The organism is Pedobacter sp. 05L430, assembly GCF_056397585.1.
The window spans coordinates 57,672-115,342 of sequence record NZ_JBFTNT010000004.1 but is presented as its reverse complement, the minus strand read 5'-3'; the positions used below and the strand labels follow the sequence as shown (position 1 = coordinate 115,342).

Here is a 57,671-nt window from a genome sequence, read left to right as displayed (position 1 = left end):
ATCAGTACCACAATTAAACGTTCCTGCATTAGGATTTGGTTCAATTTTAATTGGTCTTCCCTCTCTTGTTTTAACTAAAACACTTTGTCCGTTAAAACTTGAAACATAATAGTTCGGTATACCCGGAACTACCTCTTCAGGTTTAACCAGGTAAGGAATTGATTTGTGAACAGGAGCAGTTTGACAAGCTGCCAGCGTTACCGCACCTAACCCAAAGCCTAAAGCCTTTAAAAAGTCACGGCGTGGAGTTACTGTACTTAACCCTGCTTCATTTAAAACATCTTCTATTGGAAGTGGCTCAGCAAATTCGTTTTTGTTATTTTCAACAAAATCCGGAGTGTTTTTATACTCTTCTAAGCCTTTCCAGTATTTTTTATTGCTTTCCATTTAAGCTATATTACTGTTTATCGAACGTTCTTTTTATTAAACTCTAATTAATAGTGGCACTTACCACATTCTAAACCACCCAAAGCTGCAGGAGTGATTTTCTCACCTTTCTTGATTTTCTCATGCGCTTCAATAATCTTATCATAGAATGCATTTCCTTTAACTTCAAGTTTGGTGTCTTTATGACAGTTAACACACCATTTCATGGTAAGTGGAGAGTATTGATATATCTCTTCCATTGTATCAACCGGACCATGACATGCAAAGCAAACAGGCTCATTAGGTTTCAAACCTTTCTCTTTTCTGATAGCTTCTTCACCTACAACTACGTGTTGAGAGTGATTAAAGTAAGCGAAGTCAGGAAGGTTGTGAACACGAACCCATTCAACTGGTTTTTCTTTTGAGTGATCATAAGTCATAGTTGCCGGATCATATCCAAGGGCAGTATAGATCTTTTGAATCTCTGGTGAAATCTCGCCATCATATTTCTCTGTTGCCTGCACTGATTTGTGACAGTTCATACAAACATTCAAAGATGGAATGGTTGAGTTTTTCGATTTAAATGCACCAGCATGGCAATACTGACAATCAATTTGATTGGTACCTGCGTGCAGCTCATGCGAGAACTTGATCGGTTGTACCGGTTGGTAACCAGTATGAACACCTGTATCCCACATACCCATCCAGCCAAATGAACCTAAGGTTATAATTAAGCCCAGGATGAAGAAAAATACAAATTTCTTATTCTTAAATAATCTTTTAACACCTGTACCTAAAGAAACGCTATCTTCTTCCGCAAGAACAACTCCTTGTTTTTGAAGTATCAAACGCTCTAACATTTTTATCGCACGACCTAAAACGATCAATACAATAATAGATATCAGGATAATTGCGGCAACCCCTGCGATTGAAAAACTGGAAACACCTTCAGAAGCACTTTCTGTTGCTGCTTTATCTCCTTCTTTCTTAGGCTCACCTGCCTTAGCGTAAGCTATAATGTTTTTAATTTGATCATCAGTCAAACGTGGAAATGTTGTCATCTCCGCAGCTGAGAACTTAGAAGCCTCTATGGCTTGCTTGTCTCCTGCATCAACTAACGCTTTCCAGTTTCTGATCCACTTGATTGCAAAAGCTTCATCAAGCTCATTAAGTTTTGCTGTTAATGCCGGACCAGTACTGTTACGATCTAACTGGTGACAAGAATTACAATTATCCTTAAATAGTTTGCGGCCCTCTACTACATCTTGTGCCTGTGTTGCAGAAACGATTAAAACAGATAGAGCCGTAAACATGAATGCCGACTTCCAAACTCTTCTAACGATCAATGAGATATCCCTCATAATGAGTATTTTATGCTATTTTTTAAAAAACTTTATAAACGCAATTGGCTTTTAAACTTAGGTCCTTCACCAAAACGTCCACAAAAGTAAAATTTATTAACTTACCAATGACAAATAAATGACAGTAAATACAATTTATAATCAATCTAAATAGTTCGTTTTTTATGCTTTAAACGACGAAAATCAGCATTTTTTTAAAAATCACTGATTCCATTTTAAGTCCTACTTTCAAAGCAGGACTTGTTAATTTAAATTACATTTTTAATATCCACGCAAAGATCAGTGGCGCCACTATAGTCGCATCCKATTCTACAATGAATTTCGGTGTATTTATATCCAACTTACCCCAGGTAATTTTTTCATTAGGAACTGCCCCTGAATATGAGCCGTATGAAGTTGTCGAATCAGAGATCTGACAGAAGTAACTCCAAAATGGAATATTCTCCATTTCCATGTCCTGATACAACATTGGAACCACACATATAGGAAAATCTCCAGCTATACCACCGCCTATCTGAAAGAATCCAATTCCTTTACCATCGCTGTTTTTGATATACCAATCTGCTAACCAGCCCATGTACTCAATACCACTTTTCATGGTAGTTGCTTTAACTTCTGATTTCATCACATATGAGGCAAAGATGTTACCCATTGTAGAATCTTCCCATCCCGGAACAACAATTGGCAAATTCTTTTCTGCCGCTGCCAGCATCCATGAATTCTTAGGATCAATTTCATAATATTGTTCCAAATCTCCGCTTAACAACATTTTATACATAAACTCATGCGGGAAATAACGTTCTCCTGCATTGTCTGCATCTTTCCAGATTTTATAAATATGTTTTTGCAATCTGCGAAATGCTTCTTCTTCAGGAATACAAGTGTCGGTAACACGATTGTAATGGTTCTCTAATAAATCCCATTCATCCTGAGGGCTCAAGTCGCGATAGTTAGGAACTCGTTTATAATGTGAGTGCGCAACAAGGTTCATAATATCTTCTTCCAGATTCGCGCCTGTACATGAAATAATTGATACTTTGTCCTGACGAATCATCTCAGCCAGTGAAATTCCCAATTCTGCGGTACTCATCGCGCCAGCTAGCGTGATCATCATTTTACCACCTTCATCTAAGTGCGTTTCATATCCCTTAGCTGCATCCATCATTGCGGCTGCATTAAAATGGAGATAATTGCGCTCCATGAATTGAGATATAGGTCCTCTTGTTGTACTCATTTTGATCTTAATTTTGTTGCCGCAAAAATAGGCAAATAATCTTAATGCCCTAATTGTACTTCACCTCTCCTTAAAAACCGGTACGACTACCTGTCTTATCTAAAGCAAGATTCTATCTTAACAATACAAACAACACTGTTTTTCTTCTTATAACGACCTTTTCTCATCATGTAAAAATCTAGTTAGGATAAGTTCCAAACTTTAGGATTCAATTTCAAACACTGGCCTTAAAGTTGCTAGGCAGAACTGATAATTAAATTTTTCTACTATTTTAGGCCAATGAAGAGAATTTCCCTGTGCACCGTATTTGTTTTAATAGCCCTAAGTTCAATGGCGCAAAAGAAACTAATAGAGCGCTATCTATCTAATAAAACAGATTCCTCACGCAGGCCTAGTTTTATGCCCGTTCCGGTTTTTAGATATACACAAGAAATAGGCCTTGAATTTGGCATTGGTGCACTCTATTCTACTTATCTAGACAGGAAAGACCTTACAAATCGCAGTTCAAATTTTTCAACTGTGCTTTCTGCATCTACTAAGGGCCAATATAACATCTCCTTGAAAGGAGATGTTTGGACAAAACAAAACACGCATCACTACATTGCTGAAGTGCGCTTTAAAAGAATGCCCTTCGATTTTTATGGTGTAGGCAATGAAACTCTTGAGGCAAACGAAGACAGACTCATTCAAGGCTATGTTAAAGTTGGCCTAGAAGCCGAAAAATTACTCCTACCTCATATGTACAGTGGTTTATCTCTTGGCTTTGAAAACTATCATTTTACCGATAAAGAAGTGGGAGGCATTTTTACCACCGACCAAACACTAATCCACAAAATAGGAGGTTCTGTATTCTATGCAGGAATTTCCCAGACATATGACACCAGAAATTCTAACAACTATACAACCAAAGGCTTTTACGGAAAGGTAACCTATCAATATGCACCAGACTTTTGGGGAGGAGAGAATTTCACAGGAAGTTTAATAAAAGCCAATGTTCGCAATTTTTGGTCCTTATCGCCCAAATTTGTCATCGGGGTAAATGGATTATTCCACTCTGTGCAAGGCAAGAACATACCCTTCTACTTATTACAACAAATGGGTAACGACGAAATAATGAGGGGCTACTATACCGGGCGATACAGAGAAAGGAATTTACTTGCCGCCCAGGCAGAGTTACGCTATCGTTACAACAACAGGTTTGGCGCTGTCATATTTGGTGGCGCAGGACAAGTATTTGATAATGGCGACCTATCCATCAAAAGTTTTAAACCTTCATATGGAGCTGGTGGGCGTTACTTCTTTGATCCTGAAAAAGGATTAAGTGTACGCGTTGATTATGGTATTGGCGAAAAACGCGCAAATGAAAAACGCCAAACCGGTTTTTACATCAGTTTAGCTGAAGCATTTTAAAACTTTATCTTAAAGTGCTCCTTAGCCTGTCCTTTTCTAAAATAAACCAACCCTATCCAAAACAAATCAATTGTAACAACAACCTCCGGGTGATTCTTAATTTCTTGCCAGGCTTCCTTCATTCCTTTACTCCAATATATATCATCAAATATGAGCAGGGAGTTTTCATGAATCTTAGGTAAGCACCAATTGAAATAATTTAATGTAGCCTCTTTTCTATGATTACCATCAATGTAAACAAAATCAAGCTTTTCTGCTTTAGTTATAACGTCAGGAAGTAATACATCAAAATTTCCAACCTGCAATTCAACATTTTCAAGATCCAGTTCTTTAAAATTATTATGCGCAACTTTCGCAGTTTCCGGACAACCCTCAATTGTAATAACATCTGCTTCAGGACAAGCTTTCGATAAATAAGCCGTAGTTATGCCTAAACAAGTACCTAGTTCAATAATAGCTTTAGGATTATTGTCTTTTGCTAAACGATAAATCAATTGAGCCAAAGCAGGATTCTTCAATGCGTTCTTCGCAATCTGACTTACCTTCTTTGTTCGGTTCTTATTTAAATGAGAACCTGCACCCAGATCGGTCACAGTTACTAATGAATCGTCATTGAAAAGTTTTTTTCTCTGCGCTTCAATGCTTTTATATTCACTTTTAGACTTAAAATCGTAAATTACCTCATCCGTAAGTTTATAAACAAATGGGGAATGGGTACCATGCCTGCTTTTAGAGGTAAAGCGATGCTTCAGATAATCACTGATAAAGTTAAAAACCATAGCCGCAAAAATAGGCATTCAAATTTGTATGTTTAATGGAAAACATTAAAGAAATAACTGCTTTAGTAAAACTTCTTGATGATCCCGATCAGGAAATCTATCAACACGTTGAGGGACGACTGCTTGAATATGGCAATGAAGTCATTGACTACCTTGAAAATGCCTGGGAACATTCATTAGATTCTTTGCTTCAACAAAGGATAGAAAATATTGTACATAAGATACAGTTTTCAAATGTCAAGGAAGATCTTAATTTATGGTATCAAAGCGGAGCATTTGATCTGTTACAAGGGGCCTTAGTCATTAACCGCTATCAATATCCTGATCTTGATGAGGATAAGGTGATTCTTCAGATTGAAGAAATCAAAAGAGAAATCTGGTTAGGATTGCAATACGAAATGAGTTCTATTGAAAAGATAAAACTCATCAACCATATCTTTTATAACATTTACGGCTTTAGTGGAAATACAAAAAACCACCACGACCCACAGAATTCATATATAAACCAAGTACTGGAAAGTAAAAAAGGCAATCAGATTTCGCTTGCCATCATCTATTCTACACTTGCGCAAAAACTGGATATCCCTGTATATGGCGTAAACCTGCCTCAGCATTTTATTTTAGGATATATAGACGAAAGTAAGCGCGAAGAACAGGAATTTGGAGTTCTTTTTTACATTAACGCATTTAACAAGGGGGCCATATTTGGTAAACACGACGTTGATCAGTTTCTCCGACAGCTAAACCTCGACCCTCTTCCAGGATTTTACGCACCCTGCAGCAACGTAGAGATCATCAGGCGTGTTATCCGCAACCTGATATCTGCTTATGAGAATCTGGGTTCAAAAGAAAAGGTTGAAGAGCTTAAGGAATTACAGGATATTCTGGCAAATACTGAGCTTTAAATTATAGAAACTTATTACTTTTCATCCAATTCGTCAGCCGCTCAAACCAGTCGTCTGATGTGGTTTTGTTATTCAAACCAAAACCATGTCCGCCACCTTGATATAAATGCATCTCTGCCTTAACCTTGTTAGCCACCAATGCCTGATTAAAAATAATACTATTTTGTACCGGCACACCGTTATCATCATTAGCATGAACTAAAAATGTTGGTGGTGTTTGTGGCGTTACATGTTTCTCATTGGAAAAATATTCTTTTTGTGCCTGCGTTGCATTAGCACCTGCCAGATTATTTGCAGAACCTGTATGTGGTGATTCAATAAATGAAATAACCGGATAAATTAAGATAGAAAAATCTGGTCTCAGGCTAAGCTTCTCTTTATTCTCAATTTTCACATCATTGTAGTGAACCGTTAATGTCGAAGCAAGGTGGCCACCTGCAGAAAAGCCCATAATACCAATTTTTGCTGGATCAACGTTCCATTTATTAGCTTGCCCCCTTACCAGATAGATAGCCTGTTCTGCATCCAGCAATGGCCCAAATGATTTATCAACCATTATTGCATCATTAGGTAAGCGATACTTCAGCACAAATGCAGCTACACCTATATCATTAAATCGCTTTGCAACATTATACCCCTCATGATTAATAGCCAAAATACCATAGCCCCCGCCCGGGCAAATGATAACAGCTGCTCCAGTAGCCTTTTCCTTTGAAGGTAAAAATACAGTAAGCGTTGGTTCAGATACTTTACTGATCCGTATAATTCCGTCATCTCCAACAGGAGCGGTCTCTTTAAAATCTGCAGGTGCTGGTTTTGATCCCGGTATTACGCCGGGATATAATTTAACTATTTCCTGAGCATTCAAATTAGCTGTACACATCAGTATCATTAATAACGAGGTAAAATATTTCATCTTTAAAATTCCATTAAGTATGCTTTTAAAAAGTTGTTTATATCCCCATCCAGCACAGCCTGCGGGTTTGAGGTTTGGTAATTGGTCCGATGATCCTTCACCCTCCTGTCATCCAGCACATAACTCCTGATCTGCGAGCCCCACTCTATCTTTTTCTTACTTCCTTCTACCAAGGCTGTAGCTTCCATACGCTTGCGCATCTCGATCTCGTAAAGCTGCGATTTCAATAAGCGAATAGCATTTTCTTTATTCTGAAGCTGTGAACGCGACTCCTGATTCTTAATAATGATTCCCGAAGGTTTATGATATAAACGAACTGCAGTTTCTACCTTGTTTACATTCTGGCCCCCGGCACCACCCGACCGGAACGTTTCAAACTCTATCTCCGAATCCTTTACTTCAATTTCTATGGTGTCATCAACCAGTGGATATACATAAACCGAGGCAAAAGAAGTATGTCTTCTCGCATTGGAATCAAATGGAGAGATTCTGACAAGGCGATGTACCCCATTTTCTCCCTTTAAATACCCATAGGCGAATTCACCCGAGATTTCAATTGTAACTGTTTTAACACCCGCTACCTCACCTTCCTGGTAATCCTGCTCACTTACCTTGTATCCATTTTTCTCAGCCCACATTAAGTACATACGCATTAACATATAAGCCCAATCGCAGCTTTCTGTACCTCCGGCACCCGCGGTAATCTGCATTACTGCATTCAGCTGATCTTCTTTGGTTTTGAGCATATTTTTCAGCTCCAGATCTTCTATGGCATTTACACAGAGATCAAACTGTTCCTGCATTTCTGCTTCAGTGGCATCTCCGCTCTGCCAGAAGTCGAAAAGCACTTGGGTATCTTCCATCAGGCTGTTGGCGTGCTGCCAGCCATCAGTCCACACTTTTTTCGAATTGATTTCAGCAATATGTTTTTCTGCTTTCTTTGGGTCGTCCCAAAAATTTGGTTGCAGGGTAAGCTCCTGCTCAATACGAATATCTTCTAATCGGTTTTCAACGTCAAAGGTACCTCCTCAGCGACGCTACTCTGTCCCTTAAATCCTGAATTTGTTCTTTAGTCATAATCACAAATATATAATATAAAACACAAATGGCTACTTAAACAATGTTTAAATAGCCATTTGTTAAAAGAGGGAGAATTAATTAAAAAGCCCCTTTAGTTTATCTACAATTCCATCTCCTTTACCCTCTGCCCCAGTCGCACCATCATTATTTCCTGTAAACATTCCTGTAATATCCGACAGATCGAATTTACCATCCGGCCCTGCAAGGTTACCTAATACGTCTTTAATATTAAATGAATTATCATTTGGATCGTTAGTTTTATTTACAAATTTTTCCATTATTGTAGGAATAATAGAAGCAGCAATACTTTTTGCAGATTCCATGTTGATACCCAACCCCGCCAGTTTTTCTGTAAAACCGGATGACGCCTGATCAACAACTGAACCTGTACCTCCATTTTTAAATGTATCTACTAAACCTCCAATATCTCCTGATGACAGCTTTTCTTTAAGCGCATCAATAATAGAACCTGATGCGGCTTCAATTGCTGCGTCATTTTGCTCATTCGGAACTGCACTATTATTCACAATAGCGTCCTGAACATTTTCTGTTACCAATTGTTTTAAATTTTCAATCATAGCTAGTTTTTTTATGGCAATGGATTGCCTATTATATTTAAATATAGCTAAAATAATTCTCTTGTATGAACTTCCGATGAAACTATGTTTATCATTAAAATATTAAATCTCTGCAATCAAATTTTGTGAAATAAAATAAACCGCTACATTTACAAAAACACTAATTATTATGCTTCCAACAGTAAACTTTACAGAAACCGCCGCTTACAAATACCTGGCCGATCACTTTATTAACATCAATGAAAAAAGCTTAAAACAGCTATTTGCAGAAGATGAAGGCCGATTTGAGAAATTCTCCTTAATATTTGAAGATATCTTGGTCGACTATTCGAAGAACCGAATTGACGATACCACTATAGCTCTGCTCATTCAATTAGCCAGAGAATGCAAATTAGATGAAGCAATAAAGGCAATGTTTAGTGGAGATAAAATTAACCAGACAGAGGGCAGACAAGTATTGCACATCGCATTACGCGAACCTGCCGACGGTGAAATTTTAGTAGATGGCAAAAACGTTGTTAAGGACGTCCATCAGGTGCTTTCAAAAATGGAAAAATTCAGTAATGCCATCATTTCCGGAAGCTGGAAAGGCTATACTGGCAAAGTGATAACTGATGTTGTTAATATTGGTATTGGAGGTTCTGATTTAGGCCCTGTAATGGTTACCGAAGCTTTAAAGGCATACAAAAATCATTTAAACATGCATTTTGTATCAAATATAGATGGCACCCACATTGCAGAAACTTTAAAACAGGTTAATCCTGAGACTACATTGTTCCTGATTGCCTCAAAAACGTTTACTACGCAGGAAACCATGACCAATGCAAATACTGCAAGAAGCTGGTTTCTGGAAAAAGGTGCAAAAGCTAATGACATTGCAAAACACTTTGCTGCCTTATCAACCAATGCAAAAGACGTTTCTGCTTTTGGAATTGATACTGAAAACATGTTCGAATTCTGGGATTGGGTTGGTGGAAGATATTCTCTATGGAGTGCAATCGGATTACCAATTTCATTGAGTATAGGTTTCGATAACTTTAAACAATTATTAGCTGGAGCACATTCCGCAGATCAACATTTTGAAACTTCAGAATTTGAGATCAATATCCCCGTTTTATTAGGTCTTATAGGCGTTTGGTATATCAACTTCTTTAATGCCGAAACTCAGGCCATTTTACCTTACGATCAATACATGCACCGCTTTGCGGCTTATTTCCAACAAGGCGATATGGAAAGTAACGGTAAACATGTAGATCGAAATGGAAATGATGTAAACTATGAAACCGGCCCAATCATTTGGGGTGAGCCTGGTACGAACGGTCAGCATGCCTTTTATCAATTAATACACCAGGGAACACGCTTAATCCCTTGCGATTTTATTGCCCCTGCACAAAGTTTAAACCCTATCGGCGATCATCATCCAATTCTTTTATCGAATTTCTTTGCTCAAACAGAAGCTTTAATGAATGGAAAAACCAAAGAGCAGGTAGTTTCAGAACTTAAAAAAGAAGGTAAGTCAGACGAAGAGATTGACAAACTGGCGCCATTTAAAGTATTTGAAGGTAACAGACCGACCAACTCTATCTTATTAAAGAAAGTTACACCATTTAGCTTAGGAAGTCTTATAGCTATTTATGAGCATAAGATCTTTGTACAAGGCATTATATGGAACATCTTCAGCTTTGATCAGTGGGGTGTTGAGCTTGGTAAACAATTAGCAAAAAGTATTTTACCTGAACTGCAAGACAATAATGATGTTTCTTCTCATGATGGATCTACAAACGGATTGATCAATCAATACAAAGCCTGGAGAAGTTAAGTATTGAACACTTAGTTTGTGTATTTACTTAAATGATCACATTAAACCTTTTAATGTTAATTTATTCTAACCCAACAGAGTAGCATGATCATATTTTATGATTAAAAAGGTTTAATGCTATTTTATTTGTAAATTGAGATATAAAACACATTTAAAGTAAATCATCATGAAAACGCTTAAAAACACATTACTGTTGGTTATCATGTTCATCGCGATACAGGTTTCTGCCCAAACGGATAAAGAAACCACCGCAAGACTGGTAGAAGCCAAAACTTTGGTATTTAACGCTACAACAGCATTACCAATGGCAAATATGGATCTTAATAAGGTTCTCCAAAGATTTCCGGGAGGGCAGGGAAGCGGAGCAATTCAGCTTAGTGGATCCCAATATACGCTAACAATAGCTAAAGATAGTGTAGAAGCATATTTACCTTACTACGGCAGGGCATACAGTGCAAATTTAAATCCTAACGACTCAGGCATTAAATTTAAATCTAAAGATTTCACCTACAAAACCGAGAAAAGGAAAAAAGGTGGCTGGCTAATAACCATTAGACCAAAAGACACCAAAGATGTACAATCACTTACGCTAAGTGTTGGAGAAAAAGGATACGCAGTGCTTAACGTAACCAGTAACTACAGACAAGCCATTGCATTCAACGGCTTCATTAGCGAGCCCGTTGCAAAGTCTAATAATGCACCTGCTAAATAATTAAAGAATAGCGTTAGTTCTTTTTTACAGGAACTAACGCTATTTCAAATAACTTCGGCCATTTCTTTCCTGTAACAAATAGACGCTTATCTTGTTTATCCCAGGCTATACCGTTTAAAACATCATTTAAAATACTATCTTCTGTTTTAAAGTATCCCTTTGGCAACAATCCGCTCAAGTCTATTTTCTTCTCAACAATCCCTGTATTAGGGTCGATTACTACTAAATAATTGTATTGATAAATATTTGCGTAGATTTTTCCGTCTATATATTCAAGCTCATTAATAGAATCAACTGCCCCAAGGTTATCATAAACATCAATTACACGTTCATCTTTATAGGTATCCTTATTCATGAAATAAAGTCGGTTTGTACCGTCAGACATGATCAACTGCTTACCATCATAACATAAACCCCAACCCTCTCTGCTGGTTTGATAAGGAAATGTTCCAATTTGTTTAAAGGTCTTGGCATCATATACAAACCCGGAATTCGCTTTGTAGGTTAACATTACAATCTTATCGTCTACAAGTGTAGATCCTTCTCCAAAATATTGCTTGTCAAGATCTATCTTTTGCACAGCCTTGCCAGTTGCTAAATCTACCCATCTTAATGTCGAGAAACCGTTCTCACCAGTACTTTCCAGTAATCTCCCATTATGGTATTCCAGTCCCTGAGTATATGATGAAGTATCGTGCGGATAAGTCTTAACAATTTTATAAGTTAGCAGCTCAGGGTTTAATCCCGACCTTAACACAATATTAATTGTCGAAGTATCTTTTTTACTCCCATCATCAGTTATTGCTGTAATTATCTTATATCCTACGGCCAGTCCTTTTGTTTTTATACTTATGGCCTCTGTGCCGTTCTTTGTTTCAACAGTTTTACCATCTACCTGGTAAGTAACTGATTTAATCTGGTTGTCTTTTGGAACATCGAGTTMCACTTTTACCTCATCACCCAAACCAAACATTTGCCCTTGTTCGGGTGCTTTAAACCCAACTACAGAAACAGAAGGTTCATTCTTACAAGAAAAGATAAATGAAACGCTAAATAGTAGAGAAAGGATTGGTATTACCTTAAAGAAATTGGTGTTATTTTTAACTTGGCCAGAATGCATCTTCAATATGATTAATTTTATAAAGGTGTTTATTTTCAAAAACAATTGCAATAATATCGAAACGAATTTCACCTTGGTTGTTATTCATTTCAATGTAGGCAGATGAAGCATACTCAAGTTGTCTTTCCTTCTTAATGCTTACAAAATCTTCAGGCTCACCATAATCTGTCGAACTTCTTGTTTTTACTTCAACAAAAATTATTGTCCCTTCCTCATTAGCTATAACGTCAACCTCCGCTCTACCGTACATCCAGTTCATTTTTAGTATCCGATAACCCAGATTTTCTAAATACTCTTTAGCAATATCTTCTCCTCGTTTACCTAAATCGTTGTGACTGGCCATTACTTTAATATAACAGTTCCAAGGTACTTAGAAATATCCCGCTCTACACCCTTTATCATCATGTGGCGCTGCATCAAAATCTCCTGGTTTACCGGGTCGGTTTCACTTGCAAGTTCTTTTGTAATATCGGTAAGCATCTTGCCAATTTTGTTCTTTTTAAGATGATAGAGCCCACCAAAAATTGTTGCTTTTAAGTTTATGCTCTCATCTCTAACATAAATATTATGTCTGTTTTCCCAATTCTCGCTTAGTGAATAGGGTGAGGTTGATAATGTGATGGCAAGATCAACAATCCGCCTGTCTCCACTTTTAATAAACTGACTGGCAACCGGCAAATGACCGTTCTCTATTTCTTCTCTGTATGTGTCAATAATGAGTTTACATATCTCATCCTCAAAAGTAACATCAGCTAAGTTCTGTATAATAAAAGAACCAATATACATATTGTCAATCTTATCCCAGGTAACCAGCTCATGACCAAATGCCAGTAGTAGCCGAATGATCTCGCGTTCCTGTATTAGATTTGTATCCGCTGTTTCTACCTGCTCTGCAGGTCCGGCCGACTCTCCAGGGTTCTCAAACAGATTATCAGGCGGCCCATCTTGCTGATATGGGTTTTGTTGGTATTGCGACTGCTGAGGTTGGTTGCCCCCACTTGTTTTTTTAAATTTGGCGGCCCTGATTTTATTCAGTTCAGAAAGCAATATCCTTTCTTCAACCTGCAACAAACCACTGCATTCTCTAATAAAAACAGAAGCTTTAATGTCGTCAGGTATTTTAGCGATACTTTCTACAATATCCCTAATAATACCTGCCCTTTTTATAGGATCAGTCCCAGCCTCTTTTAACAGGATGCTGGCTTTATACAGAATAAAATCCTTACGGTTATTTTCTATGTACTTTTTAAACTCTCCCGAACCAACATGATGCATGTAAGAATCAGGATCATGCCCATCCGGAAAAAGCACAACCTTAACGTTCAATCCTTCTTCAAGGATCATATCTAAACCTCTCAGAGAGGCTTTAATACCCGCAGCATCACCATCATAAAGAATGGTAACATTTTCCGAGAACCTACCAATCAGCCTTATTTGTTCGGTAGTTAATGATGTTCCCGACGAGGCCACCACGTTTTCTATGCCGGCTTGGTGAACAGCTAAAACATCTGCATAACCTTCAACCAGATAACAGTTATCTGCATCTCTAATTGCCTTCTTTGCATGAAACAAACCATAAAGCACGTTAGATTTATGGTAAATATCGCTTTCCGGTGAGTTTACATATTTAGGAACATTTTTATCTGTTTTTAATGTCCTGCCACCAAAACCAATTATCCTTCCGGTAAAATTATGAATTGGGAACAGCACCCGACCTCTGAAACGGTCATACAGCCTGCCTTTATCATTCCTGATTGCAAGGCCCGTTTTCTCCAGATATTCTTCTTTATGACCTGCTCCAACAGCACTCTGGATCAAAGCATCCCAGGCATCGGGCGAATAACCCAATTGGAATTTCTTTAAAATATCCTCTCTAAAACCACGCTCCTTAAAATAACTTAGGCCAATTGCCCGGCCATCCTCACCTGTCCACAGCTCATTGGCAAAGTAATTTGCAGCGTACTCAGAAACGATGTACAAGCTCTCGCGGGCATTCTGTGCTTCTATATTTTGAGGCGACTGAACAGTCTCCTCTACTTCGATATTATATTTATTGGCCAGAAATTTAAGTGCCTCCGGGTAGGAGTACTTTTCGTGGTCCATAATAAAGTGAACAGAATCGCCCCCTTTACCACACCCAAAACACTTATAAATCCCCTTGGCCACCGACACGTGAAACGAAGGGGTTTTCTCATTGTGAAATGGACAATTTCCAATTAAACTTGAGCCACGCTTCTTTAGAGTCACAAAATCACCAACCACCTCCTCAATACGAGCGGTTTCCGTGATTTTGTTTATGGTATCCTGATCAATCATTCCCTATTATTTATCCTCTCTTCCAAATGCAGCAAAATGCTGAAATCTATTTTACCAATGGCAATAACTTTTCTGCTAAAGTCTGATTGCCCTTTTCATTCAAGTGCACGCCATCAGAAGTTAAAATTCCTTTGTCTTTATCTTCGGTATTATGCTCAGCGTTATAAGTCTTAAATATTGCTCTCAAATCACAAAGTGGGAGGTTATTCTTAGCAGCGAGTTCTCTTATAGCACCAGAATACTTATCCAAATCTCCATCCATCTCATTTACGCCATTCTTTTTCTCACCAATTACTGCCGGGGTACAAAGAACAACCTTGGCACCATTTGCCTGAATCTTATTTATCAATGCCTGATAGAACTTAATAAACTTATCGTAATCTGTTCCTGTTCTGCTCGACTGCTTGTGCCATACATCATTAACCCCTATGTAAATTACTACCAGATTTGGTTTTTTGTTCAGCACGTCTTCTTCCATTCGAAGATAAAGGTCATATACCTTATTACCACCAATGCCTGCACCTATAACCTCGTATTTTGCAGGGTCAAGCGCCTTTTTTATTAGGTCAACGTACCCACCCGGCTCAACGCCGGCCTGAGTAATAGAATCTCCAAAGAAGATGATCTTTTTGGGTTTATTATTCATAGCAGAGAAAAGTAATACCATAAGAAATGCAGACAGTAACGTCAGTGATTTGAAGTAAGTTTTCATTGTTATAATCTTTTAAAAATAAAAGCTTAAAGAGCTTCTTACGAAGTTAAAAAATTACTTTCCTTTTCCAAGGTGATAATCCTTATGTACAATTAAAAAGCTGGCGCGTTCTTCCTTTTTTAAAGGATAGTCCCAATTCCCCTGATAAGAGATTTTGGTGGGCAGTTTCTCGTCGCCGAAATAACTGGTTTCGATATTCATCTGCACATTAAAATCAAACAGCATATTGCTGTATTTCATATCTACATAACGGCCCAGTATTTCGAAAGTGCGCTTATCAAAAATAGTAGTAAGCTCCTTTATCATTAGGCCTTCTTTGGTTCCGTTGCTTAAATCCTTCTTCACCGTCACCTTAAAACGGTATACCGGAATTGAATCCAGATATGTCCCGCTGTAATAGCTGTAATCGTAATACTGTCGCATATTAGCAGTAAAAATTTCTGTTTTACTACCAATAAAAGGCAAGCCTTTAATTGGTTTTCCCGGAGCAAAGATCAATGTTTTTAATTTATCCTTATACCCTGCATTTGCACCATCTGCCTTTCCTCCCTTTGAATCTTCTTCCGAAAATTCAGTTTTGTAAGCATTCATAAAGATGTAGTCAAACATTTCAATCGTATACAATTGGTATTTGCCATTCTTTCTGTACACCTTTCCGGTATCCTGTTTTGCAAGGTATACCATCTTTTCGGGGCCTTCATTAGTATGTTTGATCTTGCGATAGATCCGCCCGTCTACCTTATTTTTCTTATTATAAGTATAGATGTTGTTCTCTGCAATGAAATTATACTTCTTCATATTTCTGAAAGCCTTATAAAAGCTTTCATCAGTAATAATGGCGTTAATAAAAGTCTCTACACMAAATTTCTGAGCAGAGATATTTACGGCCGAATCAAGCTGTATGGTTTTAATAGTATCTGGATTAAAACGATCTATTTCCTGAGCAGATCCTTTTAAAGTAATTCCAACTAGTACAGCTAACCAAAGTATTTTCTTCATCTATTCTAATTATGTAGTCGATCGTCAAGCGTTCGTAATCCTGGTTTGGTAAGCGCTCGTCATTCTGAATTTATTTCAGAATCCCGTTTGAGCAGGTTTTGAGTAGTATGTCCGAGATCCTGAAATAAATTCAGGATGACGAGTGCACTAGGATAACGCATATAACATGATACTATTAATTACCCAGCTGCTTAAGCGCAACATAAGCCATCAATCCTGTAGATGTCTTTAGTGCATCTTCATCAATATCAAAGTTAGGCGTATGAACAGAATAGGTAGTTCCTTTTTCTTTATTTCCTGTTCCTAATCTGTAAAAGCAAGCGTCTGTAACTTGCGAGTAATACGCAAAATCCTCTGCAGCCATCCATATATCCAGGTCAACCACATTCTCTTTACCTAAATAATCTTCAGCAAAAGCACGCGTATTAGCTGTTAACTTCTCTTCATTTATCAAATAAGGATAGCCGTCCATAATTCTAAAATCACAGCTTCCACCCATACTTTCGGCAATTCCTTCGGCCATTTTTTTCATTAAGCGCTTTGCTTCTTTGCGCCATTCTTCGTTTAATGTTCTAAAAGTACCTTCAATTTTCACCTCATTAGGGATAATATTCGTTGCCCCGTTGGCTTGTACTTTTCCAAAAGAAAGGACAGAAGGTAATCTTGGATCTGCATTTCTGCTCACAATCTGCTGCAATGCAATAATAATATGAGAAGTGATCAATACAGGATCTATATTTTGATGTGGCTGTGCACCATGCCCGCCCTTTCCATGAACCGTTACATACAATTCATCGGTAGATGCCATATAAATACCTGAACGGAAGCCTACTTTACCGGTATCAATTAGAGGCATCACATGCTGCCCAACTATCGATTGCGGCTTAGGGTTTTCAAGCACCCCCTCCTTAATCATAATACTTGCACCACCGGGCAAAACCTCCTCGGCAGGTTGAAATATCAACTTAATAGTACCTCCAAATTCAGCCTTTAAGCTATTCAGGATATAAGCACTACCTAATAAAGAAGAACTATGTACATCGTGTCCGCAAGCATGCATTACGCCGGGATTTTTAGAAGTATAAGGTTTCTCATTAGCTTCCAATATAGGCAAGGCGTCCATATCAGCACGCAATGCAATGATGTTATCAGATGGAAGATCTCCCTTAATAATTCCTACAACTCCTGTATTGGCCATATCAGAAAAAGGAATACCCCAATCTGTTAAATGCTTTTTAATATATGCTGAAGTTTCAAATTCCTTAAAGGAAAGTTCCGGGTTGGAATGAAGGTGCTGACGGTAGCCAACAACCTGTTCAAAAATATCATTTGAAAGTGCCTGTATCTTATCTTTCTGGATCATCGTTGTATTCTAAATTAGGTGCATTAATCTTTTCCCTGAATATAAATAGCGTAGGAAAATTACTTCTTAGTTCGTTCATAAATCGCTGAGCTTCCAGGCGCGTCCGGAAATCTCCTACCCTTAAATAGTAGTTAGGCTCTTTATAAGTGATGTAAGTATTAACTGCTGGGTAAAGTGAATTAAATCTTGATTGCTCATTAAAAACCTGTCTTCTGTCTGATCCATAAAATGCCTGAACCCTATATCCCATCTGCGATACCACTGGCCCCGGCTTATAGGGTACAGTCCCCGTCCCTGGCTCCTTTGTATTTAACGCAATGCGTTTTGCTATTAAGCTATCTATCATTGGGTCCTTAATTATAGTTACCTGACCCCTGGTTTGAGCAAACAGACCAAAATAGGAACAACAGAATAACGCAGCAAATAGTAGTTTCATGAACAAGGCTTTAAAAAAAGAATGCCGATTTTTTTACAAAAATCGGCATTCTTTATCTTTATTACAAATTACAATCCTGCACCGTGACAGTTTTTGTATTTCTTACCACTTCCACAAGGGCATGGTTCGTTTCTTCCTATTACCGTATCCTTACGGATAGGCTGCTGAGGCACGTGTTCACGTGTATCCTCCATCTGAGCAACATCAGCTGAACTTGTAGCCTGATTAAATTCAGGTTTAGACATTTTCAATCTGGTTGGTGCTGGTCTTGGAGCCTGAGCTTCCCTTACATCATTAGGATCTGTCTGTACCGGAATTCCACCTTTATACAAGAAACTAACCACCTCTTTATTTACCGCATTWARCATGTTTTTAAAYARGTTRAAWGCTTCCATTTTATARATSAYCAATGGATCTTTTTGTTCGTAWACYGCATTCTGTACAGATTGCTTTAACTCGTCCATTTCACGTAAGTGCTCTTTCCACGACTCATCAATAAGCGCAAGTACAATTGTTTTCTCAAAAGATCTGGTAACCTCACGACCACCGTTATCAATTGCCTTTTTCAAACCTACAGGAACCTGTACACTACGTACACCATCAGTAAAAGGAACAACGATTTGCTCTATCTGCTCACCACGCTCCTGATATACCTGAGTTAATACCGGCATAGCCTGAGCAATAATTGCATCAGATTTTCTTGCATAGAAAGCAGTTACTTCCTCAAATAATTTATCTGTTAAATGATGAACGCCTTTTGAGCTGAACTCAGCTTCATCAATAGCTGTATCTGCAGAGAAGTTTTTAATTACCTCAAGCTTAAAGCCTTCGTAATTTCCTTCTTCTTTGTATTCAGTTACAATATCTTCCGCAACATCAAATACCATATTGCTCATGTCAACATCTAAACGCTCGCCGAACAAAGCATTTTTACGTTTAGCATAAATAACCGAACGCTGAGAGTTCATAACATCATCATATTCAAGCAAACGCTTACGAATACCGAAGTTATTTTCTTCTACTTTTTTCTGTGCACGCTCAATAGATTTGGTGATCATTGAATGCTGAATTACCTCACCATCCTCAATACCCATTCTTACCATGATGTTAGAGATTCTTTCAGAACCAAATAACCTCATTAAGTTATCTTCTAATGACACGAAGAACTGAGATGAACCCGGATCTCCCTGACGGCCTGCACGACCACGTAACTGTCTGTCTACACGACGAGACTCATGACGCTCCGTCCCAACAATTGCCAAACCACCAGCATCCTTAACGCCTGGGCCTAATTTAATATCCGTACCACGACCAGCCATGTTGGTTGCAATGGTTACCTGACCAGGTTGTCCTGCTTCAGCAACAATATCAGCTTCTCTCTGGTGCATCTTCGCATTCAGGACATTATGTTTAATACCTCTCAGTTTCAACATACGGCTAAGTAATTCCGAAATCTCAACCGAAGTTGTACCCACCAATACCGGGCGGCCTGCTTCAGTTAATTTTACGATCTCTTCTGCTACTGCATTATATTTTTCACGAACAGTACGGTAAACATAATCCTGATGATCTTTTCTTGAAATAACTCTGTTTGTAGGTATCTCTACTACATCCAGTTTATAGATAGACCAAAACTCGCCAGCCTCTGTAGTAGCTGTACCCGTCATACCGCAAAGCTTGTGGTACATACGGAAAAAGTTTTGCAAGGTAACGGTAGCATAGGTTTGCGAAGCATCTTCAACTTTTACATTTTCCTTTGCTTCGATTGCCTGGTGTAAACCATCTGAATAACGACGGCCATCCATAATACGACCAGTCTGCTCATCTACAATTTTAATTTTACCTTCATCAATGATGTATTCAACATCGATCTCAAATAAAGTATATGCTTTCAACAACTGGTTTACAGAGTGGATACGCTCTGCCTTAATAGAGTAGTCGCGCATTAAAGCATCTTTCTGAGCTATTTTTTCTTCACTGGTTAATGATGATTTTTCGATATCAGCAATCTCAGTACCTACATCAGGTAACACAAAGAAATTGTGGTCTTCACCAGATTTCGTGATCAGCTCGATACCTTTCTCAGTTAGTTCAACCTGGTTGTTTTTCTCATCAATATAGAAGAACAATTCCGAATCTACTTTAGGCATATTCTTAGACTGATCTGCCATATAATGGTTTTCAGTTTTCAATAAGGTTTGTTTTACACTACCCTCACTTAAGAACTTGATCAATGCTTTATTTTTAGGCAAACCACGGTGCGCGCGTAAAAGTGCTAAACCACCTTCGCCCTCTTCTGTACCGGTTTTACCATCATTAATTAATTTTTTTGCTTCGTTTAAAGCTTTGGTAACATATTCTTTCTGAGCAGTAACCAAACGCTCAATACGTGGTTTTAGCTCATGAAATTCATGCTGATCACCAAAAGGAACAGGTCCTGATATAATTAATGGCGTACGGGCATCATCAATTAAAACTGAATCGACCTCATCCACCATTGCAAAATGTAGCTTGCGTTGTACCAGCTGATCAGGAGTTTGCGACATATTGTCACGCAAATAATCGAAACCAAATTCATTGTTGGTACCATAAGTGATATCAGCAAGGTATGCGTCTCTGCGTTCCTGAGAGTTTGGTTCATGTTTATCGATACAATCAACCTTTAAACCATGGAACTCAAATAAAGGACCATTCCACTCCGAGTCACGTCGTGCAAGGTAATCATTCACCGTTACGATGTGTACACCTTGTCCGGCAAGTGCGTTCAGGTAAGCAGGCAGCGTACTTACTAAGGTTTTACCTTCACCAGTGGCCATCTCTGCAATTTTACCATTATGCAATACCATACCACCAATCAACTGAACATCGTAATGTACCATGTTCCAAACTACCTCGGTACCTGCAGCATCCCATTTATTGGCCCAAAGTGCTTTATCACCTTGTATAGTTACATTCTTTTTACGGGCAGCATAGTCGCGGTCAAACTGAGTAGCCGTAACTTCCAGTTGCTCATTTTCAGAGAAACGTCTCGAAGTTTCTTTTACCACTGCAAATGCAGCAGGCAAAATCTCAGACAACACTACTTCTAATTCCTTATCACGATCTTTGATTAAAGCATCAATCTGATCGTATATAGCTGTTTTTTCAGGCAATGACAATTCCTGGCTTTCAGCATCGGTTTTTAACCCGCTTATTTTTCCATCTATTTCTGCTAACGCTTTAGCGATAACATCTTTAAAATAAACTGTTTTATTACGCAGTTCATCATTGCTTAGTGCTGATAATTTTGCGTACTCTTCGTTTATTTTGACTACTATAGGCTGTAATGCCTTAATATCTCTTTCTGATTTGCTTCCAAAAACTTTGGCTAAAAATCCTAACATGTATACTTGTGTTTGTTTATTACTATTATTAAAACTGATAAAATTACAACAACCAAGCCATTACCGGGCTGTAAGCCAGAATGTCAGTTGTCAGTGCGCTCAATGTTTTCGCTTCGCGTCATCCTAAGTTTATTTTCAGAATTCCGGTTTAGCAGGAATTGAGGCATGTGCGAGATCCTGAAATAAATTTGCTTCACAGCTTCTGTGAGGTCAGGATAACGATGAATGCTAAAATTAGGGACTGTTATTCTTGGGCTGTTCCCTTATGGTAAGGTTTAAGATGTTTTGATTATGAGCCCTATATTTAATGATATGTGCTTCAGGAAGTACTCCTATAGTAGTTAAAGCACTATAAGATAAGAAAAAAGGATACCTCGAATCGTCAGGCTGACTTGAGCGAACAGTTGCCTGTTCTGTGTTCACCTGCTGCTTATTGCAGTACTTTTCGGTTATAAGTCTTAGCCCCTCAACCCGCTCGGCTTTGGCCAAGTGGGTAAGACTAAAAAATACAAGTGATAAAGTAACAATGTGTCTCATGTTGGCGGCAAATCTAATTTTAATCTTTTACAAACCGAAATCTATTGACAAACAACCTTTTCTAAGCATATTTTATGCCTAATTTAAACTTAGCCTGTGATAATTTAGCTAAAGCGGTATATTTGCCCACACAGACCCAACAATTAAATCATATATAGATGAATATCTTACTATTAGGATCAGGAGGAAGAGAAAGTGCCTTTGCCTGGAAAATGAGCCAGTCTCCTCTTTGCTCTCAATTATTTATTGCACCTGGTAATGGTGGTACAGGAGTTTATGGAAAAAACATAAATCTTAACATCAATAATTTTGAAGCCGTAAAAGCATTAGTTCTTAAAGAAAACATAGAACTGGTAGTAGTTGGCCCCGAAGAACCTCTTGTAAATGGTATTCATGATTTTTTTGCTGAGGATGAAAGTTTATCAAAAATCCCGGTTATCGGGCCAAAAAAAGAAGGTGCAATTTTAGAAGGCAGTAAAGATTTTTCTAAACAATTTATGGCACGCCATGGTATTCCTACAGCAAGTTCGCGTTCTTTTACCGGCAAAACTTTAGAAGAAGGTTTAACTTACCTGCAATCTCATCCCCTTCCGGTGGTATTAAAAGCCGATGGATTGGCAGCAGGAAAAGGCGTTTTAATTATAGATAATACCGAAGAAGCACAGGAAGAATTAAAATTAATGCTTAGCGGCAAGTTTGGCGAAGCCGGAACTACAGTAGTAATTGAAGAGTTTTTAAGTGGCATAGAGCTTTCGGTATTTGTACTTACAGATGGCGAAAACTATGTGATACTTCCTGAAGCAAAAGATTACAAACGTATCGGGCAAGCAGATACTGGCCTAAATACTGGTGGTATGGGCTCGGTATCTCCGGTTCCTTTTGCCAGCAAAGCATTTTTAGACGAAGTTGAACGTGATATTATCATTCCAACCATTAGCGGTTTAAAGAAAGATAAAATCAACTATACAGGCTTCATCTTCTTCGGTTTAATTAAAGTAAATGAAAAACCTTTTGTAATTGAATACAACTGCCGCATGGGCGATCCGGAAACGGAAAGTGTAGTTCCAAGAATCGAGAATGATCTGGTAGAACTTTTTCTTGCAACAGCCAAACAGAAATTAAAAGGATATAAATTAAATATCAGCCCTAAAAATGCTGCAACCGTAATGATTGTTGCGGGCGGATATCCTGGAGAATATGAAAAGGGTAAAGCCATTACCGGTATTGACAATGTACGCCAATCTTTGGTATTTCATGCCGGAACAGCACTTGAAGGTGGTGTTGTAAAAACAAACGGCGGTCGTGTTATTGCAGTTAGCAGTTTACAAGATAGCCAGTTTGATGCATTACAATCGGCAACAGCCGATGCTGCCCGCATCTATTTTGACGGCAAGTATTTTAGAGAAGATATTGGTTTTGACTTAGTATAAGGGAGCAGGAATCTTCCTTATACGGTAAAAAAACAGGGTGTGTCATAAATCATGACACACCCTGTTCTTTTATCTTATCGTCGAGATGACATGCATTCGTTAATCAACAACTACACGTTCTTTAACCAATTCACTATTGTATTTGCAATGCGTAATGATTGTATAACGATTGTATAAACCCCCAATTTCCACAGGAATTCCCCCCAAAATTGGCAACCAATTAAGCAGGTCTTATTTAGTTTTTGGAGCGCCTAATACTTCCGCAAGTTTGCTTTGTAATTCTTCTCCTCTTACATTCTTTGCAATGATTTTTCCGGTTGGGTCAATCAGATAATTTGCAGGAATACCACGGATACCATACATCTTGGCAACGGCATTATCCCAAAACTTCAAGTCTGATACGTGAGTCCATGTTAAGCCATCATCTTTAATAGCTTGTAACCAGGCTTCTTTTTGACCAGGTTTATCCAGAGAAACACCTAGAACCGTAAAGTTTTTGTCTTTATAAGTATTGTATGCCTTAACTACATTCGGATTCTCGCCTCTGCAAGGTCCGCACCATGAAGCCCAAAAATCAAGCAACACATACTTCCCTTTAAAATCAGATAATTTAACAGGCTTATCGTTTACATCATTTTGAGTAAAATCCATTGCCAACGAACCAACATTATTTTTCTTTAATGATGATAACATCTCGGCTATGCTTTTACCAAGATCAGTAGCTTTAACCTCAGCAGAGAATTTATTAAAATCAGGCTCCACAACGGTTGGGTTAGCATCAGGCCCTATTGTACCTGCAAATGCTACCAGAGCAACATAAGAATCGCGATTAGCTAAATAAAACTGTTTATTAATATCTATAAACTCTTTTTGAAGTGCTTCGCTACGTGCCTGCACAGTTTTTATATAGTTTTCATCCTTACGCTCTTCATCAGTTTTACGCTTATACTCCGCTTCTAACGCAGCGTTTTTATCCATAACAGATTTTGTTATGGCTTTATACTTAGCATCATCATCATTTACAGCAGAACCTTTTACTACGGCATGTTTAACAGAATCGGTAGCCGAATTAACTGCAACCGTTTTTGGCTCCAGGTAAAATCTAAATAAATCAACAGCTGCCGGATCTGCTGGGGCAGGAGCTTTATCATCATGAACAACTCTAATTGCCGCCTGTGATATTCCGGTTAAGGGGCCGGTAAACGAAAACTTACCTCCCGCAATAACGGCTGAATCCACAACCTGGGTACTTCCTGTTTTATAATATAAAAATGCTTTGGCCGGGGCGTTTAAGTTCCCAACTTTGGCCTGCAATGTGAATTTTCCTTGTGCCATAGCTGCAACAGGCAATAAACAAACTGCAGTAATTAATAATTTCCTCATATTGTGTTCTTTAATTTTAACAAGCATTGGTACAATTTATTATATATATAATAGTATGCCTGCACTCAAATATAAATTCAAGCCCCTACATAACGCAATAAAAAATGTAAAATTATAATAGTTTCTGGAATGTGCGCCACCAGAGATCAGGCATTTCGCCATTTACAGCAGTCGTATAATCATCGTAACGACATGGTACTAAGTGAAATCGTTCATTCTTTGAGATTCCTGTAGGGTAAGGGACCTGCATCCACCACCTATCTGATTTTTTACTTTTAACAAACAACATCTCTCCTGTTCCGTCATTTAAACTGGCTCTGTAGATCAGGTATTGAGATTTTGGTGTAAGCGGAAAATCCTTTTTACGGTTGTAATAGCCATCAACAAAATACCAAACCATTTGAGCCAGCAGCATGGCTGTTTGCCCGTTGGTATCGAAGGCAGGATTAAATTCATAGAAACCGATAGAGGTAAGCTTATCACTCATCCCTGCGTATCTGGCAATGCGGCAAGCCTGCTCGCCATAAAAGCCATTTGGCCCTGCATTTGCATTTGCCGCAGCATCAGATGAGCGAATTGCGCCAATATCGAAACTGAGCATATTGGCATTACGAACAATCGGTTCGGTTAAACTGATATCATCTGCAAATTCACCTAAGCGGTGCACATCAAAATACAGCTTGCTCATTACCTTTAAGCTTTCCTGATTCACATAATAGGTTTGGTAACCAATATTACTAAAGTTGAAAAGGTAGTTTGGCTGGTGAAGTAGTATTTTATTTAAGTAGGTATCTGATTTGGCAGCAAGTCCTTCCTGATCTTCTTCATCAAGGTCAAATTTACTATCTACAACCACCAGATCTACCTTTTGCTCCAGGCTTTCGTAAGCCAGGTATTGCGCGTAAGTAAGGTCTTGCCCGCCGCCAATAATTATAGGTACAATGTTCAGCTTAATCAATTCAGACACTACCATTTTTAATGCTACGTAGGTGTCGGAAATTGAGGCACCAGCTTTTATATTTCCCAGATCTATAATTTTACTGGTATAAGCGCCTTCATTTAAACTATAAAACTGGGCACGAAAATAGTCGGGGGCAAGGCCGCAGCCTTCATTATTTACAGAAGCACGGTCATCTTGTACTCCAAAAATGGCAATATCGTATTCATTTTCTTCAAGGTCAGGAAATTTATCTGTGTAAAAAGTAGCCTTCAAACCTAGCTGACTGGTATAAAATCCCGCTTTTGGTGAGAATTTGTCTGTACTTAAAGGTGAAAAAAAATCGGATAAAGACATATAGTACTATAAATGTATGCCATCAAATATCTATTTTTGAGAGCATATTTTAATGAACATCCTAAAAAAAATGAAATGATATTAGTTACCGGCGCCACTGGATTTTTAGGAGCAGAATTAATAAATCAATTAACTGAGTCGGGTGTAAAGGTAAAAGCATTAAAACGCGAGCACTCTGTTATACCGCAATCAATAAGCAACAACGCTGATATTGAGTGGTTTGTTGCGGACATAAATGACATTTCTTCACTTGAGGATGCCTTTGATGGTGTCGATCAGGTTTACCACTGCGCAGCCATGGTATCTTTTAATCCTAAGGATAAAGCCCAATTGCTAAGGGTTAATATTGAAGGCACCAGCAATATTGTTAACCTTTGTGCAGAAAATAACGTTAGGTTGGTGCATGTTAGTTCCGTTGCCGCGTTAGGAAATGCAAAAAAGGGCGAACTAATTACCGAAAAAGATTTCTGGGAATACGATTCAAAAGCACATTCATATGCCATTTCTAAATACGAAGGTGAAATGGAGGTTTGGCGCGGAATAGCAGAAGGGCTAGATGCGGTAATTGTAAATCCCTCGGTAATTATTGGAGCAGGAGCAGGTTTTGAAGGCAGCGGTGCAATATTTAAGCTGGTTAAAGATGGTCTTTCTTATTATACCAGAGGTGCAACAGGAATTGTGGATGTTTATGATGTTGCAAAAAGCATGATTGCTTTAATGAACAGTAAAGAAAGCGGAGAACGTTACACCATATCTTCTGAAAACTATCATTACCAGCGGTTTTTTGGAGAAATTGCACAGGGTTTTAAGGTAAAAGCCCCTGCCAAAGAAGCAAAGCCATGGATGCTGGGCATTGCATGGAGAGCCGCAAAACTGGCATCCCTATTTACAGGAAAACCCGCAGCATTAACAAGCGACGCAGCAAGAAGCAGCTTAAACGAAAGCTTATACAGTAACGAAAAAATAAAGCATACAATAGGAATACAATTTAAACCACTTAAGCAAAGCATCGAAGAAGTTTGCGAAGGGTTAAAGAACAACTAAAAATGAAGCAGAAAAATATTTACATCATTGATTTTGACAGCACCTTTACACAGGTAGAGGCTTTAGATGAGCTGGCCCGTATCTCTCTTAAAAAACATCCTGAGAAAGACGCTATTTTTCAGAAGATTGAAGATTACACTAACCTTGCAATGGAAGGAAAGCTTTCTTTTGGAGAGAGTTTGGCTCAAAGAGTAAAGCTTCTTGAGGCTAATGAAGATCATTTGAAACAACTGATTACGCATTTAAAGAAAAAAGTTTCTGCTTCTTTTTCGCGTAATGCCGAATTCTTTAAAAAGCATGCAGATGAAGTTTTGATTGTTTCAGGTGGCTTTAAAGAATTTATTACTCCGGTAGTAAGCAAGTTCCACATTAAAAAAGAAAACATCTACGCCAATACTTTTGTAACTACCGGCGATGGAAAGATAATTGATTACGACCACTCGAACCCTTTAAGTGAAGAAGGTGGCAAGGTAAAATTGATGCAACAGCTAAACCTTGAAGGCGACCTTTACGGAATTGGCGATGGCTATTCTGATTTTCAGCTTCGCGAAAGTGGCTTGATAAAGAAATTCTATGCTTTTACTGAGAATATTTCTAGAGAAAGCATTGTTAAAAAAGCAGATCACATTACGCCAAGCTTTGACGAGTTCTTGTATGTAAACAATTTACCAAGGGCTATATCATATCCTAAAAACAGGATTCTGTGTTTGATTATTGGTGATGCAGACCCATTGAGCATTGAGTTACTGAAAAAAGATGGTTTCTCTGTTCGCCACAAAACTACTTTTGAAGAGAAATATGTAGCTGATGTACACATGATGTTGTTGGCAGATGGTGAAAAGATTGAGCTTGAGAAATTAAAAAGAGCGGTTAAGCTTAAAACTATAGGTTATCTTGGCAATACAAAAAACAAAATTGATATAGCTACCTGTACTGAGCAGGGCGTTGTTGTTTTTGAAGATCCAAAACACAACCCACGTAATATCGATTTCATTCCAAAAAGGATGATCGATTTTATGAATACAGGTACCAGTTACCTTAGCAGTAATTTCCCGAACCTGCAATTGCCAAGAATCGAGAAATCGCACAGGTTAATACACATTCATAAGAACGTACCGGGTATTATGGCTAAAATAAATACTGTTTTTGCCAAGCATGATATTAATATTGTGGGTCAGTTTTTGATGACTAACCCTGAAATTGGTTACGTGATTACAGATATAAATGCACAATACGACAAGCAGTTGTTTAAATCGTTAAAAAAGATTGAGCACACCATAAAATTCAGGGTTTTATATTAGAATGGAACTTACACCTCAGATAAAGGAAAAACTGGATAAACTGCAGGAAAAGTATGCAGCAATGGGTCAGGATATGTCTGCATATCTGGATGGCTTGTTATATGCTGATTTCTTAACTTATTGGGATTATATCCATCTGGATACTCTACTGAGCCTGCAAAACCCGAAAACGCCATTCCCGGATGAAGAGATTTTTATCATGTACCATCAGATTACTGAGCTATATTTTAAACTTGCACTTCATGAATGCAAACAGATTGCTGATAATCAGGAACTAACGGTTCAGTTTTTTACCAATCGGGTAARACGCATTAATGCTTATTTTAATGCATTGGTTACTTCGTTTGAGGTGATGGTGAATGGGATGGATAAAGATCAGTTCCTGAAGTTCAGAATGTCGCTGTTACCAGCAAGTGGTTTTCAATCTGGTCAATACCGAATGATAGAAATTTGCGCAACTGATTTTATCAGGCTGGTTGACAAAAGCAAAAGAGAAGAACTTGCAGATAAGAGCGTTGAAGAGCAATTTGAATTCATTTACTGGAAGTTTGGGGCTACAGAATTGGCCAGCGGTAAACAGACGCTTACTTTAAAGCAATTTATAAACAAGTATGCTGCGCAGTTCCTGCAATTGGTAAAGGACAGGAAAGAGACTAATTTTTCGGCCTTATACTATAAGCTGTTAAAAGAGGGGCATGATGTTTCTGCTTTGGCAGATGAGCTTAGAAAGCTTGATTTATATGTGAATGTGGAGTGGCCATTGTCTCATTATAAATCTGCGGTCAGGTATTTGGAGAGAGATCCTGTAGATATTGCAGCTACCGGTGGCACCAACTGGCAGAAGTATTTACCTCCACGTTTTCAGAAAAGAATTTTCTATCCTTTCCTTTGGACAGAAGATCAAATGGAGGAATGGGGCAAGGGTTGGGTGCTTAGTGTATTGAAAACACTTAGAAATGAGGCGTAAACATTGTCAAAATCCAAAATAATAAAGAATAAACAAGGCTTTTTTTATTAAATTTGCAGTAATAAAATACAAGTCAAAATGAACGAGACATTGGATATAACAGTAACCAAGACTGAGCAGACCAGATTAACAGTAACAGATTTTTCTCAATTACCTTTCGGAAAGGTGTTTTCCGATCACATGTTTATTGCAGAATACGAAAATGGTGAGTGGACGAACCTACAGGTATTACCTTACGGTCCGATTCTTATGAGCCCTGCAATTTCTGCCCTTCACTACGGACAGGCAATTTTTGAAGGTATGAAAGCTTATCGTTTAGCTGACGGAAAAGTCAGCGTTTTCAGAGCAGAAAAAAACTTTGAGCGTTTCAACAAATCAGCAACACGTATGGCTATGCCAAGCATTCCTGAGGATATTTTTATGCAGGGAATTGCAGCGCTGATTGAGATTGATAATAAATGGGTCCCTAATCAGGATGGTTATTCTTTATACATTCGTCCGGTGATGTTTGCTACAGATCCTTATTTAGGTGTTAAAGCATCTGACAAGTATACTTTTGCTTTATTAACTACACCAACAGGTCCGTATTACAGCAAAGCCTTAAAAGTTAAAATTGAAACTGAATATACGCGTGCAGATGAAGGTGGTGTTGGTTACGCCAAAACCGCTGGAAATTATGCTCGTTCTTTATATCCATTTGCAGAAGCTCAAAAAGAAGGCTTTGATCAGTTAATCTGGACAGATGCTGTTTCTCATGAGTTTATTGAAGAAGCAGGGACAGCTAATTTGATCTTCGTAATTGATGGCAAATTGGTAACACCTTCTGTAAGAAGCACTGTTTTAGATGGTGTAACACGTGATACAATTATCAAACTTGCAAAAAAAGCAGGCATTGAAGTTGAAGAAAGACGCGTTAGTGTAAAAGAAGTAATAGAAGGAATTGAAAACGGCAGATTGACTGATGCTTTTGCAGCGGGAACTGCAGCAACGGTAACTCCAATTGGAGAAATCGGATACCAAGGCCAGGTTTATAAGTTAACTGACCCTTCAACACGTACAGTTTCAGCAGGTATTGCTAAAACATTGAATGATATTCGTTACGGATTAGCTCCTGATGAATTCGGTTGGAACTGGATTGTATAATTGAAGATTAGTACTTGTTTAAAATTATATAGCGCCCTTTTTAAGGGCGCTTTTTTTATACCAACGCCGTCATCTCCTTTGGTTAATCAAAGGAGATGACGGCTGCTTTAGCAGAGCCTTAAAACATTCCAAATTGGGATAGGATACAACTTTAAATAGAAGATTTTTCGTAAAGTACTTATACTTTAGTAATTTCCGCGGCGCTAAGGCGCAATTCAATATCAACAGGATCTTATAGCATGAAAAAAATACTACTTATTTGTTTAGCGATGTCATTATTTATTATCAAATCAGAGGCTCAGCTCAAAAAACTTTCACAACAACAAATCTTTGGTGGCCAGCCCTCGCTTACTAAATCTATAAATATAGTCAACGGATGGAGTGATGATAACCATTACATTGAGATGGACACCAAGGATCATAACTTATATGCAGTAGATGTTAAATCGGGCCAAAGAACGCCGTATACTCCACCGCCAAAAAGTAATGTAAATCTATCTGTTAAAAACAATGATGTTTACATACAATACGGGCAGGATGAACCAAAACGCTTAACAAATGATAAAGACGAGGAGAAGAACCCTACCCTATCTCCTGATGGAAAGCATGTAGCATTTACCCGAAATAACGATCTGTATTCAGTTGATGTTGAAACAGGAAAAGAGATCAGATATACAAATGATGGAACTGATGTAATTTATAATGGTTGGTCGTCGTGGGTGTATTACGAAGAAATTCTTGGCAGATCTACCAATTACAAAGCCTTCTGGTGGTCGCCGGATAGTAAGAACATTGCATTTATGCGTTTTGACGATACCAAGGTTCCCATGTTTCCAATTAATGGATCAACCGGGCAACATGGGTATACAGAAAAAACACGCTATCCAAAAGCTGGCGACCCTAATCCGGAAGTAAAAGTAGGATTTGTCCCTGTAAACGGAGGTTCTATTGTATGGGCCGACTTTAACGAAAAAGATGATCAATACTTTGGCACTCCTTACTGGAGTTTTGATGGCAGTAATTTAATGGTACAATGGATGAACCGCGGACAGGATAACTTAAAATTTTATTCAGTAAACCCTACCAATGGTTCTAAAAAAGAAATCTACGACGAGAAACAGTCTTCTTGGGTAGATTTAGATTACGATGGGCGCATAGAATATCTTCAAGATAAAAAACACTATATCCTTAAAAGTGATAAAACAGGATGGGCACATTTTTATTTATACACGTTAGATGGGAAACTGGTAAATCCACTAACCAGCGGCAAATGGCAGGTTACTGATCTTGTTCATGTAGATGAGAAAAATAAGGTTGTTTACTTTATGGCTCGTAAAGAAGCATCTACGAGAACAGATTTTTATAGTGTAGGCTACAATGGCAAGAACTTAAAACGATTGTCATTTGGGGATTATTCTCATCAGGTAATGATGTCGCCCAATGGTTCTTATTTCATTAGCACTTATTCCAATGTTTCTACCCCTACTAAAAGAACATTATTAAACAATAAAGGGAAGATCATTAAAGAACTTGGCGACACTAAATCTGATGATTTTGCACAGTTCAACTATGGTAAAACAGAAATGATTACTATCCCTACTGATGATGGCTATAATTTACCAGCTGTAATAACCTACCCTACTGATTTTGATCAGAATAAAAAGTATCCGGTAGTGATGAGTATTTATGGCGGGCCAAATGCAGGCAACGTAAGCAATACCTGGAAAGGAATTGGCGGACAATGGTGGGCAAATGAAGGGATCGTACAGATTTCTGTAGATCACCGCGCATCAGGACAATTTGGTAAGGAAGGCGTTGCTTTAATGCACCGCAACCTGGGTAAGTGGGAAATGCAGGATTATACTACTGCTGCAAGATGGTTAAAAGCCAAATCATGGGTTGACAATAAGAAACTACTGATTACAGGTCATAGCTACGGCGGTTATATGACTTGCCTTGCCCTTACTAAAGGAGCCGACGATTTTGATTTCGGATACGCGGGAGCACCCGTTACCAGCTGGGAGCTTTACGATTCTCATTATACAGAGCGTTTTATGGATACGCCTAAAGAAAACCCTGAGGGTTACAAAGATGGTTCTGTTTTAACCTATGTAAACAATTATAAAGGATTATTGAGGATTATGCATGGTGATATGGATGACAATGTGCATATGCAGAATACGATACAACTTATAGATAAGCTTCAAAATGCGAATAAACATTTTGAGTTGATGATCTATCCGGGTGGAAGACATGGATGGGGAGGTGTAAAATCTGCTCATGATAAAGCTGAGCGTTTCCGCTTTTACTATCAAAACCTATTGAACAAGCCTGTACCAGAAGAGTTACTTAAATAGCGCTAAATATTTATCACCTTTAGTTATGAAAGCATTTAACTGTTTAATTGGAGCATTGCTAATGTCTGCCCTTTCTGGTATGGCTCAAACTAAATCTATGCCTATGGAAAAAGGCAAGACGTTGATATGGAGTGATGAATTCAACTATAAAGGCCTTCCCGATTCTACAAAATGGGACTACGAGGAAGGCTTTGTAAGAAACCGTGAGAAACAGTTCTATACACGTGCCAGATTAAAAAATTGCTATGTTAAGCGTGGCAAGCTTGTGATTAAATCACTAAAGGAAAAATATAAGGATGCCGATTATACTTCGGCAAGTATTAACACACTTGGAAAACAGCACTTTGACGGAAACATCCGTGTTGAAATAAGAGCAAAGATCCCATCGGGAAAGGGCATATGGCCTGCCCTTTGGATGATGGGATCAAATATAAAGCAGGTGGGCTGGCCTAAATGTGTAGAATTTGATATTATGGAGTTTGTAGGTCATACGCCTTCAACTATTCACGGAACCCTCCATTGGGCTGATAGTGGGTTGAAAGATCCTAATGGCCATAAAAGCAGCGGCGCCAATGTAAAGATGGATGATGTGCATAAAAAATACCATGTTTATGGTTTGGAGCGCAAGGGTGATAGTGTAAAGGTTTTTATAGACGACAAGTATTATTTCAGCATGTCGGCCCCGGCTACAGCGTACAAAGATTCGTTTACCTCTCCGCTATATCTTTTGATGAATACCGCGATTGGCGGCGAATGGGGCGGAGATATTGATGATTCTATATTTGCTCAAAAGTTCTATGTTGATTATGTGCGCGTTTACAAATTAGATTAAGATTATGCCTTAAGATGGCGCCTCTTTAATTTAACATTAGCTTAATACTGTATGTTTTACTTTTAAAGGGTGAAGAAACTTACCTTAAATAGTATAACAATAGGTTTAATTCTGTTTTGTTTTTCATTACCTGTTTTTGCGGTTTACAATCAGGCTCAGGGAAAAAATGATATAGGCACACTGATTAAGAAAGACCCCAACTCTGCGTTTATAAAAATAAAGGGGTTGTTAAATACAGCATTAAAACAGAATGACCTGATCTCTGCTGCAAAATATTATCAATATTTTGGCGAGATCTTTTATCATCAGGCAGCCTATTCGCAGGCAGTAAATTATTTTTACAAGGCAGACCGCATATTTAGAAACCATAATGATCAGGCTAACCTGGCTGAAAACCTGAATAAAATTGGGGATGCTTATTACTACAGCAGGCAATATAAAACAGCGCTGACTAAATTTCAGGAGGCCTTAAATATTTATATAAAGATAGGCAACAGGTCAGGCATGGCGGAATGTTATGGACTTATTGGTCAGACCTATGAGAAAAGCAGTAAGTACGAAAGTGCAATGAAATATCAGCAGCTGGCACTTACGGCCTATAAAAAGGAAAAGAATCAAACCGGCATTGCAAAGATCTATGAGAACCTTGGTAGTATTTATGAAGACAAACTGCATCTTGATTCGGCCCTCAAGTACTATTCATTGTCTCTAAAACTAAACAAGGCCGCGGCAAATGATCTTGCCCAAATAGAGATTGTAAACAACATTGGCGACGTTTACAGAAAAAAAGGCAGGTACCCTGAAGCAATGCGTTATACGCGCAAAGCGGAACATATGGCCTTAATCATGAATGATCAATATCAGCTTAGCAGTGCCTACAGGGACCTATCGAAAACATTTGATCTTATTAAAAAGTATGATAGCGCCTATCACTACAGTGAACTAAGCCGCAATATCTTCCTGAAGATCTATACGGCTGACAATACCAAGCAGCTGGCCCTATTACAAACCTTATTTGAAATACAACAAAAGGACGATGCAATTGTAAGGTTTGAAAATGAGAGAAAGGCAAATCAGTATATCATTGTTGCAGTGATCCTGATCATCCTCTTACTGATTTTACTGGGTATAAGTACTATTAGCCGTCAACGTTTGAAACTTCGAAACGAACAGAAGCTTAACGAGCAGAACAACATGCTTTATGAAATCCAGAAGAATGCCATTAAAGCTGAGCTGGAACTTAAAAGCAAGGAACTGACCAGCAATACGCTCCATGTAATTCAAAGCAATCAGTTTCTGGAAGAACTAAAGGAAGAGATCTCTGATATGATAAAGGATGAAAAAAGAGATCAGAAGAGACAGTTACAGCAAGTGATGCAGAAAATAAATCAAAACATTAATCATGACAGGCATTGGAAAGAATTCTCTACTTTATTTGAACAAATTCACCAGGCTTTTTTTGACAATCTGAAAAGACATAGTGATGATTTAACAGCAAATGACATCCGTTTAGTAGCCCTTATTAAGATGAATTTAAGCTCAAAAGATATGGCTGTTATTTTTGGTATTTCCCAGGATAGTTTGCGTGTTGCACGTTACCGTTTACGTAAAAAACTGAATATTCCGCAAGGAGAAAACCTGAGTTCTTTTATACAGACACTATAACAAAAATCACGATTTCCGGAGGCTTAACAAACTGTTAACATAACGCTAACTAAATGATAATGGCGATTTCGGTTACAATCAAATACTTGACAATCAATATTTTAACAAAATACTGTTCACGCTGTATCCGTTCTGTATACATCATTTGTAACGCTGTATACATTTTGTACACGCCTCAATCATTAAACTCCATCACCTGGTTTGCACATTTGCCTCACGGTTTAAAAAACACTACCACCACAAACAAATTTTCAGGAAAATGAAGTCAATTTTACAAGTTCTTTTTTGCTTATTAATTGGTGCTGCCACGGCCAGTGCAACCAGTTTAAAAGGTTACGTTTTTGATCAGAAAACAGGTGAAGCTTTAGTAGGCGCATCAGTATATCTGGAAAATACTGACAAGGCAGTATTAACGGGATTAGATGGCTCGTTTGAGATCAAACATCCACCAGCAGGAAACTTCACATTAAAAGTATCTTATGTGATGTATAAGGTTTTATCTAAACAGATTACAATACTTAAAGAGGATAATCCAACGATCAGGATTTATCTGTCTGAAACGAAAGAGAAAGAATTAAGTGAGGTAGTTATTTCGGCAAAAAATGATGGCTCGGCTGAAAAAACTGCAAGACGCATCGAGCAAAAATCTGCGCAGCTAATTAATGTCGTATCGGGCAAGGCGATGGAGATTTCTCCGGATCTGACAGTCGCAAATGTTATTCAACGTGTTTCAGGTGTATCAGTTGAAAGGAGCAATAGTGGAGACGGACAATATGCTATTCTAAGAGGAATGGACAAAAGATACAATTATACCCTGGTTAATGGGATAAAAATACCGAGCCCTGATAATAAATACCGTTACGTTCCTTTGGACATTTTCCCTTCGGAACTTTTGGACAGGCTTGAAGTATATAAAACCTTGACTCCAAACCTTGAAGGCGACGCCATAGGTGGGGTGGTAAATATGGTAATGAAAGATGCACCGCAAAAGCTACAGATCAATGCAAACCTTGCAGGCGGTTATAGTCAGCTATTTATAGATCGGGGCTTTAGTTCATTTGATGCCTCTTCAGTTCATCGTAAATCACCATATGAGCTTAACGGGAAGGATTACAAAGCCACGCAAGCAGACTTTCCAAGAGGTACTGCAGATTACAAGTCGAGCCACCCTGCTCCTAACCTAGTAGGTGGTTTATCTATAGGGCAACGTTTTCTTGACAATAAGCTTGGGTTAATTATTGCAGGAAGCTATCAGAACACCTATCGTGGTAGCAACGGCACTTTCTATCGCTCGTCGGCAGCCAAYGCATCAAATAAGTTTGCAACAATCACAAGCATGAACGAACGCCAGTATTCGGAACAACAGAAACGCTATGGTTTTCATGGTAAGCTGGATTACGCATTCAACGAAAACAATAAGCTAAGTCTTTATAATGCCTACGTGGATCTGAATAACATTCAGGTTAGAGATGAAAAATCTACAGATTTCTCTACCGGCTATGAACCAGCCGCAGGAAAAGCACAGTTGGAATACGCTACACGATCGAGGGTRACGGAACAACAGATCTATAACAGCACGCTTCATGGAGATCATCAGATTATTCCGGACAAGTTGAAGATTTCGTGGTCGGCAGTCTATTCGTCTGCCAAAAATGAAGTGCCAGATAACACAACCATTACCTTAAGTGGAAAACGCGAGAATTTTATTGACACTCGCACTGTTGCAAAAACAAATGGCACAACGCATCGCTGGGAACGTAACACGGATGAAGACAAAGCCGGATATCTTGACATTAGCTATAAAGTTCCTGTTGGCCAACTCAAAGTAGAATTTTCTGCAGGAGGATTATACCGCGACAAGCAGCGCAGCAGTTTCTTTAACAATTACACTTTAACTCCGGTAAATACCGCAGCTAAATATGGGGTTGATTTTAATAATTATACTGAGATAGACTGGACAGTTCAAACACCGGGTGGAGCCGTAAACAATCCCCTTACTTATGATGCCTCGGAAAAACTTGCTGCTGGTTATGGGATGTTTAACATAAGTAAGGATGCAGTTGAGGTAGTTGGGGGGTTACGCGTTGAACACACAAACCAGGGTTACGCAATGCTGTTCCCTGCCGGAGAACTTCGCCCGAAGGGTAATCAGGTTTATACTGATTTTCTTCCATCTGTAAATGTGAAGTATAAACTGAGTGGAAAGCAGCAGTTAAGGGCATCGTACTTCCGCTCTTTAAACCGTCCCGGGTTTTATGAACTTATTCCGGGAGGTGTGGTTCAGGATGACTACAAGGAAAAAGGAGATCCAGATCTTAAGCGCGCTATTGCGGATAACTTTGATTTGCGCTACGAGCTATTTCCAAATAGTAATGATCAACTATTGGTTGGAACGTTTTATAAAGCGATTAAAAACCCGATTGAATATAGCTTTCAGGCAGACCCTATCCGCCCTCAGGACACCTATTATCTGCCAGGTAATTTCGGAACTGCAAGGAACTACGGCTTGGAAATTGACTACATAAAATTCATTAATCAGTTTGGAATAAAGGCAAACTATACCTATACCCATTCCAGAATTACAACACCAAAGGATTTATTGACAATAGACCCCGAAACCAACGATTCTAAAAAAATCACTGTGTTGCAATCGCGTCCGCTTTACGGACAGTCGGAACATATCGCCAACCTATCCCTTATCTATAAAAACACCAAAAGTGGATGGGATGCCCAGGTTGCCGGCTCCTATACAGGTCCGCGCATTAATACCGTATCACAATTCCTTGATAATGACCTTTGGCAAAAGGGCTTTATCCAGATGGATGCCTCTGCTGAGAAAAAATTCAAGAAAAACCTTAGTGTGTTCATAAAAGCGGGAAACCTGTTAAACACACCTTCGAAGTTATTTATTAAAGGTATTAATCCGGCAAATGCAGATACCGGGAATCAGTTTGATGGTAAAACATTAATCCGCAACGACTATTACGAGCAAACGTACCTGTTAGGCTTGCGCTATAAATTATAAATCAATCTTATTTATTATAAAAGAGAAAAAATGAAAGCAAAACATTTGTTTATCTATCTGGCCATTTTAACATCAGTTATTGCAGGATGCAAAAAGGCCAATATTGATGTGGATCCTGATACGGGAAACGGGACTGTTACCGGTGAGGTTTCGGGAATCTGGCTAAAAGGAAGTACACAATTTATTAAAGGCGATATCATTATTCCAGAGGGCAAATCCTTAACCATTGAAGAGGGCGTTACAATTGTAATGGATACTGTTGCAAAGCCGGAGATTATTGTAAAAGGAAATTTATATGCGCAGGGTACTGCAGATTTTCCAATAAAATTTACAGTTGCAGAGGAATTTAGAACTGAAGCAAAAAAGTTTGGAAGGCTTTGGGGAGGAATTCTTGCTGCACCAAGCTGCGAGGAGTTATTGCTTGACCATACGATAATAGAATATGCAGGTGCAACAACTTCTGATGCTTCAACTTCTGTGAAGCAACACTTGTACAAGGCAGTAGCTGGTGAAAACTTGCCAGCACTTTGGTTTTCGAATGTAAATGGCAAACTAGTAGTAACAAATAGCATTTTCAGAAATCTGCAGGAAGACTGTACTTACATAGATGGTGGTAAAGTAATTTTCGCAAACAATTCCTTTTACACTACTGGAGTTACTGGTGGCGAGGCCATCAATTTGAAATCTGGCTGTGTGGCTGATGTTGCTTACAATTTAGTTTACAGTACAAACACCAATGCATTAAAGTTATCAAACAGTGGCGACCGCACACCGCAGGCTTACATTGTTGTTTATAACAATACTATGGTAAATACAGGATGGCGACGTCCTACAGCAAAGGGAGGATCTATCTGGGTAGAGGCAACGGTACGCGTAAGTGTTTATAACAATATGTTTGCAAATACTCGTTTTGGAATTAAAAGAGATACAAAAAAACCAGAGGACGATAGGTCTGTATTCGGGAATAATTACTATTATGGATTTAATCAGGTTACTGTAGATCAGTTCCAACCAACAAAAGAGATCATTGCAGGGACAAATGATATCATCAGCAAAACAGCCGGGGATAATGATCCTATGTTCATAAATTACCCATTGAACATTCCGGTTGATAATGCAACTTTTAATACCGCATGGGATTTCCATTTAAAACCAGGCTCTCCGGCGCTTGGAAAAGGTACAACAAACTTTACCAGACATTATGCTTCGGGACTGGTTTTAAATGGGGTGACCTATAAATCACCTGACCCATCTGGCTACATTGGTGCATATGGCACAAACTAGCTTAATTAAGAAGTTACCACTTTAAAGAATAAGAAATATTAAATTAATACCTAATGAATAAATACACCCAGATATTTATATTCCCGGCGATGCTTATATCGATAAACATGGCCTGCACCCAACAAAAAACAGATACCAATGACGCGGTAAAGCCTTTATACACTACAGAACCAGTGCAATTTGACTCTGATGATCCGGCAATATGGATTAACCCGGTAGATTCTTCAAAATCATTGATCATTGGAACTGACAAAGACGAAAATGGCGGTTTATATGTGTTTGATCTGAAAGGCAAGATCATTAAGGACAAGACTATAAAAGGATTAAAACGACCTAATAACGTTGATATCGCATATGGTCTGCTGCTTGGAAGTAAAAAGACGGATATAGCAGTTACAACAGAGAGAATGACACATAAACTCCGCATCTATTCTCTACCTGATATGAAGCCCCTCGATAATGGTGGTGTTCCCGTTTATGAAGGTGAGAAAGGTGAAATGTACAGAGACCTGATGGGCATTGCAATGTACACCAGTCCTAAGGGTGAAATCTATGCCATTGCCGGTAGAAAAACAGGGCCTAAAGACGGTTCTTATTTATGGCAATATTTGCTTGAAGACGATGGTACAGGACACATCAAGGCAACCCTGAAGCGCAAATTTGGAAACTACAGCGGCAAAAAAGAAATAGAGTCGATTGCAGTAGACAACGAGATGGGCTATATCTATTACTCAGATGAGCAGTTTGGCGTTCGCAAATATTATGCTGATCCGGCTAAAGGGAATAAAGAGCTGGCCTTATTTGCCAAAGAGGGTTTTACTGAGGATAATGAGGGCATTAGTATCTATAAAACTACGGACACAACAGGTTACATCCTGGTATCAGATCAAAGTGCAAACCACTTTAAAGTCTATAGCAGAGAAGGTGTAAAAAATAAGAACGACCACCAACTCATTACAAGTATTAAGGTATCAACCAACCAGAGTGATGGCTCAGACATTTACTCGAAACCACTTAATGCCGATTTTAAGCATGGAATTTTTGTTGCGATGAGTGACAACAAAACATTTCAGTATTACAGATGGGAAGACCTGGCAGGTAAATTATTAAAAGTAAACTAAAACTGACGGATTAAAAGCTACTCTTTTCTCGGGTAGCTTTTCTTTTTTGTCTGATAAGTCTGCGTTTTTCTCTGTCAGCTTTTATTTTTTCGAATTTCGCTATTTGTTCCTTTATCTTTTTTTCCTTTTGTGGAGTTACACCGACACTGTACTTTATCCCCTGAAAAAGTGTTTTCCAGATAAAACTAAAAAAGGAAGCTGTTTTTTCCCGTTCAAATTTTATTGATGCCGCTATAAGTACACCGTCTGTTTTAGGATTATCTGAATTAATAATCATTGCATTCGCCAAAAAAGACATTAGCCCCTGTTTAACTAAATGATCACGCCCTTCTTCTTTTTTAAGCAGTGCTACAGAAAGGTCGTTAAAAGCAAATTTGACTTTACCAGTTGCAAGGGTTTCATTTGCATCGATATTAAACTCAAGTTTTTTAACGTGCCCGCTTTTCACTTCAACCATTCCTAACGGCTTGGTAATTCTATTAAGCACCCTTCCATCCATCTGGCCCAAAGTTCCTGAGTAAGAAAAAGCGCCATCATTTGCGGCAAGATTAAACTTAAAATTCACATCCAGTTTACCCTGTCCCATCATGTAGCTCGTTAATTTAGCAAACATATAGGGGTTTTTATTTTTGATTTTTTCTGAATTGGTTATGTTGGTTATGCTTCCTGAGGTTTTTTCAAAGGTGATTCTCCCCTTCTGCTTACTATCCTTATCGAATTCCGCATAGGTCAAATCTATATTACTTAAATTAAGCTGTTTAACTGTAAGCAATCCCTTAACCTTTTGCAATAGTTGATGAGGATATTTCCCTATTTTAATCTCGGTTCTTTTAGGAAGTTCATTATTATTAAAAACGGATACGGAGCCATTGTTTACATTCATCTCGGTAGCGTAAAGCTCCTGTTTACGAACATACAAAGGCAGATTAATGCCTTCTAAACTAATGTCACTCATCTGAATATCAAACCTGTCTTTTGAAAAACCTACTGTTTTTCCAAACTTCATTTCATCGTACCGTGGAACAACACTAAAACTCTTTATATTGAGCTTACCTGATGATGCTCTAAAATCTAACTGATTAAGATTGATATGATACAAACTATCGGGCGTGGCGAAAGTGTAATTATTTAAATTTATGACTACGTCTTTAAGCAAATAAAACCTACTGGTATCCCTAACTGAGTTTTTATCGATCAACCAGTTTTTTAGTGTGACATTTAGATTCTTAATGGAATCAATCTCTGGTTTGGCTAGGTTTTTATTAACGTATTTAAAGGAAATGTTTTTAAGGTCGATGGTTTTTACTTTAAGCTCCTTTACAAATTTAGAAATGTAGTCATAAGGCGATTTATCAGAAAATGGCTTTTTGAGTTCATTAAACTCTAACTGTTTATTTACCATTATAATTTCCGGATTATCAAACAATAGGAGGTCGATTTTTACCTTTTTATATCGCAGCAGATCAATAGGATGAAAGTTTTTTATAACCAGCTCTTTTAGCTGTATGTAATAGATGTTATTTGGTGCGTGTTTTAGACGAACCATCTTTTTCAGAATATTAGTATCGGGGGTAATTTTAACGTCTGACAATGAGGCTCTCCCCGTAATAAAATTTGTACCGACGTCAGAAAATTCTATGCTATACAAGCTGTCCGTGGCATTTAAAACGAGGTCTCTGACTTGTGCCTTAATTATTGGTTGAAACCTGACGCTTAGGTGTCTGGATGCCGCAACCAACAGTAAAATAAAGAAAAGCATGATCCCGGAAACCCATTTAAGCGTACTATAACTCTTTCGGACTTTTTTGATCATAGGCCTTAGTGGTTTAACCTAATATACGAATTTATTCATCAGGCGTTAGGTATCAGTCTTTTTTTTCTCGGCCTTTCTTTCGGCGCGTTTCTTCTTTCTTTCTTCTCTTTTTTCGCGCCGTTCCTGTTTTTTATCCTTTACTTTTTCCATTGCTTGTTCGGGTGTTTTCACGGGAACAATGCCTAATCCAACGGTCTCCCTCATACCTATAAAAATACCTTTCCAAAGTAAATTAAAAAACGAGGCAGCAGGTGTTCTTTCAAAAGTAACCCTGGCTGTTCTTAGTGCCGCTCCTTTGCCCGGATTTGCATCTTCAATTAAAAGACTATTTGCAAGAAAAGATAAAAATCCTTTCTTCTTACCTATTCCCCCATTTTCACCTTCTTTAAGCAATTTTATTTTAAGGTCTTTATAATAGAAATGAACAATGCCCGAAGCACCTTTCATATTGGCTTGAATATCGAAATCAGTTCCCTGCATCTGTCCGCTTTCTATTTCAACTAAGCCCATGTTCTTTGCCATTGGGTTTAAAACAAGCATGTTCATTGCTCCTACATTCCCTTTGTAGGTAAAAGAAGCATCTCTAGCTGTTAGGTTAAAATTTATAGTAACCTTAATACGGCTGGTTTTCATTACCAGTGCTGTTAAATTTGCAATAGCATGGTTGTTCTTTGCAAGTCTAACTGAGTCATTAGTTAAATTGAGAATATTCCCAGTCAGGTTCTGGAAATACACTGTTCCTCTTTTTTGAGTGATCGGATTGTACTCTGTATAGGCAACATCGATATTGGATAACTTAACGGTATCGATAATTGTTTCAATAGGTAATCTTTTAAGTGCAATATGAGGGAAGTTATGAGCCTTATCAAAATTAGGGGGAGGAGGCAATTCTCTATTCACAAAAATGCCCGCATTTGCAGGGCCTACCTTTAGGGCTCTTGCATATAAACTGCCTTCAGCACTTAGTTTATTAAAATCTACTCCTGTAAAGGTTATTTCATTAAATTTTAAATCGTACCGATCTTTACCATATTTATATTTTCTGGTAAATGCTAAGTCTGGATGAAGTGGGATCATTTGCAGACCTTTTATACGAATATTTTTATTACTAACCGAACCAGCAACTGTATCTATTTTTGTAGTATACATCCCATCTTTACCCGTAGCTCTATATCCTGTTAATTCAAAACTGATGTCTTTTGTATAATAAAAACGTGTGGTATCAGACTTAGAAAGAGAATCGATAAGCAGATCTTTAACAGTGATATTTAGATGTTTTATTGAATTTAAGGGTTTAGAAGTAGCTCCGTTAATATAATCAAAGTCGGCATCTATTATTTTAATGGCCTTTACATGGATGGATTTTAGTGTTTTAGATATCTGATCATACAAACTGCGCTTATCTGCAGCGGTATCTGTTTTTTTGACAACTTTATAATGAATCATATTAATGGAGGGTTGCTCCATAATGATGGAATTCATGTTTATCCGTTTCTTAAAGTAGGCAGTAAGTACACCAATTCTGCTTAACTGTAGACGCGCCAGTTTTATTTGGAACAAGTTAGCAGGAGCAAGCTGAAGTTCTTTTAGCTGATTAAAAACTGTAGTATCAGGCGTTAAAGTAACACTATCGAGTACTGCACTTCCGGTGATCAGATTAAGGCGAATGTCTTTAAAATTAATCCTATAAAGTTTCTGAGAACCGTTGTAAACCCCATCTTTTATTTTTTCGGTAAGTAGTGGCTTCCATTTTGCACTAAAATATAGAGCAACACCCCCTACTAGGAGGATCAAGGCTGTAAGAATACCCACAAGCCACTTTATTACTTTGTATTTTCCTGATTTATTGGACGTCATATTTGTGTAGCCTGCAATATCAAGGCCATAATGAGAAATAAGGCTGGCTATTGTCACAAAATATTCATTTAGCATTCTGCCAATTTGTCATTTGTAAATTAAATTACGTATTTTTGAAGCCCATAAAACAATTGACCATTTATGATTGATTTACAGCTTACAGATAAGACACATGATGAAGAGCGCCAGGGCGAGGCTTTAATTGTTGATGCACCTTTGGTGCGCAATGGCCGCAAACTGTATATTGAAAGTTATGGTTGCCAAATGAATTTTGCGGATAGCGAAATTGTTGCATCTATATTATTAGATCAGGGATTTGAAACTACTGGTGATTACAAGGAGGCTGATGTAGTATTTATAAATACTTGCTCTATCCGTGAAAACGCAGAACAAAGAGTACGTAACCGCCTATCGCAATTTGGTGCCGAAAAGCGCAGAAACCCTAAACTTATTGTAGGTGTTCTGGGCTGTATGGCTGAACGTTTGAAATCAAAATTTCTTGAAGAAGAGAAATTGGTTGATGTAGTTGTTGGACCGGATGCATACCGTGAATTGCCACAACTGCTAAGTGAAGTAGAAAGTGGTCATAAAGCTATAAATGTGCTATTATCCCGTGAGGAAACTTATGCAGACATTAGTCCTGTTAGGTTAAACGGGAATGGCATTACCGCATTTATTTCTATTATGCGCGGTTGTGATAACATGTGTTCTTTTTGCGTAGTTCCTTTTACAAGAGGTAGAGAGCGTAGCAGAGACCCACATTCGATTATGGCGGAAGCTCAGGACCTATTTGACCGGGGCTATAAAGAAGTTACTTTACTTGGTCAGAATGTAGATTCATACAAATGGAAGGGTAATGATGCTGATGATAGTACTGAAATTGAAGTTAACTTTGCTCAATTGCTTGAAAAAGTAGCTTTGATTAGTCCTGACTTAAGAATTCGTTTCTCTACTTCTCACCCTAAAGACATTACCGACGAAGTTTTATACACCATCGCTAAATACGATAATATATGCAACTATATACACTTGCCTATTCAATCAGGAAGTAGCAGGGTATTAGAATTAATGAACCGTACTTACACCAGAGAGTGGTACATTAACAGGATTGATGCGATCAGGAATATCATTCCTGACTGCGCAATTTCATCTGATATTATTGCAGGTTTTTGTACAGAAACAGAAGAAGAACATCAGGAAACGCTTAGCATTATGGACTATGTGAAATATGATTTCGCATTTACCTTTAGTTATTCTGAGCGACCAGGAACCCTTGCTGCACGTAAGTTTGAAGATGATATTCCGGAAGATGTTAAAAAACGCAGGTTAAGTGAGATCCTGATTAAACAACAGGAAACTTCTTTATATCGTTTACAACAATTTGTTGGAAAAACTGTTAGGATTTTAGTGGAAGGGACTTCAAAAAAATCAGATAAAGATTTCTGCGGCAGAAATGATCAGAATGCAATGGTGGTTTTCCCGGCAACAGAAGGTGTTAGCGCAGGGCAATATGTATATGTGCACATAGACCGTTGTACCTCGGCAACCTTATTAGGAACTGTTGTAGTTGAAGAGCCTGAAATTGTTTAATTAAACACAGATTACATTGGACGTACAAGACATAAAAAATCGTTTTGGGATAATTGGTGGTTCTCCGCTATTAAACCGGGCTATAGATATTGCCAGGCAGGTTGCGCCAACCGACATGTCTGTTTTAATTACGGGTGAAAGTGGTAGTGGTAAAGAGGTTTTCTCTCATATTATCCACCAGATGAGCACCCGCAAACACGGGGCCTTTATTGCTGTAAACTGCGGGGCCATTCCGGAAGGAACCATTGACTCTGAATTATTTGGCCACGAAAAAGGATCTTTTACCGGAGCCCATGAAGCCCGCAAAGGTTATTTTGAGGTAGCAAACGGAGGCACCATTTTTCTTGATGAGGTTGCAGAATTGCCTTTAGGTACTCAGGCACGTTTGTTACGTATCCTTGAAAGCGGTGAGTACCTTAGAGTCGGCTCATCCAAAGTGCAAAAAACAGATGTACGAATTATTGCAGCAACCAATGTTGATGTTTATAACCGTGTAAAATCTGGTAAATTCCGTGAAGATTTATATTATAGATTAAATACTGTTCCATTGCGCATTCCTGCCTTGCACGAACGCAAAGAAGACATTTATTTATTATTCAGAAAATTCTCTGCAGACTTTAGTGATAAATACCGCAGCCCGGGCATACAGCTTGAGCCTGAAGCAATACAGATTTTGAGCAATTACAGTTGGCCGGGAAATGTACGTCAGTTAAAAAATATTGCCGAACAGATCTGTGTTCTGGAGAAAGACCGGAATGTTACAGCAGCAGCTTTGCTGAACTACATCCCTAATGAAAGCGCCACAAATCTACCTGTAGCAATTAACGGGAATACGAAAGAAGATTATACAGAAAGAGATATCCTTTACAAGGTTCTTTTTGATATGAAAAAAGATATGATGGAATTGAAAAAGCTGGTAGCAGAAATCATTCAGAGTGGAGGAAATACTTCGCACATCATGGCAGACAACCCTCATTATATCAATCAGCTTTATCAGGAGGTGGATCAGACTTATGGCAATGAGCAAGCCACCCTTACTATTAAAAAGCCTGTTCAAAATGCTCCTGTGGATTACAACTATACCCATGAAGCAGAAGAAGTTGAGGAATCTCTATCTTTAATAGATAAGGAATCTGATCTGATCAAAAAAGCATTGAAAAAACACAAAGGAAAGCGCAAATTTGCTGCTCAGGAATTAGGCATCTCCGAACGTACGTTATATAGAAAAATTAAAGAATTGAATTTAAACTAAGGATGAAAAATCTATCTATAATCATATTACTATTCTTTTTTAGTAGCTGTACAGTAGGGCTAAAAGGAACTTCCATTCCTCCTGAAATGAAAACAATCAGCGTTAAGGTTTTTGAAAACAATGCCCCTTTAGTAGTAGCTTCCTTAAGCTCACAATTTACAGAGGAATTGAAAACACGTATCAGGAACCAAACCAACTTAAGTATTACACAGAATGATGCTCAAGGTGTTTTTTCTGGAAATATTACCGGATATAGCATCACCCCTGTAGCCATAACAGACAACAAGCAACCTACAGCAGGTGCAAACAGGCTATCGATAACGGTTAATGTAAAATACGTAAACAATCTTGATCCCAAACAAAGCTTTGAGCAATCTTTTGAGCGTTATAAAGATTTTAAACTGGCGGGAAACCTGCAAGCACAAGAACCTGCTTTAATTAAAGATGTTACTGCTCAGCTTATTGAGGATATTTTTAACAGGGCTTTTGCACAATGGTAGGTCAAAATAGAGATCAATTATTAACTTAGCATCGTGGAGCAGGATATGAATATTAAAGAACAGCTAACAAGATTAATTGCTGTACCTGAGAAAACATCTCAGGATGACACAGTTATGCTTCAAGATCTCGTTAAGCAGTATCCTTATTTTCAACCCGTTCATCTGCTGCTGGCAAAAGCCACTTTGAATACAGATGAGGGCAATGCCAATCTTGCTACTGCTGCCCTGTACACGAATGGACAGCTACTCCATAATTTTATTCATGAAACAGAACGCTTAGAGCCGGTAGGTTTCAACGTTGTCAGCTATTCACCTTCAGAATCTTTCGGTAATAACCCTGAAACCTTAGACGAATTTGTAATTGATGAAGTTCCTTCTGAATTGGAAGAACAAAAGATAAGCGATGACCAGGAAGTATTTGATGAAATTGGCGAAGTAAACATAAGTGATTATCATTACGCTGATACACCTCCGATTACTCTTGAAGAAAACAGAGAGAACCCAGAGGATGACCTTGTTTTAGAGAACATTGTAGCTACAGATTTTTTCGCCTTTCAGGAAAATTTCAAAGTTGAACCAGTAACAGAAACTTCGGAAGTTACTGAGAATCAAATTGAGGAATATAAAGAAGAAGAGCCTGTTGAAGAAGATGATACGATTGTGATCAGTAAATATGATGATGATCAGCTTCCTTACACATTTTTATGGTGGCTTGCTAAAACAAGAAAAGAGCATCAGCAAATATTTCAACCTTACGCTTCGCCCAAGCATGTTAAGCAAGAGCAGGAGCAAAAACCGGATAGAAATAAAAAAGCAAATGAGCTTCAGCAGCAATATGTGGAGAATATATTTCACATGCAGAGCCCATTTGATGAAGAAGAAAGTGAATATTCGCCAAATGAGTTTAAACAACGCTCAAAGGGAGCTGAAATTATTGAAAGCTTTATAAAGAACGAGCCTCAGATAAGTCCACCTAAACCAGAGCAAATAAATAACGAGAATAAAGCCAAAAAAAGTGCGGAGGACCATAATGACCTGGTATCTGAAACGCTGGCAAACATCTATATTGAGCAGATGCTTTATGACAAGGCCATAGAGACTTATGAAAAATTAAGTTTGATGTTTCCAGAAAAAAGCCGTTACTTTGCCGACCTTATTCAATCGATAGAAAAAAAAATTTAACAACCTAACATAATATGCTTTTCTTAATTATTTTATTAATCATCGTTTGTATTGCCTTAGCGCTATTTGTTTTGATACAAAATCCTAAAGGTGGTGGTCTGGCAACAGGCGGATCTGGCAGTAATATGTTTGGCGTTCAACGTACAGGTGACGTTTTAGAAAAAGGAACCTGGGTTTTATTAGCGCTTGTTGTAGTGCTTACTTTATCAATTACAACTATTGGTAAATCAGGCGGCTCATCAGCAACTGGAGCTGGTTCTAAAATTCAGGAACAACTTGACAAGACTCCTACTCCATCTCCAATTGGTGGCGGCAATACTGCTCCTGCTCCGGCAAATACGCCACCAGCAGCAACAGACACTACAAAAAAATAAGTTCTTATATTCTATAAGAATGCAAAAGCCCGGAAGTAATACCACTTCCGGGCTTTTTTTTACCCCTGCCACTCTGACACAAAAATAGTTTGCCTTAATCCATTAGCTGACAAGGCTGTGTAAATTTGTCAAGCTTAAGCCCCTTGGCACAAAAACTGATATGTACTTCGTGCGTAATTAAATTACTTTTACATTTATAAATCTAAAAACAAAACAATAATAAGTTATGGCTTTAAACTTTAAACCTAATGCAGATAGAGTAGTTGTTGAAGCTGCTGCTGCAGAAGAAAAAACAGCTTCTGGTATTTATATCCCTGATACCGCTAAAGAAAAACCTCAACAAGGAATAGTAGTAGCTGTAGGACCTGGTAAATATGCTGATCAAACTGGAAATCTAATCCCATTAAGTGTTAAGGTTGGTGATCAGGTTTTATACAGTAAATATGGTGGCACTGAAGTTACTATTGAAGGTACTGAGTATTTAATTATGAGAGATTCTGATATCTTAGGAACTCTTTAATCCAAGTATAATTATTGAAATGAAATTGGTTAATGCTTAATTCATTTCAGCTTAAACAAGAATCAAAAAAAATAAAATGGCAAAACAAGTAAAATATAATGTAGAAGCCCGCGACTCTCTGAAAAGAGGTGTTGACATTTTGGCTAATGCTGTAAAAGTAACTTTAGGCCCAAAAGGTCGTAACGTAATCATTGACAAAAAATTTGGCTCACCTGCTATCACTAAAGATGGTGTTACAGTAGCTAAAGAAATTGAATTGAAAGACCCAATTGAAAATATGGGTGCTCAAATGGTTAAAGAAGTAGCTTCTAAAACTGCTGATATTGCGGGTGACGGAACGACAACTGCAACTGTGTTAGCTCAGGCAATTGTAACTGCAGGTATTAAAAACGTAGCTGCTGGTGCAAATCCAATGGACTTAAAACGTGGTATCGATAAAGCAGTTACTGCAATTGTTGAGAACTTAAAAGCTCAATCGCAAACTGTAGGTGAAGACAACAACAAAATCAAACAAGTTGCGTCTATCTCTGCTAACAATGACGAAGTAATTGGTGCATTGATCGCTGAGGCTATGGGCAAAGTTGGTAAAGATGGCGTTATTACTGTTGAAGAAGCAAAAGGTACTGAAACTGAAGTAAAAACAGTTGAAGGTATGCAATTTGACCGTGGTTACTTATCTCCATATTTTGTAACTAATGCTGACAAAATGGAAGCGGAATTAGAAAACCCTTACATTTTGATCTACGACAAAAAAATCAGCAACATGAAAGAATTGTTGCCTGTATTAGAAAAACAAGTTCAAACTGGTAAACCGCTATTGATCATCGCTGAAGATTTAGACGGTGAAGCTTTAGCTACTTTAGTAGTTAACAAAATCCGTGGATCTCTGAAAGTTGTTGCTGTTAAAGCCCCAGGTTTTGGCGACAGAAGAAAAGCAATGTTAGAAGACATCGCTATTTTAACTGGCGGTACTGTTATCTCTGAAGAAAGAGGTTATAAATTAGAGAATGCTGACCTTACTTATTTGGGTACTGCTGAGAAAGTTGTTGTTGACAAAGACAACACTACAATCATCAATGGTGCTGGTCAGTCTGAAGACATCAAAGCTCGTGTTAACCAGATCAAAGCTCAAATTGAGACTACTACATCTGATTATGACAAAGAGAAATTACAAGAGCGTTTGGCTAAATTAGCTGGCGGTGTTGCAGTTCTTTACGTAGGTGCAGCTTCTGAAGTTGAAATGAAAGAGAAAAAAGACCGTGTTGATGATGCTTTACATGCAACCCGCGCAGCGGTTGAAGAAGGTATCGTGGCTGGCGGTGGTGTTGCTTTCATCCGTGCTATCGAGGCGTTAGAAGGCATGAAAGGTTCAAATGATGACGAAACTACTGGTATCCAGATCATTCGTCGTGCCATTGAAGAGCCTTTACGTCAGATTTGCCAGAATGCTGGTATCGAAGGTTCTATCGTTGTACAAAAAGTTAAAGAAGGTAAAGCTGACTTCGGTTACAATGCCCGTACTGATGTATATGAGAACCTAATTGCAGCTGGTGTTATCGATCCAACTAAAGTTGGTCGTGTAGCATTAGAAAATGCAGCTTCTATTGCGGCTATGTTATTAACAACTGAGGTTGTTTTAGCTGATGATCCGGAAGAAGCTCCTGCAGGTGGTGCTATGCCTCCTATGGGTGGTGGTGGTATGGGTGGAATGATGTAATCATTATTTGCCTACACATATAAAAAAAGACMCGCTGTTATCAGCGGGTCTTTTTGTTTTAAATCTTTGTTATATTTAGGTAGTTAAAACATGATGGAGAATTTTTTAGAGAACGGTCATTTCCTTACGCTTAGTGAAGTGAACAAATTTTTACTGGCAACACTACTATGTGGTTTAATTGGTGCGGAGCGAGAGTTCAGAAGCAAACAGGCTGGACTAAAAACCATGATCATGATTGGTCTTGGTTCTACATTATTCACCATTCTGTCTATAAAAATTGGTTTAAGTAGCCATGATCGTATTGCCTCCAATATTGTTACTGGCATAGGCTTTTTGGGTGCAGGTGTTATTTTTAAAGAAGACAATCAGGTTAAAGGCTTAACTACAGCTTGTGTAATATGGATTGTAGCCGCAATTGGAATGGCTATTGGTTCTGGATATTATGAACAGGCAATAGGTGTAACACTGGTTGTTCTATTGGCCTTACTTACTTTTCCCTTTTTAGAAGATATGGTAGAACGCCGCTTTACTAAAAGAGTTTACAGAATCGTAAAAAGATTTGAAAATGAAAGTCTGGAGAAATATGAAGAAGACATCAAGACCTCTAAATTAAAGCTTACCCGGGGCAAGCAGGAACTCGCTAATGGCATCATCAGTGGAACATGGATAGCCATAGGGAGCCCCAAAAACCACAAAAGATTTGTAGACCGTATGCTTCAGGATAGAAATATCATAGCATTTGATTTTTAAGTTTTAGCTTTGCATTATGCAAAGAGAACAGATCTCAGTATTTGATATTTTTAAGATAGGAATTGGACCTTCAAGTTCACACACCCTTGGTCCGTGGCGAGCAGCACAGCAATTCACAGCTTCGTTAAAACAGCAAAATTTATTAGGTGAGGTTGAGCAAATAAAGATTTTGCTTTACGGATCCTTAGCAAAAACTGGTAAAGGACATGGAACTGATGTTGCCATATTATTGGGACTGGCAGGTGCAGATCCAGTAACATTTGATGTAAACTCGATTGAGTGTACTATTGAATCTATCAAAAAAGAGCAGTCACTAATTCTGGCAGGAGAAAAACCAATTGAATTCAACTATGATGAGGATCTGATATTTCTCCTTTTTGAAAGCCTTCCATTTCACCCAAATGCGGTTACTTTTCAAGCGTTTCTAAAAACGGAAAAAGCAATATCCGAGACCTATTACTCTATTGGCGGTGGTTTTGTAGTTAAAGAAGGAGAGGATGGTAAAGAAAGAGAGCAGGTTGATTTACCTTTCCCTATTGAAAAAGCTGGAGATCTGTTACACTGGTGCCTTACTACAGGACTTAAAGTTTCTGAGGTAGTAATGGAAAATGAACTGGCCTGGCGGACAGAAGCTGCAACAAAAACAGGAATTTTGCAGCACTTCAATGTAATGAAGGATTGCATTTACAGAGGGTGTCATACCTCAGGTTTTTTGCCGGGAGGGCTAAACGTGGCCAGAAGGGCCGCAGCGCTTAATAAAAAGCTGATGGGCAATAGTGTGTACACTAACTATGAAAGTTGGATAATGGCCATTAGAGCAGGCGGAAATGGATTTAATTACACGCTTGACTGGGTGAGCTGTTTTGCCCTGGCTGTTAATGAAGAAAATGCTTCATTTGGCAGGGTGGTAACGGCCCCAACCAATGGCGCGGCTGGAGTTATACCAGCGGTATTACAATACTTTATAACATTTTGTGATGGATTTGATGAAGAAAAAATTACACAGTTCATTGCCTGTGCGTCTGAAGTAGGCAGTATCTTCAAAAAGGGAGCTACAATATCTGCTGCTATGGGCGGATGCCAGGCCGAAATCGGAGTGTCTTCAGCAATGGCAGCAGCTGCGCTCACTGAGTGTTTAGGAGGCTCTCAGAGACAGGTTTTAATGGCTGCTGAAATAGCCATGGAGCATCACTTAGGCCTTACCTGTGACCCTATTGGTGGTTTAGTTCAAATACCTTGTATAGAAAGGAATACTATGGGCGCTATTAAAGCAATTACAGCAAGTCAGCTTGCATTGCAAAGTAACCCGGACAAAGCCAAGGTAAGTTTAGACGCCGTAGTTAATACGATGTGGGAAACTGCTTTAGATATGAATTCGAAATATAAAGAGACATCTGATGGCGGTTTGGCTACCAATATTCCAATAAGTTTGCCTGAGTGCTAAAGTCTTATTAGATTTTCTGTTGGGCTTTAATAGAAAGATATCTGTTGATTACATTTATGGTCAGTTTTTCTGGTGGGGTAAGAATGCTTAAGATTCCATGTTTGGCAAGTTCCTTTACGACTAGCTTTTTCTCATAAGCAAATTTGCTGGCAATGGTTTTAATGTAAATCCCTTCTACGTCTTTTACTTCCTGTTCGGTAAGAGATTTCAGTTCGGTGTTTTCAAAAAACACAATAAGCAGCAAATGGAATTTAGCAATACGCTTTAAAAATGGCAGCTGTCTGTTTAATGCCGACATGCTTTCGAAATTTGTAAAGAAAACTAACAAACTACGCTGCTTTAAAACGCTTCGGATGCTTGTATAAAGGGCCTCCATGTTGGTTTCGAGATATCTTGTTTTTTCTTTATACAAAACGCTCATAATCTTACCAAGCTGAGCAGGTTTTCTATCTGCTGGCACAATACTTCCGGTCTTTTCAGCTATGGTTATTAAGCCCGCTTTATCTTCCTTTAACAAAGCCACGTTAGAAAGAATTAAACTTGCATTAATTGCATAATCCAATAAGCTCAATCCCTCAAAAGGCATTTTCATGATTCTCGATTTATCAATCACACAATAGACATGTTGAGCTTTTTCATCTGTAAAGGAATTCACCATCAACTCTCCTTTCCGGGCTGTCGCTTTCCAGTTAACAGTTCTATAATCATCGCCCTGCACATAACTCTTTACCTGATCAAACTCCAGGCTATGACCTATTCTTCTTATTTTTTTAATCCCAATTTCATTCAGTCTGTTTGATATCGCCATTAATTCGTATCTTCTTAATTGCAAAAAGGAAGGATAAACTGGCACTGTTGTTTCTTGTCCAAAGTTAAACCTCCTTACTATTAAGCTTAGCGGCGAACTAACATACAACCGAACCAATCCAAATACATATTCGCCCCTTTTGGTAGGCCTTAAAGTATAATTAATTGTTTTGTGTTCACGGGGTTTTAAATTACTGGTAAACCAGATGTCTCTCTTCTGAAATTGTAAAGGAATTTCATCAATAATACCAACTTTAGTTGCAAAAGGATAAAAGCTCTCGATATAAATATTGATTTCATTTTCATCGCCGTTACTTAATCTTTCGGGAAGATCCCGTCTTAAAAAGAAGCTCCTATCCTGTCGATAAAGCATGAGCATATCAATAATAACCAATGCTATCAGCGTCCAAAAAGCAATAAATGGGATATCCCCAAGCCATGGCAAAAAGAAAGAAAACAGGAACAAAGTAGCACAAAGCCCAATTCCTGCAAACAGCCTTTTACCTAAAAACAGGTCTTTATAATATGTCTTAAAAAAGTTCTTCAACAGCTTTGGTATTACCTTGGAATTTCTAATTTTTGAATAATTTGACCAACTATATCAGCAGGAGTAAGTCCTTCCATTTCCTTATCTGGTGTTAGCATAATTCTGTGTGCAAGAACAGGTACCGCCACTTTTATGATATCCTCTGGCGTAACAAAATCACGACCCTGCATTGCTGCAATGGCTTTAGCGCTATTGATCATTGCTAAAGATGCCCGGGGTGAAGCGCCCAGGTAAAGTGATTTATTATTCCTTGTTTCATGAGTTATCCTTGCTGCATATTCTATTAGTTTAGGTTCAACATGCAAGGCCTTAATTATTGCCCTGCATTTCTTAATCTTATCGATACTTAGAACCGCTTTAACTGCATTTATCTCTACCTCAAGCTTTTGCTGATGTTGATTTTGAAGGATAATTATCTCTTCTTCCAGTGTAGGGTATTTAACTTCGATCTTAAATAAGAATCTATCTAGCTGGGCTTCGGGCAATCTATAAGTCCCTTCCTGTTCTATTGGATTTTGGGTAGCCAGCACCATAAAAGGCTCATCCATTTGATAGGTATGTCCATCTACAGTTATTTGTCGTTCTTCCATCACTTCAAACAAAGCTGACTGAGTTTTTGCAGGAGCGCGATTAATTTCATCAACCAATATGATATGTCCAAATATAGGCCCTTTTCTATATTCAAACGACGAAGATCTGGGGTCAAATACAGATGTCCCCAATACATCGGAAGGCATTAAATCAGGAGTGAACTGAATTCGTGAAAATGAAGCATCAATGCTTTTGGCAACAAGTTTAGCACTTAATGTTTTAGCCACACCAGGGACACCTTCGAGCAAAATATGGCCATCGGCAAGTAGGGCTGCAATTAGAAAATCTATTGTTTCCTTTTGCCCAATAATAATACTGCTCAGTGTTTGTCTTATCTGATCAACAGCCTGATTAAGTTCAGTTAAGTCGGTTCTTTCATTAAAAATTTCCGGTTCCATAGTTTATTGAGCTTGTTTATAAAATCTTTCAATTAGTTTATTAAGGTTGATCAGTGAGTTATCATCAACAAACTGATTGTTATTTATCACATTTACAATGCTAAACAGTTGGCTAATCGTTTCTTGGGGCACTCCTGATCTGATATTTAAAGCTTCTTCCAATTCTTTATTCAGTGATGTTGTTTTAAGGTTATAGGTACTTCGAATATGCTCAAGAAAATAGCTTACCTTTTTTCTTGCAATATCTCCATTGTCCCGTTGCTGATAGTATACTTTTCCAACAACCTTAACAAAATCTAAGGATGAGTTTTTTAAGGGTTCTATTACAGGAATTATCCGCTGTCTGCGCTTCATTTCAAACAAAACAAAGATGATCAATCCTACCAATGCAATATAGTATGCCCATCGCAGTGATTCATTTCTAAAAATCACTCTTAAAACGGCTGAATCATCGATATTACCTCGTGTATTGTGTTCGTCCCACATTAAACTTGCAGAGCTGGGAAGGTATGATAGGGCCTTTGCTGCATAATCCGCGCCTAAAGGATTTATCAGGCTGTAATTGGTAAATAGTTGAGGATTTGGTAAAATGTATATATTTCCTTTACCAAAACTGTATTTAATAAAGTTTGGCTTCCCATTAGCATTTTTACCCAATACCGTTACCCTGGAAGTATCGATTTTACTAAAATACTGTTCGGCAATTTGCTTTCCGAAGGCATAATTGTATTTCGTTTTCAACTTTGGATTGGTGAAATTAATTCCGGTAGATTTTTCTGTCGAATAGTTATACGACGATCCTATATCAAACTTAAGTGTATCACTTAAAATTTTACCAAAATCAAAGGCGGCAAAAAAAGCATTGTTTCCCTCATTTACAAAGCTGATAAGTTCTTTAAAATCCAGCTTATCAAGTTCCATAGAATGAGAAATAAAAAGGTAGTTGGTATTATTAAACTTTTTATCCTTTAAAATATTATATATTGGATCTCGGATTATTCTCACATCTCTTTTGGGAAATAAATCATGTATTTCATGAAACAGAATGTACGTGCCATAGGGGATCTTATCTTCTTTTAAATAGCTGGGGGTCCAGTTTGTTGGCTTGGGTTTATAATACTGGGCAACCAGATAACCAACCAAAAGCACGGCACTCACAATAAGATATCTTCTTAATCCCTTCATGAGCTATGTAAATTAAACCGTTCAAAAGTGTCTTTAATGGCATTGAAATTCTCTTTGTCAATAAAAAACTCGCCGTACCAAACATATTCAAATTGATGAGTAAGCTTGCTGAATTCTTTCTTCTTATCGGAATCATTAATCTCGCTGATATACGTTTGATTTGTTTTTTCAGGGAGCCAGTGAATCAGGTCTTTATCGCTCAGTTTTTTAAGTGTCCGCAAATACAAAAGTCTGACAGCCAATCTATAATTAGCATTCACTATAGCCTTTTC

At 38.2% G+C, this 57,671-nt stretch carries 48 protein-coding genes (2 of these 48 cut by a window edge); 24 read left to right on the top strand and 24 right to left on the bottom strand.

Going from position 1 to position 57,671, the window contains the following annotated elements; translation table 11 throughout:
* The 3 genes from AC1DG9_RS02355 to AC1DG9_RS02345 all read right to left on the bottom strand — a co-directional run.
* A protein-coding gene (locus tag AC1DG9_RS02355) for a TAT-variant-translocated molybdopterin oxidoreductase (RefSeq protein WP_172661723.1) crosses the window boundary here: on the bottom strand, window positions 1-387 show its 5' portion. The gene continues 2,691 nt to the left of window position 1, outside the view; only the first 387 of its 3,078 coding nucleotides appear in the window; the start codon lies at window positions 385-387; its stop codon lies beyond the left edge, outside the window.
* Between the two features lie 47 nt (window positions 388-434).
* Window positions 435-1,727, bottom strand: a complete 1,293-nt coding sequence (locus AC1DG9_RS02350; protein ID WP_246269619.1) for a c-type cytochrome — start codon at window positions 1,725-1,727, stop codon at window positions 435-437.
* A 253-nt stretch (window positions 1,728-1,980) separates the two neighbouring features.
* Complete coding sequence (locus AC1DG9_RS02345; RefSeq protein WP_477634263.1) at window positions 1,981-2,961, bottom strand: deoxyhypusine synthase family protein; 981 nt, start codon at window positions 2,959-2,961, stop codon at window positions 1,981-1,983.
* Window positions 2,962-3,240: 279 nt separating this feature from the next.
* Here AC1DG9_RS02345 and AC1DG9_RS02340 point away from each other — a divergent pair, with 279 nt between their 5' ends.
* On the top strand, window positions 3,241-4,371 hold the full coding sequence (locus AC1DG9_RS02340; RefSeq protein WP_288883630.1) for a BamA/TamA family outer membrane protein: 1,131 nt from the start codon (window positions 3,241-3,243) through the stop codon (window positions 4,369-4,371).
* Here the strand turns inward: AC1DG9_RS02340 and AC1DG9_RS02335 are convergent.
* Window positions 4,368-5,168 (bottom strand): O-methyltransferase, encoded by an 801-nt coding sequence (locus AC1DG9_RS02335; protein WP_477612047.1) that lies wholly within the window; start codon window positions 5,166-5,168, stop codon window positions 4,368-4,370. The genes AC1DG9_RS02340 and AC1DG9_RS02335 overlap by 4 nt on opposite strands.
* 17 nt (window positions 5,169-5,185) lie before the next feature.
* On the opposite strand from AC1DG9_RS02335, the gene AC1DG9_RS02330 reads away from it, so the two are divergent.
* Window positions 5,186-6,055: a transglutaminase-like domain-containing protein gene (locus AC1DG9_RS02330; protein WP_048907765.1), complete on the top strand. Its 870-nt coding sequence runs from the start codon at window positions 5,186-5,188 to the stop codon at window positions 6,053-6,055.
* Between the two features lies 1 nt (window position 6,056).
* Here the strand turns inward: AC1DG9_RS02330 and AC1DG9_RS02325 are convergent, their stop codons facing one another.
* The 3 genes from AC1DG9_RS02325 to AC1DG9_RS02315 all read right to left on the bottom strand — a co-directional run bounded on the left by AC1DG9_RS02325 (window position 6,057) and on the right by AC1DG9_RS02315 (window position 8,629).
* Window positions 6,057-6,971 carry an alpha/beta hydrolase gene (locus AC1DG9_RS02325; protein ID WP_288883634.1) on the bottom strand — a complete coding sequence of 305 codons (915 nt, stop codon included), beginning with the start codon at window positions 6,969-6,971 and terminating at the stop codon, window positions 6,057-6,059.
* 2 nt (window positions 6,972-6,973) lie between these two features.
* A protein-coding gene (gene prfB, locus AC1DG9_RS02320) for a peptide chain release factor 2 (RefSeq protein ID WP_152542455.1) occupies window positions 6,974-8,048 on the bottom strand; the annotation gives its coding sequence in 2 pieces (ribosomal slippage) (window positions 6,974-7,987 and window positions 7,989-8,048; 1,074 coding nt in all).
* Window positions 8,049-8,125: 77 nt separating this feature from the next.
* Window positions 8,126-8,629, bottom strand: coding sequence for a DUF937 domain-containing protein (locus AC1DG9_RS02315; protein WP_288883637.1), 504 nt, complete (start codon window positions 8,627-8,629; stop codon window positions 8,126-8,128).
* A 169-nt stretch (window positions 8,630-8,798) separates the two neighbouring features.
* Between AC1DG9_RS02315 and pgi the strand changes: the two genes are divergently transcribed.
* Together pgi and AC1DG9_RS02305 are read left to right on the top strand one after the other, a co-directional pair.
* The gene (gene pgi / locus AC1DG9_RS02310) at window positions 8,799-10,448 is read left to right on the top strand and encodes a glucose-6-phosphate isomerase (RefSeq protein ID WP_288883638.1); all 1,650 of its coding nucleotides are present in this window, start codon (window positions 8,799-8,801) and stop codon (window positions 10,446-10,448) included.
* A 166-nt stretch (window positions 10,449-10,614) separates the two neighbouring features.
* Window positions 10,615-11,160 (top strand): DUF4251 domain-containing protein, encoded by a 546-nt coding sequence (locus AC1DG9_RS02305; protein WP_288883640.1) that lies wholly within the window; start codon window positions 10,615-10,617, stop codon window positions 11,158-11,160.
* 13 nt (window positions 11,161-11,173) lie between these two features.
* Here AC1DG9_RS02305 and AC1DG9_RS02300 read toward each other — a convergent pair whose 3' ends face one another.
* The 9 genes from AC1DG9_RS02300 to AC1DG9_RS02260 form a co-directional block, all read right to left on the bottom strand.
* Complete coding sequence (locus AC1DG9_RS02300; protein ID WP_477634262.1) at window positions 11,174-12,280, bottom strand: glutaminyl-peptide cyclotransferase; 1,107 nt, start codon at window positions 12,278-12,280, stop codon at window positions 11,174-11,176.
* Window positions 12,261-12,623, bottom strand: coding sequence for a YraN family protein (locus AC1DG9_RS02295; protein WP_172661734.1), 363 nt, complete (start codon window positions 12,621-12,623; stop codon window positions 12,261-12,263). The genes AC1DG9_RS02300 and AC1DG9_RS02295 overlap by 20 nt, the downstream gene beginning before the upstream one ends.
* The gene (dnaG, locus tag AC1DG9_RS02290; RefSeq protein WP_172661735.1) at window positions 12,623-14,596 is read right to left on the bottom strand and encodes a DNA primase; all 1,974 of its coding nucleotides are present in this window, start codon (window positions 14,594-14,596) and stop codon (window positions 12,623-12,625) included. Before dnaG ends, AC1DG9_RS02295 begins: the two co-directional genes overlap by 1 nt.
* A gap of 46 nt (window positions 14,597-14,642) precedes the next feature.
* Complete coding sequence (locus tag AC1DG9_RS02285) at window positions 14,643-15,308, bottom strand: SGNH/GDSL hydrolase family protein (RefSeq protein ID WP_172661737.1); 666 nt, start codon at window positions 15,306-15,308, stop codon at window positions 14,643-14,645.
* 54 nt (window positions 15,309-15,362) lie between these two features.
* Window positions 15,363-16,307 (bottom strand): hypothetical protein, encoded by a 945-nt coding sequence (locus tag AC1DG9_RS02280; RefSeq protein WP_477634261.1) that lies wholly within the window; start codon window positions 16,305-16,307, stop codon window positions 15,363-15,365.
* 175 nt (window positions 16,308-16,482) lie between these two features.
* The gene (locus tag AC1DG9_RS02275; RefSeq protein ID WP_288883648.1) at window positions 16,483-17,670 is read right to left on the bottom strand and encodes a M20 metallopeptidase family protein; all 1,188 of its coding nucleotides are present in this window, start codon (window positions 17,668-17,670) and stop codon (window positions 16,483-16,485) included.
* Window positions 17,654-18,106 carry an SPOR domain-containing protein gene (locus AC1DG9_RS02270; RefSeq protein ID WP_288883650.1) on the bottom strand — a complete coding sequence of 151 codons (453 nt, stop codon included), beginning with the start codon at window positions 18,104-18,106 and terminating at the stop codon, window positions 17,654-17,656. Before AC1DG9_RS02270 ends, AC1DG9_RS02275 begins: the two co-directional genes overlap by 17 nt.
* A 68-nt stretch (window positions 18,107-18,174) precedes the next feature.
* Entirely contained in the window at window positions 18,175-21,489 is a 3,315-nt protein-coding gene (secA, locus tag AC1DG9_RS02265; protein ID WP_477634260.1) for a preprotein translocase subunit SecA, read from the bottom strand.
* A 234-nt stretch (window positions 21,490-21,723) separates the two neighbouring features.
* Complete coding sequence (locus tag AC1DG9_RS02260) at window positions 21,724-22,026, bottom strand: hypothetical protein (protein WP_172661744.1); 303 nt, start codon at window positions 22,024-22,026, stop codon at window positions 21,724-21,726.
* Between the two features lie 158 nt (window positions 22,027-22,184).
* Between AC1DG9_RS02260 and purD the strand changes: the two genes are divergently transcribed.
* Entirely contained in the window at window positions 22,185-23,456 is a 1,272-nt protein-coding gene (purD, locus tag AC1DG9_RS02255) for a phosphoribosylamine--glycine ligase (protein ID WP_172661745.1), read from the top strand.
* A 231-nt stretch (window positions 23,457-23,687) separates the two neighbouring features.
* Here the strand turns inward: purD and AC1DG9_RS02250 are convergent, their stop codons facing one another.
* Window positions 23,688-24,839 (bottom strand): TlpA disulfide reductase family protein, encoded by a 1,152-nt coding sequence (locus tag AC1DG9_RS02250; RefSeq protein WP_288884389.1) that lies wholly within the window; start codon window positions 24,837-24,839, stop codon window positions 23,688-23,690.
* A gap of 112 nt (window positions 24,840-24,951) precedes the next feature.
* Window positions 24,952-26,133, bottom strand: coding sequence for a formimidoylglutamase (locus AC1DG9_RS02245; protein ID WP_288884390.1), 1,182 nt, complete (start codon window positions 26,131-26,133; stop codon window positions 24,952-24,954).
* Between the two features lie 75 nt (window positions 26,134-26,208).
* On the opposite strand from AC1DG9_RS02245, the gene AC1DG9_RS02240 reads away from it, so the two are divergent.
* The 10 genes from AC1DG9_RS02240 to AC1DG9_RS02195 all read left to right on the top strand — a co-directional run bounded on the left by AC1DG9_RS02240 (window position 26,209) and on the right by AC1DG9_RS02195 (window position 40,872).
* Entirely contained in the window at window positions 26,209-27,177 is a 969-nt protein-coding gene (locus AC1DG9_RS02240; protein ID WP_337717313.1) for an NAD-dependent epimerase/dehydratase family protein, read from the top strand.
* A 2-nt stretch (window positions 27,178-27,179) separates the two neighbouring features.
* Window positions 27,180-28,478 carry an HAD-IB family phosphatase gene (locus AC1DG9_RS02235; RefSeq protein ID WP_172661757.1) on the top strand — a complete coding sequence of 433 codons (1,299 nt, stop codon included), beginning with the start codon at window positions 27,180-27,182 and terminating at the stop codon, window positions 28,476-28,478.
* 1 nt (window position 28,479) lies between these two features.
* On the top strand, window positions 28,480-29,445 hold the full coding sequence (locus AC1DG9_RS02230) for a tryptophan 2,3-dioxygenase family protein (RefSeq protein WP_477634259.1): 966 nt from the start codon (window positions 28,480-28,482) through the stop codon (window positions 29,443-29,445).
* Window positions 29,446-29,523: 78 nt separating this feature from the next.
* Complete coding sequence (locus AC1DG9_RS02225; protein ID WP_172661759.1) at window positions 29,524-30,588, top strand: branched-chain amino acid aminotransferase; 1,065 nt, start codon at window positions 29,524-29,526, stop codon at window positions 30,586-30,588.
* Window positions 30,589-30,857: 269 nt separating this feature from the next.
* Window positions 30,858-32,945: a S9 family peptidase gene (locus tag AC1DG9_RS02220; protein ID WP_438871719.1), complete on the top strand. Its 2,088-nt coding sequence runs from the start codon at window positions 30,858-30,860 to the stop codon at window positions 32,943-32,945.
* A 25-nt stretch (window positions 32,946-32,970) separates the two neighbouring features.
* Window positions 32,971-33,777, top strand: a complete 807-nt coding sequence (locus tag AC1DG9_RS02215; protein WP_172661764.1) for a glycoside hydrolase family 16 protein — start codon at window positions 32,971-32,973, stop codon at window positions 33,775-33,777.
* A gap of 69 nt (window positions 33,778-33,846) precedes the next feature.
* Window positions 33,847-35,442 (top strand): tetratricopeptide repeat protein, encoded by a 1,596-nt coding sequence (locus AC1DG9_RS02210; protein WP_477612044.1) that lies wholly within the window; start codon window positions 33,847-33,849, stop codon window positions 35,440-35,442.
* Between the two features lie 259 nt (window positions 35,443-35,701).
* Entirely contained in the window at window positions 35,702-38,467 is a 2,766-nt protein-coding gene (locus AC1DG9_RS02205; protein WP_337717308.1) for a TonB-dependent receptor, read from the top strand.
* A 30-nt stretch (window positions 38,468-38,497) separates the two neighbouring features.
* Entirely contained in the window at window positions 38,498-39,751 is a 1,254-nt protein-coding gene (locus AC1DG9_RS02200) for a right-handed parallel beta-helix repeat-containing protein (protein WP_172661768.1), read from the top strand.
* A gap of 53 nt (window positions 39,752-39,804) precedes the next feature.
* Window positions 39,805-40,872 carry a phytase gene (locus AC1DG9_RS02195; RefSeq protein WP_216854416.1) on the top strand — a complete coding sequence of 356 codons (1,068 nt, stop codon included), beginning with the start codon at window positions 39,805-39,807 and terminating at the stop codon, window positions 40,870-40,872.
* A 10-nt stretch (window positions 40,873-40,882) separates the two neighbouring features.
* On the opposite strand, the gene AC1DG9_RS02190 is transcribed toward AC1DG9_RS02195, so the two are convergent.
* Complete coding sequence (locus AC1DG9_RS02190) at window positions 40,883-42,685, bottom strand: hypothetical protein (RefSeq protein WP_172661770.1); 1,803 nt, start codon at window positions 42,683-42,685, stop codon at window positions 40,883-40,885.
* Window positions 42,686-42,730: 45 nt separating this feature from the next.
* On the bottom strand, window positions 42,731-44,599 hold the full coding sequence (locus AC1DG9_RS02185; protein WP_477634258.1) for an AsmA family protein: 1,869 nt from the start codon (window positions 44,597-44,599) through the stop codon (window positions 42,731-42,733).
* Between the two features lie 84 nt (window positions 44,600-44,683).
* On the opposite strand from AC1DG9_RS02185, the gene miaB reads away from it, so the two are divergent.
* The 9 genes from miaB (at window position 44,684) to AC1DG9_RS02140 (ending at window position 53,871) form a co-directional block, all read left to right on the top strand.
* Complete coding sequence (gene miaB / locus AC1DG9_RS02180) at window positions 44,684-46,132, top strand: tRNA (N6-isopentenyl adenosine(37)-C2)-methylthiotransferase MiaB (RefSeq protein ID WP_172661772.1); 1,449 nt, start codon at window positions 44,684-44,686, stop codon at window positions 46,130-46,132.
* Between the two features lie 16 nt (window positions 46,133-46,148).
* Window positions 46,149-47,384 (top strand): sigma-54 interaction domain-containing protein, encoded by a 1,236-nt coding sequence (locus tag AC1DG9_RS02175; protein ID WP_172661775.1) that lies wholly within the window; start codon window positions 46,149-46,151, stop codon window positions 47,382-47,384.
* 2 nt (window positions 47,385-47,386) lie between these two features.
* Entirely contained in the window at window positions 47,387-47,884 is a 498-nt protein-coding gene (locus AC1DG9_RS02170; RefSeq protein WP_172661776.1) for an LptE family protein, read from the top strand.
* Between the two features lie 45 nt (window positions 47,885-47,929).
* A complete protein-coding gene (locus tag AC1DG9_RS02165) occupies window positions 47,930-49,066 on the top strand; it encodes a hypothetical protein (RefSeq protein ID WP_216854417.1) in 1,137 nt (378 codons plus the stop codon).
* Window positions 49,067-49,080: 14 nt separating this feature from the next.
* Entirely contained in the window at window positions 49,081-49,440 is a 360-nt protein-coding gene (secG, locus tag AC1DG9_RS02160) for a preprotein translocase subunit SecG (protein ID WP_048907793.1), read from the top strand.
* A 226-nt stretch (window positions 49,441-49,666) separates the two neighbouring features.
* The gene (gene groES, locus AC1DG9_RS02155; protein ID WP_048907794.1) at window positions 49,667-49,960 is read left to right on the top strand and encodes a co-chaperone GroES; all 294 of its coding nucleotides are present in this window, start codon (window positions 49,667-49,669) and stop codon (window positions 49,958-49,960) included.
* A 76-nt stretch (window positions 49,961-50,036) separates the two neighbouring features.
* A complete protein-coding gene (gene groL, locus AC1DG9_RS02150) occupies window positions 50,037-51,677 on the top strand; it encodes a chaperonin GroEL (RefSeq protein ID WP_048907795.1) in 1,641 nt (546 codons plus the stop codon).
* A 90-nt stretch (window positions 51,678-51,767) separates the two neighbouring features.
* Entirely contained in the window at window positions 51,768-52,427 is a 660-nt protein-coding gene (locus AC1DG9_RS02145) for an MgtC/SapB family protein (RefSeq protein WP_246269625.1), read from the top strand.
* Window positions 52,428-52,443: 16 nt separating this feature from the next.
* Complete coding sequence (locus tag AC1DG9_RS02140) at window positions 52,444-53,871, top strand: L-serine ammonia-lyase (RefSeq protein WP_172661780.1); 1,428 nt, start codon at window positions 52,444-52,446, stop codon at window positions 53,869-53,871.
* Window positions 53,872-53,878: 7 nt separating this feature from the next.
* Here AC1DG9_RS02140 and AC1DG9_RS02135 read toward each other — a convergent pair whose 3' ends face one another.
* The 4 genes in view from AC1DG9_RS02135 to AC1DG9_RS02120 are tightly spaced (at most 11 nt apart) and all read right to left on the bottom strand, a layout consistent with a single transcriptional unit that may run on beyond the window.
* Window positions 53,879-55,225 (bottom strand): DUF58 domain-containing protein, encoded by a 1,347-nt coding sequence (locus tag AC1DG9_RS02135; RefSeq protein WP_288883779.1) that lies wholly within the window; start codon window positions 55,223-55,225, stop codon window positions 53,879-53,881.
* An 11-nt stretch (window positions 55,226-55,236) separates the two neighbouring features.
* Window positions 55,237-56,214 carry an AAA family ATPase gene (locus AC1DG9_RS02130; RefSeq protein ID WP_172661784.1) on the bottom strand — a complete coding sequence of 326 codons (978 nt, stop codon included), beginning with the start codon at window positions 56,212-56,214 and terminating at the stop codon, window positions 55,237-55,239.
* A 3-nt stretch (window positions 56,215-56,217) separates the two neighbouring features.
* Entirely contained in the window at window positions 56,218-57,399 is a 1,182-nt protein-coding gene (locus AC1DG9_RS02125) for a DUF4350 domain-containing protein (RefSeq protein ID WP_288883778.1), read from the bottom strand.
* Window positions 57,396-57,671 carry the 3' end of a DUF4129 domain-containing protein gene (locus AC1DG9_RS02120; protein WP_337717304.1) on the bottom strand. Its footprint extends 447 nt past the window's final position, so 276 of the gene's 723 nt are visible here — the last part of the coding sequence; its start codon lies off the right edge, out of view; the stop codon is at window positions 57,396-57,398. Before AC1DG9_RS02120 ends, AC1DG9_RS02125 begins: the two co-directional genes overlap by 4 nt.

Coding starts and splice junctions, on each gene's coding strand:
- AC1DG9_RS02325 (WP_288883634.1), bottom strand. CDS start 6,971: ATGAAATATTTTACCTCGTTATTAATGATACTGATGTGTACAGCTAAT.
- AC1DG9_RS02275 (WP_288883648.1), bottom strand. CDS start 17,670: ATGATCCAGAAAGATAAGATACAGGCACTTTCAAATGATATTTTTGAA.
- AC1DG9_RS02170 (WP_172661776.1), top strand. CDS start 47,387: ATGAAAAATCTATCTATAATCATATTACTATTCTTTTTTAGTAGCTGT.
- AC1DG9_RS02295 (WP_172661734.1), bottom strand. CDS start 12,623: ATGGCCAGTCACAACGATTTAGGTAAACGAGGAGAAGATATTGCTAAA.
- AC1DG9_RS02165 (WP_216854417.1), top strand. CDS start 47,930: ATGAATATTAAAGAACAGCTAACAAGATTAATTGCTGTACCTGAGAAA.
- AC1DG9_RS02125 (WP_288883778.1), bottom strand. CDS start 57,399: ATGAAGGGATTAAGAAGATATCTTATTGTGAGTGCCGTGCTTTTGGTT.
- AC1DG9_RS02145 (WP_246269625.1), top strand. CDS start 51,768: ATGATGGAGAATTTTTTAGAGAACGGTCATTTCCTTACGCTTAGTGAA.
- AC1DG9_RS02190 (WP_172661770.1), bottom strand. CDS start 42,685: ATGATCAAAAAAGTCCGAAAGAGTTATAGTACGCTTAAATGGGTTTCC.
- AC1DG9_RS02225 (WP_172661759.1), top strand. CDS start 29,524: ATGAACGAGACATTGGATATAACAGTAACCAAGACTGAGCAGACCAGA.
- groL (WP_048907795.1), top strand. CDS start 50,037: ATGGCAAAACAAGTAAAATATAATGTAGAAGCCCGCGACTCTCTGAAA.
- groES (WP_048907794.1), top strand. CDS start 49,667: ATGGCTTTAAACTTTAAACCTAATGCAGATAGAGTAGTTGTTGAAGCT.
- AC1DG9_RS02195 (WP_216854416.1), top strand. CDS start 39,805: ATGAATAAATACACCCAGATATTTATATTCCCGGCGATGCTTATATCG.
- AC1DG9_RS02330 (WP_048907765.1), top strand. CDS start 5,186: ATGGAAAACATTAAAGAAATAACTGCTTTAGTAAAACTTCTTGATGAT.
- AC1DG9_RS02240 (WP_337717313.1), top strand. CDS start 26,209: ATGATATTAGTTACCGGCGCCACTGGATTTTTAGGAGCAGAATTAATA.
- AC1DG9_RS02245 (WP_288884390.1), bottom strand. CDS start 26,133: ATGTCTTTATCCGATTTTTTTTCACCTTTAAGTACAGACAAATTCTCA.
- AC1DG9_RS02340 (WP_288883630.1), top strand. CDS start 3,241: ATGAAGAGAATTTCCCTGTGCACCGTATTTGTTTTAATAGCCCTAAGT.
- AC1DG9_RS02215 (WP_172661764.1), top strand. CDS start 32,971: ATGAAAGCATTTAACTGTTTAATTGGAGCATTGCTAATGTCTGCCCTT.
- dnaG (WP_172661735.1), bottom strand. CDS start 14,596: ATGATTGATCAGGATACCATAAACAAAATCACGGAAACCGCTCGTATT.
- AC1DG9_RS02235 (WP_172661757.1), top strand. CDS start 27,180: ATGAAGCAGAAAAATATTTACATCATTGATTTTGACAGCACCTTTACA.
- AC1DG9_RS02305 (WP_288883640.1), top strand. CDS start 10,615: ATGAAAACGCTTAAAAACACATTACTGTTGGTTATCATGTTCATCGCG.
- AC1DG9_RS02200 (WP_172661768.1), top strand. CDS start 38,498: ATGAAAGCAAAACATTTGTTTATCTATCTGGCCATTTTAACATCAGTT.
- secG (WP_048907793.1), top strand. CDS start 49,081: ATGCTTTTCTTAATTATTTTATTAATCATCGTTTGTATTGCCTTAGCG.
- AC1DG9_RS02315 (WP_288883637.1), bottom strand. CDS start 8,629: ATGATTGAAAATTTAAAACAATTGGTAACAGAAAATGTTCAGGACGCT.
- purD (WP_172661745.1), top strand. CDS start 22,185: ATGAATATCTTACTATTAGGATCAGGAGGAAGAGAAAGTGCCTTTGCC.
- AC1DG9_RS02250 (WP_288884389.1), bottom strand. CDS start 24,839: ATGAGGAAATTATTAATTACTGCAGTTTGTTTATTGCCTGTTGCAGCT.
- pgi (WP_288883638.1), top strand. CDS start 8,799: ATGCTTCCAACAGTAAACTTTACAGAAACCGCCGCTTACAAATACCTG.
- AC1DG9_RS02220 (WP_438871719.1), top strand. CDS start 30,858: ATGTCATTATTTATTATCAAATCAGAGGCTCAGCTCAAAAAACTTTCA.
- miaB (WP_172661772.1), top strand. CDS start 44,684: ATGATTGATTTACAGCTTACAGATAAGACACATGATGAAGAGCGCCAG.
- AC1DG9_RS02130 (WP_172661784.1), bottom strand. CDS start 56,214: ATGGAACCGGAAATTTTTAATGAAAGAACCGACTTAACTGAACTTAAT.
- AC1DG9_RS02260 (WP_172661744.1), bottom strand. CDS start 22,026: ATGAGACACATTGTTACTTTATCACTTGTATTTTTTAGTCTTACCCAC.
- AC1DG9_RS02350 (WP_246269619.1), bottom strand. CDS start 1,727: ATGAGGGATATCTCATTGATCGTTAGAAGAGTTTGGAAGTCGGCATTC.
- AC1DG9_RS02270 (WP_288883650.1), bottom strand. CDS start 18,106: ATGAAACTACTATTTGCTGCGTTATTCTGTTGTTCCTATTTTGGTCTG.
- AC1DG9_RS02335 (WP_477612047.1), bottom strand. CDS start 5,168: ATGCCTATTTTTGCGGCTATGGTTTTTAACTTTATCAGTGATTATCTG.
- AC1DG9_RS02140 (WP_172661780.1), top strand. CDS start 52,444: ATGCAAAGAGAACAGATCTCAGTATTTGATATTTTTAAGATAGGAATT.
- AC1DG9_RS02285 (WP_172661737.1), bottom strand. CDS start 15,308: ATGAAAACTTACTTCAAATCACTGACGTTACTGTCTGCATTTCTTATG.